This window comes from Bradyrhizobium sp. USDA 4353, assembly GCF_054063215.1.
Window position 1 is genome coordinate 5,990,913 of the sequence record NZ_JBSSGB010000001.1, and the last position, 55,670, is coordinate 6,046,582.

A 55,670-nucleotide genomic window follows, 5' to 3' on the forward strand; every position below is an offset into this window, starting at 1 on the left:
CTTCGACAGCACAAAGAACATTCCAAGCTCCGGCGCGAGGTGAGGTGCCACGGCCGCCCTCATACACGACAGCCGCCATGCGTTGCCATCTCTCTGCGAACGCCATGTGATGGGCTATGCTCTTCGCGAAACCGGCAACAATGAGAGCATCATGGCCCATCATCATCTGCCCGCCAGCCCCGAGACCTGCCATTGGGGCTTCTTCGAATCCCGGCTGAAGCCGGTGCTCACGGTCGACAGCGGCGACGAGGTCACGATCGATTCGATCAGCGGCGGGCCCGACGTGGTGCCGGATACCAGCAAATTCCACGTGCCGCCGGAGCTGTTCGATGTGCACGCGCGTAGCGAGCGGATGGTGCCGGGCCACATTCTGACCGGGCCGGTCGCGGTGCGCGGCGCCGAGATCGGCGACGTGCTGGAGGTCGAGATCCTCGACGTGCAGCTGCGGCAGGATTGGGGCTACAATTTCATCCGGCCGCTGGCCGGCACCCTGCCCGACGATTTCCACGAGAGCCGGCTGATGAACATCCCGCTCGATCGCGAGCGCATGGTCGGCCAGATGCCGTGGGGTCTGGAGCTGCGGCTTTCGCCGTTCTTCGGCGTGATGGGCGTGGCACCGCCGCCGGCCTGGGGCCGCATCACCTCGCTGATCCCACGCGCGATGGGCGGCAATCTCGACAACAAGGAGCTGGGCGCCGGCGCCAAGCTCTATCTGCCGGTGTTCGTGCCGGGCGCGCTGTTCTCCTGCGGCGACGGGCATGGCTTGCAGGGCGACGGCGAGGTCTGCGTCACCGCGATCGAGACGGCGCTGCAGGGCCGCTTCCGCCTCACCGTGCGCAAGGATCTCAGCTTCGACTATCCGCGCGCCGAGACGCCCACGCACTACATGACGATGGCGATGGACCCGGACCTCGACCAGTGCGTGGTGAAGGCGCTGCGCGACATGATCGTGCTGCTGGGCGAGAAGCGCAACCTCTCGCGCGAGGACGCCTACACGCTGTGCAGCCTCGCGGCGGACCTGCGCGTGACCCAGACGGTCAATGGCTCCAAGGGCATTCATTGCATGATCGCGAAGTCGGTCGTGCACGGCTGAGGCCCTGCCCGGTCCGGCCGCGGCGATCGCGTCGCGGTCGCATGTCACACCCCTGTCAAAGGCCGCGAGGCAATTTGCGCGGCCACACCGAGCATGGGGATGACACGCATGAGCCAACGCGAGACCACCGACGAGCGCGCGCTGCGCGAGCTGATCGACGAGGATTTCCGCGACAGCATGGACGAGGAGCTGGAGCTCGAGCTCGGCGACGACCAGTTCGACGAGTTTCGCCGGCTCGAGCTCGGCCATCAGGCGCATCCGAGCATGGACCGCCGAGTGTATTTCAAGGAGCTGTTCCGGCTGCAGGGCGAGCTGGTGAAGCTGCAGGACTGGGTCCAGCACAACAAGCTCAAGGTCGTCGTGCTGTTCGAGGGCCGCGATTCCGCCGGCAAGGGCGGCGCGATCAAGCGCATCACCCAGCGGCTCAATCCGCGCGTCTGCCGCGTCGCCGCGCTGCCGGCGCCGAACGAGCGCGAGCGCACGCAATGGTATTTCCAGCGCTATGCGACGCATCTGCCGGCCGGCGGCGAGATCGTGCTGTTCGACCGCTCCTGGTACAACCGCGCCGGCGTCGAGCGCGTGATGGGCTTCTGCACCGAGGACCAGGTCGAGGAGTTCTTCCGCTCCGTGCCCGAGTTCGAGCGCATGCTGGTGCGCTCCGGCATCATCCTGATCAAGTACTGGTTCTCGATCACCGACGAGGAGCAGCAGTTCCGCTTCCTGATGCGCATCCACGATCCGCTCAAGCAGTGGAAGCTCAGCCCGATGGACGTGCAGGCGCGCAGCCGCTGGGAGCAGTACACCAAGGCCAAGGAGGAGATGCTGCACCGGACGCACATCCCGGAGGCGCCGTGGTGGGTGGTCGAGGCAGTCGACAAGAAGCGCGCGCGGCTCAACTGCATCTCGCACCTCCTCAGCCAGATTCCCTACGGCGAAGTGCAGCACGAGCCGGTCATCCTGCCCGAGCGCGTCCGCAGCCCGGACTATCGCCGCGAGCAGATCCCGCCGGAGCTGTACGTGCCGTCGCTGTATTGAGGTGGTGTGGAGCGGCGCGATGCGGTGGGCACCGCTTCGCTCCGCTGTCGTCCCGGGCTTGACCCGGGACCCATAGCCACCGGCCGCAGTCGTGACGCGATGTGGTCGGACTTGCACGCACCAACCCCCCCTGTGGTTATGGGTCCCGGGTCAAGCCCCATAGGCGCTAAAATAGGCTTGCGACGAAGAATCAGTTGTGATTCCAACATGGAATGAGACGTGATGGGCTTGTGAACCAAGATTGGACGAGCCTAGTGGCCCGGCTTGGCGGGCCACAGGCTCTGGACCATACGGCGCGCGAGACGAGAGCTTTCGTGCGGCCGCGAGAGATCCGCAATGCAGTCGATCTGCTGCGATTAATTTTGGCCTATTGCCTCGGGGAGCGAGGACTGCGGTTGACTGCGGCCTGGGCGACGTCGGTGGGCTTGGTCGACGTCTCCAACGTGGCTCTGCTCTATCGCTTGCGCCAGTGCGGGGATTGGTTGGCGCTGCTGGTGGGGCAGGTCCTTGCCTCCGCAGCTCCCCGGAGGAGCCAAGGTCGTCTGATCCGTATCATCGATGCGACCACGGTGCCGAAGAAGGGCCGGCAGGAGAAGACCAAGAACGAGGTCTGGCGCATTCACAGCGCCTTCGATCTTCCGGGTGAGCGTTTTGGCCACTTTGAGCTGACCGATCAGCATGAGGGTGAGACGCTTGATCGGGTGCCAGCGGTACCAGGCGAGATCCGAATTGCCGATCGGGCCTATCTACAGCCCGAGCGTATGGCAAATTTGATCCAGGCTGGTGCTGACTTCGTCATCCGGGCTGGTTGGAAGGGCGCGCGCTGGCGCGATTGTGCAGGCCGTGCGCTCAAGCTCGTGACCGAACTGCGCAAAGCCGCAAAATGCGGTCTGATCGATCGCCCGATTTGGATCAAGCCCAGGCGGGGCGCACCTCTTGCCTTGCGCCTGGTTGCAATCAAGAAGCCCCAGGACGCTGCGGCCGCAGCGCGCCGCAAAGCAAAGTTAGCCGCGAGGAAGGGAGGTCATACGCTCTCCAAACAGACACTCGAAGCTGCCGACTGGGTTATCCTGGTGACCTCACTTGCTCCGGATGACTTCCCGACGGAAGATGTCCTCGCTCTCTACCGCCTGCGTTGGCGCATTGAGTTGGGCTTCAAGCGGCTGAAGAGTGTGATCGGCCTCAAGGGACCACCTGGCGCCGACGAGCGGTCCGCCAGACCTCACATTCTCGCGCATCTCCTCATCATCCTTCTGCTCGAGCCGCTCGTAGACGAACTCGAGGACTCTCCCCGCTCGGCTCAGGCCGCTTAACGCGTCCGGGCGGCTGGCGATTGCTGCGGCAACTCATTGCCTCATTGTTACAAGCCATTATCCCGCAGCCCACAATCACCCGCCTTCGCCGCTCTAGAGCCCCTCTTCGCCGCCACCTCCGCGAGGCACCGAGAAGAAAACGTCGCTATCAAACGATGCTAAAACTATCTTAGCGCCTATGGGGTCAAGCCCGGGACGACAGCGGTGGAAAAGGCGCGAGCAGAGCGACTCGCAGACATACGTCCGCAGTCCCGCGGCAGAACCTGCCCGAGTCATGCTGAAACATCTCACCCTCACAGATCGGAGGGCGCAGGGAAGGCCAGGCGTCGGCTGACGCCTGCGGCCCGCCTGCGAGAAAAAATGCAGGCGGCAGGTACCACAGGTGCAGCCGGACAACGCCCGGCCTTCCCTGCGCGATGGTCTTCACGCTTATGGCGCGCTCTCCCCGGTGTCCGGCTTGATAGCCACCGTCGCCAGCGGGATCATCGCCCGCAGACTTGACGCCAGCTTCGGGGCGCCAGGACCACACGCTTTCACGTCCGCAACCAACCGTTCGTCCGCGCATCCGTGAGGACACGCTGCGGCTCGATCGCGGCCATCGCATCCCCGCCTCGCGTGTCGTGACGATCGCGCGCTACGCCCCTACCGAGTGAGGCGGGATACGCGGAGTAAAGCACGATTTCCGGAAAAGCGAAAGTGCTATTTTCTGAATTGTAGAAATCGTCGCTCGGGCTTCTCCGCCACGCCGGCCGGGGCGCCCGGCGCCGGGAACCGTCGCAACAGACGTTCGATTGGCTGTGGACCAGCCTTCGGAGGAGTCCCGCCAGTTGCAGTGCGAATCCCCTCCACCCGCTCGTGCACCGTACCATTCCGGGCCGGGACTCGCCGAGCGCGCGGAGAGTCACCGCCGCGCCCCGCCAGATTCGTCACATTTCTTTAAAATTCAATACCTTAACCACTTATCCCCAAGTCGCTGTACAACCTATTGGATTCCTAATAGAGTCTAAAAAGTTACTTTTCTGTACACCGGTTACGGACTAGCTTTTAGGCATGGCGACGGAAAAAGCCGAGACTGACCGCATCCCCGTAACCCTGGCCCTGGCAACCATTGGCTATCTCGAAAAGCTCGTGAAACAGGGCACCCACGGCACCAGCGTTCCGGGTGTCTGCAGAACGTTGATCGAAGAAGGCATCCGGCTCGCCATCAAGGACGGGCTGCTGTCGATTCGCGACAACGGACGGGCGTAACAGGGACACGTCAAGCGGAGACAGTTTCGGGTGCAGCCGTCGGCCAGGACGATCCAGGACGGATCAAACTTGGAAGCGACCCAATGCCCGCCGAACGACAGACCCACCCCACCTGGACCGAGGAACGGCTCCAGGCCCTGAAGCAGCACTTTGAGGCCGGGCTGACCTGCCGAGAGATCGCCGCCGAGCTCGGCGTCAGCCGCAATGCCGTGATCGGCAAGATCTCCCGCCTGGCGCTGACGCGCGACAATGGCGGCGACAGCAGGCGCGTGGTACGCGACAACGCCCGTGACGGCGCCCGCCGTCCCGTGCCGAAACTGCGCCGCCGCATCCTTCGCGCGGTGCCCAGCGATCAGCCGCCGATCGTCATCGAGGAGCCGCCGGCCGGCCCCGTCGAGAACGGCTGCTCGCTGTTCGAACTCTCCAAGGAACGCTGCCGCTGGCCGATCTCCACGCCCGGCGCGGACGATTTCTGCTTCTGCGGCTCGAAGCCCATCGAGGGCCTGCCGTATTGCCCGAGCCATACGCGGATGGCGTATCGGGTGGCGTCGTCGCGGTGAGAGGCGATCTACCGAGCTGATGAGTTCGAGCGTTTGCCTGCGGGGCGCACAGCCCCACGGAGATGGCGACGGGGGCGCTATTCAGCCTTGCTCGGTCGCCGCGTTCTGCGGGGACGGCGCGGCGGTCTCGTCTCCCCTCCCCCTTGCGGGGAGGGGTCGGGGGTGGGGGTCCACGCGCACCGGACTTCGTGAAGCACACCTTCGATGTTTCCCAGCACGTCATTGTTCCAGAAGCGAAGAACGCGATAGCCGAGTGCTTCGATCTGTCGGGTGCGGGCGGCGTCTTGCTCCTGCTGCCAATCGTGCTGGCCGCCATCGACTTCGATCACGAGCTTTGCTTTTCGGCTGACGAAGTCGACGATGAAGGGCCCGATCTGGGCTTGGCGGCGGAAGTGAGAGCCGGCTAGTTTGAGATCGCGACGTAGATGCTGCCAGAGGACGCGCTCCGCCTCAGTCGGCTCGGCACGCATGCGGCGGGCGAAGGATCGCTGGCGGTCGTCCATGACAGGTTGATTTTCCTCATCAGCAGCGGGACTCGTGGACCCCCACCCCCGACCCCTCCCCGCAAGGGGGAGGGGAGCTCACCGTTTGCGCGGAGCTGGGCGCGTTTCTGCAACTAACAACGATCGCCCTACCCCAGCTTCCACCCCGCCTCCTGCGCGAACCGTTGGAAGAACTCCGGCTCGTAGGCCTGCTCTGGTGATTGCCGCACGCGCATGTCGAGCAGCTTGGCGTCCTCGCCGACCAGGATGCGCCATTGCTCGGCTTTCACGCCATCGAGGATGATCTTCGCGGCCTGCGCGGCGGTCGTTGGCGCGTCCTCCAGGAAGCTGCGGGCGCGTTCGCGGGCGGCGTTCTGGATGTCCTGGTCGCTCATCGCTGAGACGTCGATGCCCATGCCCTTCATGTGCTGGCGGGCTAACGCGATCTCGGTCTCGCTCAGTTCGTCGGAGCCGCCGCTCTGCACCTTGCGTGAGTTCGACACGATCGAGGTGCCGATATGCCCGGGCATCACCACCGAGCATTTGATGTGCGGGGCGTTGAGACGGAGGTCGTTGATCAGCGCTTCCGTAAAACCCTTCACGGCGAACTTCGCGGCGCTGTAGGCGGTGTGCGAGACGCCCATGCCGACCGAGGCCCAGAAGCCGTTGACGCTCGAGGTGTTGACGATGTGCGCTTCGTCGGCCTTCAGCAGCATCGGCAGGAAGGTGCGGACGCCGAGATAGACGCCGCCCCAGCAGATGTTGAAGGTGCGCTCCCACTGCTCGCGGGAATTGGTGAACAGGCTGCCGCCGCCGCCGATGCCGGCGTTGTTGAACAACAGATGGATCTTGTCGGTCTCCTGCTGCTCGGCGAGCTCGTCGCGGAAGCGTTGCAGCTGCGCCTCGATCGAGACGTCGGCGACGTGGGTGGTGACGCGCAGGCCTTGCGGCAGTCCCTCGGACTCGCACAGCCGCTTGGTCTCGGCCATCGCCTCGGTGGAGACGTCGCACATCGCGACGTTGCAGCCCTCGGCGACGAGCTGGCGGGCGAGCTCGCGGCCCATGCCCGTGCCGCCTCCGGTGATCACGGCGATCCTGCCGGCGAAATCCTTCATGGGTTCTCCTTCCCTGCGGCCGGCGCGACAGCCGGCGACTTGCTCGTTCTCTTTGCGGAACGCGACCCGAGCTTAGGGTCTTTGCCCGGCAAGACCAGAGGAGATGTCGCGGCTCGGCCTTGCAGCGCAGCAGCGAAAAATCTCATCCTGGAGTTGAACCGCGGCTGGACGTCGCTGACATATTCCATGGGGAGGCAGGCTCGAGGAGGTTCGCATGGCGTACCAACAGGGGCACTGGCAGAACGAGAGCTGGCACGACACGATGGTCGACCAGGTCGTGGCCGACAACGGCGCCTATGTCACAGGCTGGACGATTTCAGGGATCGCCGTGATCGGCACCATCGTCGCGGTCTGGCTGCTCGGCATCTGACCCGCGCGACGCGCATCGTTCTCATAGGACTGGGGCGCACGCCCGATGGCGTGCGGTCTCCAGAATAGTTGCGCGCTGGCTGGCTCCCCTTTTCCAACATCACCCGGACGGCCAGCGACGCGCACGCACCGCTGCCGAGCCGTCCCGGCTGATTGAACTCCTTGCATACAATTCAAGTCGATTGATGAAGAAATAAGCTGATTTTCACTCACGCGCTTTGCTGCCCAGAACGCAGTCAGTCACAAATCCGCGCTATTTCAGCGACTTAGCCAGCGGGCGAGTTCCCGAGGCCCTGGCACAAAGCTTGAAAAGCTCCCTCTCGAGGCTCCGCCGTGCCGGTGAAGCCGAGATGAGAGGCGCGGGCCTTGAGCGCTCGCCGAGGGAGCACACCAATGGACTTTGGCAGGATTTCACGACGGCATCTGTTGCAGGGTGGCGCGGCGCTGACGCTCGGCGCAGCCGCGGGCCTGCGGCCGGCCTTCGCCGCGGAGACGACGATCGGCTTCATCTATGTCGGCTCGCGCGACGACTACGGCTACAACCAGGCGCATGCGCAGGGCGCGGCGGCGCTGAAGAAGCTGCCGGGGCTGAAGGTGATCGAAGAGGAGAAGGTGCCGGAGACCGACGCGGTCGAGAAGACGATCGAGTCGATGATCAATCTCGACGGCGCCACGCTGCTGTTCCCGACCTCGTTCGGCTACTACAATCCGCACATGATCAAGATGGCCAACAAGTACCCGAAGCTGCGCTTCGAGCACTGCGGCGGCCTGTGGAGCGAGAAGGACCCCAAGAACGCCGGCTCGTATTTCGGCTATATCGACGAGGCGCAATACATCGCCGGCATCGTCGCGGGCTACACCAGCAAAAGCGGCAAGCTCGGCTTCGTCGCCGCCAAGCCGATCCCGCAGGTGCTGCGCAACATCAACGCCTTCACCCTCGGCGCGCAGCTCGCCAATCCCAAGGCGACCACGCAGGTGATCTTCACCGGCGACTGGTCGATGCCGGTCAAGGAGGCCGAGGCGACCAACAGCCTGATCGACCAGGGCGTGGACGTGCTGACCTGCCATGTCGACGGTCCGAAGACGATGGTCGAGAACGCGGCGCGCCGCGGTGCCTTTGTCACCGGCTATCACGTCAACCAGTCGCCGCTGGCGCCGAAGGCCTATCTCACCGGCGCCGAGTGGAATTGGGAGGCGCTGTATCCGAAGTTCGTCAAGATGCTGGCCGCCGGCGAGAGCATTCCGAACTTCTATCGCGGCGGCCTGAAGGAAGAGCTGGTCAAGGTGTCGCCCTATGGCGAGGCCGTGTCGGAGCAGGCGCGCAAGCATGCCGACGAGATCAAGGCCAAATTCCTCGGCGACGGCTACACCATCTTCAAGGGCCCGCTGAAGGACAACAAGGGCAACACCGTGATCACCGCGGGCACCGAGCGCGGCCAGAAGGATCCGGAGCTCGAGAAGATGGACTATCTGGTCGAGGGCGTGATCGGAGCGACGTCGTGACCACGGAGGCGGCCGATCCGATTGATGCGGCCGCCATCGCGCCGGCCGCGGATGCAGGCTTCCTGCAGCGCTACGGCGCTGAAATCGAGTACATCCTGATTCCGGGCGCGGCGCTGGTCGCCGCGCTCCTGGTGTTCGGCATCTTCGTCGCGCTGTTCGGCAAGAACCCGCTCGATCTCTATTGGTACATGTATTACGGCGCGTTCGGCACCTGGTTTTCCTGGCAGAACACGCTGAGCCGCGCCGCGCCTCTCATCCTGACCGCGCTGTGCACCGCCCTGCCTGCGCAATTGGGCATGGTGATCATCGGCGGCGAAGGCGCGCTCTTGATCGGCGCGCTCTCGGCGACATCGGTCGCGCTGGCGCTGCAGGGCCTGCCGCCGCTCGCCGTGCAGATCGCGATGGTGATCGCCGGTATGACCGGCGGCGGATTGTGGATCCTGCTGTCCGGTGGTCTCAGGCAATATCGCGGAGTCAACGAGACGATCTCCAGCCTGCTGCTGGTCTACATCGCGCTGGCGATCCTCAACCATCTCGTCGAAGGCGCGATGCGCGATCCGGCGAGCCTCAACAAGCCGTCGACGCGTGAGATCGGCGCCGCCAACATGATCGGCACCATCCCCGGCACCGACGTACATTGGGGCCTGGTGTTCGGACTGATCCTCGCGGTCGCATCCTACGTGCTGATCTATCACACCACGTTCGGCTTCGCCGCCCGCGTCGCGGGCGGCAACATCCGCGCGGCCAAGATCGTCGGCCTCTCCGTCGGCAAGCTGATCCTCACCGTGTGCTTCCTCGCCGGAGCCTGTGCCGGGCTCGCCGGCATGGTCGAGGTCGCCGCTGTGCAGGGCCGCACCAACGCCAACCTCGCCGTCGGCTATGGCTTCACCGGCATTCTGGTCGCGTTTCTGGCGCGGCAGAATCCGCTGGCGATCATCCCCGTGGCGATCCTGCTCGGCGGCATCAACGCCTCCGGCGGCCTGTTGCAGCGCCGGCTCGGCCTGCCGGATGCCTCCGTGCTGGTGTTGCAGGGCATCATCTTCATCTCGGTGCTGGCGAGCGATGCGCTCTACGGGCGCATCGGGTTTCTGAAAGGAAAGTCCTGAGCCATGGCTGACGGCAATATCGGGCTCTGGACCGTCCCGCTCGCGGTGCTCGGCGGCGCCATCCGCGTCTCCACGCCGTTCCTGTTCGTCAGCCTCGGCGAATGCATCACGGAGCGTTCGGGCCGCATCAATCTCGGCCTCGAGGGCACCTTGGTGATGGGCGCGATGAGCGCCTACGGCATTTCCTATCTCTCGGGCTCGCCCTGGCTGGGCGTGCTCGCCGCCGGCCTGACCGGCGCACTCCTGGGCGCGCTGCACGCCGGCATCTGCTCGCTGCCGCGCGTCAACGACGTCGCGGTGGGAATCTCGCTGATGCTGTTCGGCACGGGCCTCGCCTTCTTCCTCGGCAAGCCGCTGATCGAGCCGACCGCCGCGCGATTGCCGGCGATCGATTTCGGCTGGTGGAGCGACGTGCCGCAGGTGCGTGCGGCGCTGCGCATCAATGTGCTGTTCCTGATCGGCGTTGCGCTGGCGCCGATCCTGTTCTGGGCGTTCAAGACCACACGCTGGGGCCTTTTGGTCCGCACCGCCGGCGAGAGCGCCGATGCGGCGCGCGCGATGGGACATTCGGTGCTGGCGATCCGCCTGCGCGCCACCATGGCCGGCGGCTTCCTCGCCGGCATCGGCGGCTCGTTCCTGTCGCTGTTCTATCCCGGCAGCTGGAACGAGGGCCTGTCGTCAGGGCAAGGCATCACCGCCGTCGCGCTGGTGATCTTCGCGCGCTGGGACCCGATGCTGTGCCTGTGGGCCTCGCTCGCCTTTGGCGGTGCTGCCGCGCTTGGACCTGCGCTGCAGTCGGTCGGCGTCACCTCCGGCTATCACTTGTTCAACGCGGCGCCCTACATCCTGACGCTCTTGATCATGATCATCACCTGCTCGCCGAAGCGTACCCTGAGCGGCGCGCCGGCCGAGCTGTCCATCACCCGTTAGTGGAGGTCCATCATGACCGCACGCACCATCCGCTCCGAGCCTTATGCCTGGCCCTACAATGGCGACCTGCGCCCTGAGAACACGGCGCTGATCGTCATCGACATGCAGACCGATTTCTGCGGCGTCGGCGGCTATGTCGACAAGATGGGCTATGACCTCTCGCTCACCCGTGCCCCGATCGAGCCGATCAAGAAGCTACTGACAGTGATGCGCGCGCAGGGCTTCCTGATCATCCACACCCGCGAGGGCCACCGCACCGACCTCTCCGATCTCCCCGCCAACAAGCGCTGGCGCTCGCAGCAGATCGGCGCGGGCATCGGCGATCCCGGCCCGTGCGGCCGCATCCTGGTGCGCGGCGAGCCGGGCTGGGAGATCATCCCGGATCTGGCGCCGCTGCCCGGCGAGATCATCATCGACAAGCCCGGCAAGGGCTCGTTCTGCGGCACCGATCTGGAGCTGATCCTGCGGCTGAAGGGCATCGAGAACATCGTGCTCACGGGCATCACCACCGATGTCTGCGTCCACACCACGATGCGCGAGGGCAATGACCGCGGCTTCGAATGCGTGCTGCTGTCGGATTGCTGCGGCGCCACCGACAAGGGCAATCACGATCACGCGCTGAAGATGATCAAGATGCAGGGCGGCGTGTTCGGCGCGGTCGCGACCTCCTCCGCGCTGATCGAGGCGCTGTCGTGATCGGCGACGATCCGACGCCAACGGGCGCATTCGGCGTCGAGGCCATCGCGATGACGATGCGCTTCGGCGCGTTCACCGCGCTCGACAATGTCGAGCTGAAGGTGCGCCCCGGCTCATTCCATGCGCTGCTCGGCGAGAATGGCGCCGGCAAGTCCACGCTGGTCAAATGCATCATGGGCTACTACCGCCCGACCGAGGGCGACGTGCTGATCGCCGAGCGCGCGCGCGCGATCAGCAATCCGAAGGACGCGCACGCACTCGGCCTCGGCATGGTCTATCAGCACTTCACATTAGTCCCGGCGATGACGGTGGCGGAAAACCTCGTCCTGGCGCGCGACGACGTGCCGGCAGTCGTCAACTGGGCCAGGGAGAAGCAGGAGCTGGAGGCGTTCCTGTCGCGCATGCCGTTCCGCGTGCCGCTCGACGCCAAGGTGTCCGACATCTCCGCCGGCGAACGGCAGAAATGCGAGATCCTCAAGCAGCTCTATCTCAAGCGCCGCTTCCTGATCCTGGACGAGCCGACCTCGGTGCTGACACCCGGCGAAGCCGACGAGGTGCTGGGCATGCTGCGTGGGATGGTCGAGGCCGGCGAGCTGACCATCCTGATGATCACGCACAAATTCCGCGAGGTGATGGCGTTCGCCGACGAGGTCACCATCCTCCGCCGCGGCAAGCTCGCGGGACGCGGCAAGGTCGCCGAGCTCACGCCTGACGATATGGCGCGGATGATGATCGGCGCCGAGCAGCTCACGGTGCAGCCGTCGCGCACCGGCGAGGCCGGCAAGGTCAGGCTCGAGGTCGAGAAGCTGGTTGCGCGCGACGATGCCGGCGGCCTCGCCGTGCACGACCTCTCGCTCACGGTGCGCGCCGGTGAGATCGTCGGCATCGCCGGCGTGTCCGGCAACGGCCAGCGCCAGCTCGTCGAGGTACTCGCTGGCCAGCGCGAGGCCGAGAGCGGCGCCGTCCGAGTCTCGGGTGCGCCCTACTCCGCCACGCGCGAGGAGATGCGCCGGCACAAGATGTCGCTGCTGCCCGAGGAGCCCTTGAAGAACGCCTGCGTCGGCGGCATGAGCGTCGCCGACAATATCGCGCTGCGCGAGTTCGATCGCGCGCCATTTGCCAGTGGCGGCTGGTGGCTGAACAAATCGGCGTTCCGCAAGGACGCGACCAACAAGATCAACCGCTACAAGATCAAGACCCGCACGCCGGATACGCCGATCTCGGCACTGTCCGGCGGCAACGTGCAGCGCGCCGTGCTCGCGCGCGAGCTCGGCCACGACGTCCAGGTCCTGATCGCCGCCAATCCCTGCTTCGGCCTCGACTTCGCAGCGGTCGCCCAGATCCACGCCGAGATCATGGCCGCCCGCAATCGCGGCGCCGCGGTGCTCTTGGTCAGCGAGGACCTCGACGAGCTGCTGGAGCTGTCCGACCGGCTGGTCGTGATGTTCCACGGCCAGCTGGTCTACGAGACCCGCGCCGGCGAAGCCGACTTGACGGAGATCGGAAGGCATATGGCGGGGCATTGAGGGCGTGGTCCGTAGCTACGTAAATCGACGCCTCAGCCTTTCAGACTGCTCTTGGCTTAGCTCGCTCGTTGCCCCTCATTGCGAGTACAGAGCGTAGGGTGGGCAAAGGCGCCCTGCTCCGCTGCATCGACGCACGACGCTGCTGCGGCGCCGTGCCCACCATTCTCGACCAAGGGACCGCGGTGGGCACGGCGCGCGATGGACCATGTCCGATCAACAGCATCGTTCGCGCGCCTTTGCCCACCCTACCGCCTCGTCGCTGTGTGCGCAGCGAGACTGCCCGACGCGAATGCCGGGACATTGCGCCGCATCCGGACAAACGACCTCAAGCTGTTGAGGACTAATTCATCCCGCTGCGGTAACATCAGCCGTGGCAGGCTTTGTTCAGGCCCGTGATTCGCCGCGCCTGCCGGCATTTTTCCTATTTTGTTTCAAACCTTTAAATCGCAGGTCGGCATCATGAAGGCCTATTTCATCGGCGGTGGCATCGGCTCACTTTCAGGCGCAGCATTCATGATCCGGGACGGCGGCGTGCCCGGACAGGACATCACCATCTTCGAGAAGCGGCTCTATGGCGGCAGCCTGGACGGCGCCCGATTGCCGGACGGCTCCTACTCGATGCGCGGCGGGCGGATGCTCACCACCACGCAGTACGAATGCACCTGGGATCTGCTGTCGACGATTCCGAGCGCCTCGCAGCCCTCGGAGGACATCCTCAGCGAAACCGAGATGTTCAACAAGCTGCACGTCACGCACGCGCAGGCCCGCCTCGTCGACGGCAACCGGCACAAGGTCGACGTGTCCACGATGGGCTTCTCGATGCAGGACCGCATCGAGATGACCAGGCTGACCGAGACCTCCGAGGACAAGCTCGGCAACTCGCTGATCTCGGACTGGCTGTCGCCGCCGTTCTTCTCCACGAATTTCTGGCTGATGTGGCAGACGGCGTTCGCCTTCCAGCCCTGGCACAGCGCGGTCGAGTTCAGGCGCTACATGCGCCGCTTCATGAACGAATTCCCGACCATGAATACGCTCGGCGGCGTCAAGCGCACGGTCTACAATCAGAACGACTCGATCGTGAAGCCGCTGATGCGCTGGCTCGGTGACCGCGGCGTCAACTTCGTCGGCGGCACCGACGTCACCGACATCGCGCTGTCGACCGAGAACGGCAGGCATCGCGCCACGCGTCTTGACCTCCAGCAGGACGGCGTGAGCCGCAGCATCGATCTCGCCGCTGATGACCTCGTGTTCTACACGGCCGGCTCGATGACCGATGCGACCAGCCTCGGCAGCCATGACAGCCCGCCGAAGCAGCTCACCAAGGACGACAGCCACGGCTGGGCACTGTGGGAGAAGCTCGCCGCTGGCAGGCCCGAATTCGGCAATCCCGCGGTCTTCAACTCCAACATCCCGGAGTCGAGCTTCGAGTCGTTCACGGTGACCTGCCGTAATCCCCGCTTCTTCGATGCGATGCAGGCGTTCAGCGGCAACGTCGCCGGCACCGGCGCCCTCGTGTCCTTCACGGATTCGAACTGGCGGATGTCGATCGTGCTGTACGCCCAGCCGTATTTTCCGGACCAGCCGGCCGACATCCAGATCTTCTGGGGCTATGGGCTCTATCCCGACCGCGTCGGCAATTTCGTGCCAAAGCCGATGTCCGAGTGCAGCGGCGCCGAGATCCTGAAAGAGCTGTGCGGGCATCTCCGCTTCCCGCTCACGGTGTTCGACGAGGCCACCTGCGTGCCGTGCTGGATGCCCTACATCATGAGCGAGTTCATGCCGCGCAGCATGGGCGACCGGCCATTGCCGGTGCCGCCGACCTCGCAAAATCTCGCTTTCATCGGCCAGTTCGTCGAGCTGCCGGAGGATGCCGTGTTCACCATCGAATATTCGGTGCGCGGGGCCATGCACGCGGTCTATCAACTCATGAACATCGACCGCGCCATTCCGCCTGTGACGCCTTACGACAAATCGTTGAAGGTGCTATTGCAGGCAGCGGTGAAATCATTCGCTTGAACCGCTGCCTCACAGTGAAGCTCGATTGGACATGCGTGCCCTTCTCATTCTGCTCTGCTTGATTCCGGGACTTGCCTTCGCGAATCCTGCCAAGACCGAGCTGTTCGGTCACACCATCGAGATCAAGGTCGTCGAACCCGACGATGACGAGGTCCTGTTGGTCGACGGCAAGCAGCTTCTCACGAAGCGCATCATCAATCTCGATAAGAACGGCCGGATCGGTGCCACCGATTTCGTGATCGGCTCGGTCAGCGACGGCGGCAACGCGTGCGACGGATCGCCCTTCGTGCTCCGGTTCACGGCGAACCAGCCCGTTCGCCTGGACGGGCCGCTCAATAACTGCGCGATGGTGAAACAGACGATTGAGCCCGATCGGATCGTGTTCGAGACGGCGCCCACACCGACCATCCGCGGGGAGCGCTGGATGTGGACGGCCAACGGGTTCGGTCCGGTCGAGGTGTTGAAATTCAAGACCGCAGCAAAGGGATGGGACGCGCTCAGTCGCGGTGCCGTCTACCATCCGGGAGATCTCCTGGGATATGCAGAGCTCGCCAAGGCGCTCAGGGCGACAGTGTCGAATGCCCGCTATACAGATCTCAAGTGGACCCTGGGCGGGCTGGGGACGGTCCGCTACGACGGCAGTATCTTCATCGGCCAGGGTTGCCAGGCGCACAGTTGCAGCACCACGTCGGCACTGGTGGTGATGGATGCGGCGACCAAGCGGGTTGCAGTGGCCATGCGGTACAATGACAAGCCGCTCCTGATCGTGCCGGCGGATGCCCATTGGCCCAGGGAGGCCCAGAAGGACCTGGACAAATGGCGCCGTGACAATGTGCGCTAAAGCGCGATGAGATCAGGATGATTCGTCATCGCGCTTTAGGTTATTGTTTGCGCATGATCTTTTCGGAAGACCGCTGCGCACTTTCCGGATCATGCTTTATGGCCGCAGCGCTACGCGCGAGATCGTGATCGCCGCGCCTTGTGCGAGTTGACGTCACGTTGACCTGGATCAGTTCCGCCCTTGGATCCGGCCGCTAAGCCCCGGATCGTCAAAGACGATCCGGGTGAACCATCATGAAAGCGTACTTCATCGGCAGTGGCATCGGCGCCCTTGCCGGAGCGGCATTCCTGATCCGCGACGGCGGCGTCGCGGGCAGCAACATCAGCATCTTCGAGAAGAACCTCCCGTTCGGCGGCAGCCTCGACGGCACCCAATTGCCGGACGGCTCGTTCTCGCTGCGCGGCGGCCGCATGCTGACCACCGATCATTACGAATGCACGTGGGACCTGCTCTCGACCATCCCCGGCGCCAGCGATCCGAGCCGCACGGTGCGCGACGAGACCATTGCCTTCAACCAGGAGCATGTCGCGCATTCCCAGGCGCGCCTTGTCGACCGCAACCGGCACAAGGTCGACGTCTCGACGATGGGCTTCTCGATGCAGGACCGGCTCGAGCTCGTCAGGCTGACGGAAGCCTCCGAGGAGAAGCTCGGCAACTCCCGCATCACCGACTGGCTGTCACCGCCGTTCTTCACCACGAAGTTCTGGTTCATGTGGCAGACGACCTTCGCCTTCCAGCCCTGGCACAGCGCGGTCGAGTTCAAGCGCTATCTGCATCGCTTCATGAACGAGTTTCCACGCATTGAGACATTGGCCGGCGTCAAGCGAACGGTGTTCAATCAGTACGATGCGATCGTGGTCCCGCTGGTGAAATGGCTGGAAGGCCACGGCGTGAGATTCGAAAACGATGTCGACGTCACCGACATCGCGCTCGCGACCGAGGCCGGCAAGCATGTCGTCACGCAGCTGACGCTCGACCGCAACGGCCGGAGCGAGACGCTCGCGGTGTCGCCCGATGATCTCGTGTTCTTCCAGAACGGCTCCATGACCGATGCGACCAGCCTCGGCTCCCACGACGCGCCGCCGCCGCGCTTGACCAAGCGCGAGAGCAAGGGTTGGACGCTCTGGGAGAAGATCGCGCAGGGCCGCCCTGAGTTCGGCAATCCCGCCGCGTTCAATTCCTCGATTCCGGAATCCTGCTGGGAATCCTTCACGGTCACCTGCCGCAACCCGCGCTTCTTCGATGCGATGGAGGCCTTTAGCGGCAACAAGGCGGGCACCGGCGGCCTCGTCACCTTCACCGAGTCGAACTGGCTGATGTCGATCGTGCTGTATCACCAGCCGCGTTTCGTCGGTCAGCCCAAGGATGTGCAGGTGTTTTGGGGCTATGCGCTGCATTCCGACCGGATCGGCAATTTCGTGCCGAAGGCGATGGCCGATTGCAGCGGCGCCGAGATCTTGAAGGAGCTGTGCGGCCACCTCAATTTCGAGCTCGCGGTGTTCGATCATGCGAGCTGCGTGCCGTGCCGGCTGCCCTACATCACCAGCATGTTCATGCCGCGCCACACGAGCGACCGGCCGCTGCCGGTGCCTGTGAGTTCGAAGAATCTCGCTTTCGTCAGCCAGTTCGTCGAGATCCCCGACGATGTCGTGTTCACGGTGGAATATTCGGTGCGCGCGGCGCAGATGGCGGTTTATCAGTTGCTCGGCATCACCCGCGCCATTCCGCCGATCACGCGCCACGACAAGTCGTTTCGCGTGCTGATCGAAACCGTGGAAAAGGCGTTCGCGTAGTCGGCACACCCAAAGCAAGCGCGCCCGGATCATCTGACCCGGGCGCGCTTGATGTTGATGCCTATGCACATTGGCGTGCGTTGCTAGTAACCCAGCAGCGCCAGACCGATCCAGCTCACGGCAAACAGCGAAGCCACCGAGCTCGCGGCCGCAATCACCGATAACGACACCTTCAAAGCTTTGAGGACCATACGCGCCTCCGCAAAAAGCTGCTCCCGAGGATGAACCCCGGCGTCCGATTAAAATTTCCTGAAAAGCGGCTCTCGACCGAGCCGACCATCAGGTTGGTGCGCGCATGCCGCGCAAAGGTTCAATGCCAGGGTGTGAGGGCCCCGGCGCATACGGCAACAACGCTGGTAGGTGCACGGGCGTTCCGTCAGCGGAACTGGAACCCTTCGAAGCGGGTGGCGGAAACACGGCGGCCTGGAGGAATCTTTGTGCGCCCGCGAGCCGCCCCCAGGGTTACCCTCATTTGAGCGGCAGGAACAGGTCCGCGACCGTCTCGTGCTCCGGAACGTCCGGGAATAGGCTCAAGCGCTGGCAGTAGATCGGAAAATCACGCGCCTCCTCGCCGCTGGCCGGCAGCCAGTCCCGATAGAGGTAGAGCGCAGGCGGCTCCAGATTGTGGCTGTTGCCGACCACGCGGAGCACGGCGCAGCGTCCTCCGGGGATCTCGCCGGCCTTGATGTCAAAGCCGAGCGCCGCGATGGGCCGATCGGTGCCGACGCAAAGGTCCACGCTGTAGTCGGCCGGCGATGCGGGACGCCGCTCGGATCGCCACACCGTGAAGGTCGGGTTGGTCTTGGGATGAAGGCCGGCCGCCTTGCGCCAGGCGATGAAGCGCTGGATCGTGGCGCCGAGTAACGCCGGATCGCCGCGATGCTCCATGATCGCGACCGCTGTGGTCGGCACATTGCGAATCGTCACGTTGTCGGAAGTGAAGGTCGTCCGCATCAGCTTGCTCCTCGCGTCGTCGAGAGGCCCGAAGGCCGCAAGCCACGGCTCCCAATCGGGAGACTTCCGGAACGATGACGGCGATTGCCCGAACCTCTGCCGAAAGGCGCGGGCAAAGGCGTCCGGCGCATCATAGCCCGCGTCCATTGCGACATCGGTGACCGTGTGGGCATCGCTATAGGCCAGCTGATAGGACGCGCGCTTCATGCGGGCGAGCTGGATGTAGCGATGCACCGACAGACCGAAGGTCGCCGTGAACTGCCGGTGGAAATGATACTTCGAATAGGCCGCGATGCTGCTCAGCGTGTCCAGGTCCAGATGATCGTCCAGATGCCGGTCGATATGATCCAGCACCCGTTGCATCCGGGCATGGTAGGTTCGCAGCGCCGTCGTCATTCGTTCCGTGCTCCGTGGCAGCCGCAACTAAAGCGCGCCGGCAGCGGATGCGCTCGACCGATCTTGCGGCTTTGCCGTGGGCACGCCGACCTGATGGGCCGGGTCGCACGTCTAGGGATCGACGGCCGTGACGATCCAGAACGAGGCCGGCACCATCACGCCCTGCCCTCTCGCATAACGCGCGAGCGCCTTCCTCACGGCTGACGTCGCAGCCTCCACCGCCTCGGGCGACTGCCCCGCCACGGCGCGGCTGGTCGGGCCGATCGCGAGCGCCGTATGCACGGCGGCATCGAGGCCGCCGCCGGCGCCGAGATCGAGCGCGACGTCGCAGCGCTCCAGCCGGACGCGACGCAAGCCGGCATCGGTCATCACCTTCTCGACCCAGTCGGCCGCGCCGAAGGCGAAATCATCCGGCGCATGCGGCCGCAAGCCCGGCAGCTTCGGCACGTGGTCATAGGCCGCCTGCAGCGGCTCGAGCGCCCAGGGATTGTCACGCAGCTCGCCCCAGCAGGCGAAGGCGACGCGGCCTTCCGAGCGCAGGGCATTGCGGATGTTGAGCACGGCGCGCACGGGATCGGCGAAGTACATCACCCCTAAGCGCGAGATCACGAGATCGGCGCTCGCCGCCTTGAAGTGATGCACCATGGCATCGCCCTGCACAAAGCTGACCGGCGCCTCGGCCGGCGCAAGCTCATGCGCTGATGTGAGCATCGCGGCGGAGACATCGAGGCCGAGCACGCTGCCGCCCGGCCCCACCTTCTCGGCCGCCGCGATCAGGGTCGCACCGCAGCCGCAGCCGATGTCGAGCACCCGCTCATTCGGCTGGATCGCGGCCCGCTCCAGCAGCGCCTCCTGCACCGGCGCCAGCATCGTGTCGATCTCCGTGCGCCGCGCCACCCAGCGCGCCCCACCCGTTCCGTTCCAAAAGGCGATCTGCTCGGCGTTCTCGAAATGGCCAAAGGAGGTGTCGACGACGGCGGCGTCCATGCGGGAGCTCGGAGCGTTATTCAAAAACAAAAGCGAGGTCCGGCGCCGAACCGGCGCCCAGAACCCTGAGCGAGGAGTTTAGGCGGCGACCGGCGCGTTGAAAAGCGGCGCGCGACGCGCTTACGAGGCAACATCGCGCTCACGCGCGTTCTCGCGATCATGGTTCTGCCGATGAGCCGTGACCTCCGACCGCAGCAGAGGGTCCATCATCCACCACGCTCAGGCCGGAGGGTTGTCGCCGCCCCCGCTCTCGCTGCCGGCTTTGTTCGCCGTCGCCTCGTTCGGGAACGGCTCGTAGCTCTTCCGTCCCAGAAACGTATCAGGTCGATTCTGTTTCAGAAGCTCGAGGGACTCCGCCAAGGCCTTGCGGACACGCTCGATGGTCTCGGAATCGATCTTCAATGGAAAATAGACATACTTCCGCATCGCGGCGCGCTCCCCTGATCATGCAGGCGGGAGCGCAAACGGTCTCTCAGCCCCCAGCGCCTACGGGCAGAGCCTCAGCCGGGGATGGTGGACAATAGCGCGGAACGGGGGTGGTTCCAACTGAAAGAGGCCGATGAGTCCTCCTCAAGAGAAGACCCGGTCCACAGTTGAACAATCGGGAAAAATGGTCGGAGCGGCGGGATTCGAACCCACGACCCCTAGTCCCCCAGACTAGTGCGCTAACCGGGCTGCGCCACGCTCCGATGGCCGATCCTGTAGCCGCGATTGGGATGGGATGCAAGGCACAGCGGGTGGGTTTTGCGGGGGCGATGGGAGAGCGGAGGTCGGGGACCCCCACCCCCGACCCCTCCCCGCAAGGGGGAGGGGGGCGCAGCGGACTCGCGGCAGTCGGTGCGGCTCACAACTGGCGAATGTCCTGCCCGGTCGATACAGCACGGGCTAATGGGGACGAAGTTAGGGCAAGACGCCCTCAGACCTCTTTCATTGCCCGGTCGAGCAGCGCGCGGCAGTCCAGCAGCTCCTTGAGCACGCCCTCGAGCTTTTCGCGTTCCTCCGGCTTCATGCCGGCGCGGGTGGGGGGGCCGACGCGGAACGTGTCGAGGATGTCGTCCTCGGTGTCGACAAAGCGGAAATCGATGCCCTCCTCCTCGGACGCCTCCTCCTCTTCATCCTCCTCCGATTCGACCTCGGCCTCGCCGACCGGCTCCTCCTCCATCATGGCCTGGCCGAGGGTCTCCTCGAGCGCACCAAAGGAGACCGCCGCGGAGGTATCCGCCAGGCCCTGCACCGACTTGACGCCGTGCTCCTTCAGGATCCGCTGCACGCCCTTGATCGTGTAGCCTTCGCTGTAGAGCAGACGGCGGATGCCCTTGAGCAGATCGACGTCGTCGGGCCGGTAATAGCGCCGGCCCCCGCTCCGCTTCATCGGCTTGATCTGGGCGAACCGCGTCTCCCAAAACCGCAGCACGTGCTGCGGGATGTCGAGCTCCTGCGCGACCTCGCTGATCGTCCGAAACGCATCCGGCGCCTTGTCCAAATGCCCGTTCCCCTTCGATCGTGCTGACAAGATGTGACGCTAGGCTACGCTGACAATGACGCTATTCGGTCCGGCCGACGTCGCGGCCGAACCCGCCGACGGCGCGGCGTACGGCTACTCGGTCTCGGCGGAGAGCTCCGTGGGAGCCGCCTCGCCGTTCATCTTGCCGTTGCCCTGCTGGCCGTTGATGCGCTGCTTGAGGATCGCGGACGGCTTGAACACCATCACCCGCCGCGGCGAGATCGGCACTTCCGTGCCGGTCTTCGGGTTACGTCCGATGCGCTGACCCTTCTTGCGCACCATGAACGACCCGAACGACGACAGCTTGACCGTCTCGCCACGCTCCAGACAGTCGGTGATCTCCTTCAAGACCAGCTCGACGAAGGCGGATGACTCCGTCCGCGACAGGCCCACCTTCTGGTAGACCGCCTCGCACAGATCAACCCGTGTAACTGTTTTTCCGGTTCCCGCCATCGCCTGCCCCAAACTCACGGCGAATAATTCGCTCCGGAAATTAAGAGCTTAAGCGGCGGTGGTCAACAGCAGCGTGAACGGAACTGAGCGGCTAAGCGGCGATCGTCCCAGCTAAATCTCGCGGGACGGAATGGCTCACCAGCGCACCAGGGCCGAGCCCCAGGTGAAACCGCCGCCCATGGCCTCCAAGAGAACCACGTCGCCCTTCTTGATCCGGCCGTCCTTGACCGCCACGTCCAACGCCAGCGGGATCGAGGCGGCGGAGGTATTGCCGTGCAGGTCGACCGTCAGCACCACCTTTTCGGGCGCGATGTGCAGCTTGTGGGCGGAGGCATCGATGATTCGCTTGTTGGCCTGGTGCGGCACGAACCAGTCGATGGTCTCGGCCGACTGCCCCGTGGCTTCGAAGGCGTCGACGATCACGTCGGTGATCATGCCGACCGCGTGCTTGAACACCTCGCGGCCTTCCATGCGCAGATGGCCGACGGTCTGGGTCGAGGACGGGCCGCCATCGACATAGAGCTTGGACTTGTGCCGGCCGTCAGAGCGCAGATGCGTGGTCAGGACGCCGCGATCCGCGGAGGTCCCGTCCTGCTTCTGAGCATCCAGCACCAGCGCGCCGGCGCCGTCGCCGAACAGCACGCAGGTGGTGCGGTCGTTCCAGTCGAGGATGCGCGAGAACGTCTCGGCGCCGATCACCAGCGCCCGCTTGAACGCGCCGCTGCGCAGGAAATTGTCGGCGGTCGCGAGCGCAAAGACGAAGCCCGAGCAGACGGCCTGAAGATCGAACGCCGCGCCGTGATGGATGCCGAGCCCGTGCTGCACGGCGACCGCGGTGGCCGGAAAGGTGTTGTCCGGGGTCGACGTGCCGAGCACGATCAGGTCGATCGATTGCGGATCGACGTCGGCATGGGCGAGCGCCGCACGAGCGGCGTTGATCGCGAGATGGGAGGTGAACTCGCCGTCGGCTGCGACATGGCGCTCCCGGATGCCGGTGCGCTGGACGATCCATTCGTCCGAGGTCTCGATGCGGCTTGCCAGCTCGGCATTGGTCACGACCCGCTGCGGGAGATACGAGCCACAGCCGAGCACGACCGAACGAATTGTCACGAGACAGCCTCCTGGGCGACTTGTTCGGACGCCAATGCGCCGCCGTCGCGATTGAGTGTTTGAGTGATCTTTGTCAGGAGATCGCAGCGGGCCATCTCATAGCCAACCCTGACGGCCGAGGCAAAGCCCTCGGCATCGGTTCCGCCATGGCTCTTGACCACGATGCCCTTGAGCCCGAGCACCACGCTGCCGTTGGAGCGGCGCGGGTCGAGCCGGGCGCGCAGCGCGGCGAAGGCGCCACGGGCAAAAAGGTAGCCGATCCGGGCCATGACGCTGGCCTGGATCGCGCCGCGCAGGAATTCGGTGACCTGGCGGGCCGTGCCCTCGGCGGCCTTCAGCGCGATATTGCCGCTGAAGCCTTCGGTCACAACCACGTCAGCGGCGCCCTTGCCGATGCCGTCGCCCTCGACGAAGCCGATGTAATCGAGCTGCGGCAGGTTCATCGCGCGCAGCTGCTCGGCTGCCTCGCGGATCTCCTCATGGCCCTTCATCTCCTCGACGCCGATGTTGAGGAGACCGACGGTCGGCTTGGGCTTGCCGAACAGCACGCTCGCCAGCGCGCTGCCCATCACCGACAGCGCCACGAGATGGTGAGCGTCGCCGCCGATGGTCGCGCCGAGATCGAGCACCACCGATTCGCCGCGCGTGGTCGGCCAGATCGCCGCCAGCGCCGGCCGGTCGATGCCATCCAGCGTGCGCAGGCAGAAGCGGGCCATCGCCACCAGCGCGCCGGTGTTGCCGGCGGACACCGCGACATCCGCCTCACCCTTCTTCACGGCTTCGATGGCGAGCCACATCGATGACGTCTTGCGTCCCCGCCGCAGCGCCTGGCTCGGCTTGTCGTCGTTGCTGATCGCGACGTCGGTGTGGATGACGCGCGAGACCGCCTTCAGCCGGGGATGCTGCTCAAGCTCGGGAGCGATCTTGGCGCTGTCGCCGAACAGCAGGAATTCCGCATCCGGATGGCGGCTGAGCGCGATCGCAGCACCGGGAATGACGACGGCCGCGCCGAAATCCCCGCCCATGGCGTCCAGCGCGATTCGAACCTTTTGAGGCATGACGTCCCGGAAACCTGATCCTGATCTCGTCTCGGCCGTGTCGTGCTTGGCCGTTGTCGTGTGGTCGTGAGGCGCCCTGCACTGCCACGGGCAGGCTGAGCGGTTTGGTCGCACCCCGACCCGGGCGCGACAATAGCGTCTCTCCGTGTCGAAACAACCTCCCGCCCGGATGCCATTATGCAACCGTTGCTGTCATGGCACTCCCAGGAGAAGCGCAAGTTGCCGTTCAAGAACAGTCACTTGCGATCACTTTAGAAGCTTTCCTGGCAGCATTGGCCGGCATCCCATTGTCGGCGGGGCCGTCTCAATCCTCTGCCGTCTTCTTCGGTCGACCGTTGCGCGGCGCGTCCGCAGCCGCTTTCAGCGATTTCAGCGCCGCAAACGGGTGGTCCTCCGGCGAGGTCGTCTCCACCGGCTGCTCGAACACGGCGCCCGGCTTGCGCGGATAGGGATCGATGCCGAGGAACAGCGCGTCGGCGGCGAGCCGGCCAAGGTCGATCTGACCGCCCATGATGGGCTCCGGCGGGTCGGCGGTGTCGACCTCGCTGTTCGGATCGTCCTCGACGAAGTCGGCGAGCTGCGGAATCTGGTCCGGCGGGGCAAATGTCTGATCGATCGGCTCGTCGATCTCGGTTTCGATCGGATCGAGCGTCACGACGCAGGTCTGGCCGATGCGCCCGCGCACCCGGCCCTCGACATGGACGGTGCCGTCGGACTTCTGCACCACGTCGAAGGAGGCGTGGGCCGACATCACCTCGCGCAGCTCGCCGACCGCGGCCAGCGCCTGGCGCGTGGCCGCATCGGCCTCGATCTCGCGGTGCAGGCCGGCCTCGGGGATTTGGGCGACGATCACGGGCGGGGCACGCCAAGGATCTCTCGGCTGGTCCTTCGATGGGTCGCGGGTCGTCTCGCGGGGTGCGTCTCTGTCTCTGCTCATGTCTTCAGTCCTGCTGCACCGGGCGCGGAAAGCTCCAGGCGGCGCCGAGCAGCTTGTTGTCGTCGAGCGCGGCGAGCTGCGCCGCCACCTGCCCCGCATAAGCGGCAAGTCCGGCCGCGCTGTCCGGATGCTCTCCGTTCAAGATATTCTTCCGCAGCGCGTCCGCCAGCTGCGTGTCGCTCTCCGACCAGGCGAGATCATAGGCCGCGGTGCGGCCATAGAACGCCTCGCCGAACTTCTGCATCCGCTTCGGCACGGTGAGGTCGCCCACCCCCATCTCGCGGAGATTGTCGTCCATGTCGTCGCAGAACCGGTCGAACAGCGCCTGCGACAGGCCCGCACCCACCCCGCGCAGCCGGCGCAGCACCAGCCAGAGGTGCAGAATCAGCAGATCGAACCGCCCCTCGACCGTATCAGGGACATTTAAGTGTCTATAAAACAACGGTTCTCGGGTTTGCGCCACGATCATGCCATAGATCGGCTCGATGGTCCCGCGCGGAGACGGTCGCAATTTCCTGAGATGGTTGAATGGCCAGAGCATGAAGGTTCCGCGGCTTGAGTTTCCGTGACCCGGTGCGGGGGCATGTTGCAATCCGCTGCTTTGCCCGGTACGTCAACGCCCTGCCCGACGCAAGGGGACGGGATCCGATCTGAAGAAGATGACCCAGACAATGCGAATGACTGCCCGCCTGCTCACCCAAGGCCTCAGCACCCGTCTGCGCACCGCCGGCGCCATCGCGCTGACCTGCCTCGCGCTGGCCGCCTGCACCGGCGAGCAGTTCCAGAAGGGCTACATCATGCCGCCCGGCGCGCTGGAGCAGATCCCGATCGGGGCCAGCCAGGACCAGGTGCTGATCGTGATGGGCACGCCCTCCACGGTCGCGACGCTCGACGGCGAGGTGTTCTATTATATCTCCCAGCGCGCCGAGCGCACGGTGGCCTTCATGAACCAGAAGGTCGTGGATCAGCGCGTCGTCGCGATCTATTTCGACAAGAACCGCCAGGTCCGCCGCCTCGCCAATTACGGCATGAAGGACGGCAAGATCTTCGACTTCGTCAGCCGCACCACGCCGACCTCAGGCCAGGAGCTCAGCTACCTGACGCCGCTGTTCAAGCTGCTCAGCTTCAACTGATCGCCGCGCGGAATATTGATTCCGGGCCACGGCAGCAACAGCCTCGGCTGCGCTGATTGGCGCAGCTAACAGAGCGCGCACGCGCTTGCTCTGGCAGCGCACTCGTCCCTACCCTCCCACATCATAAAAGCTGGGAGGAATCATTGGCTCATCGCATCGCGCTATCGCGCCGCAAGCTGTTGTCCGGCGCCGCGGCGCTGTCGACCGCCGCCATTCTGCCGCGCACGAGCTTCGCCGACTGGCGCCCGACCGAAACGGTGAAGCTGATCGTGCCGGCTGCCCCAGGCGGCAGCACAGACGTGATGGGCCGGCTGTTGGCTGCGCATCTGCAGACGGCATGGGGACAATCCGCCGTGGTCGAGAACCGCTCCGGCGGCGGCGGCACGATCGGGACTGCCGAGGTCGCGCGCAACACCAAGGGCGACGGCTATACCATCCTGATCGGCAATCCCGGGCCCAACGCGATCGCCTATTCGATCTTCCGCAACCTCGCCTACAAGCCGGATCAGTTGCAGGCCGTGTCCAACATGATCCGTATCCCGAACATCGTCTCGGCGCATCCCTCGACCGGCATCAAATCGATCCCGGAGCTGATCGCCTACCTCAAGGCCAATCCCGACAAGCTGAGCTACGGCTCGTCCGGCGTCGGCCAGAGCCCGCATCTCACCGGCGCCTGGTTCCTGCAACTGACCGGCTTGAAGATGACGCATATCCCGTTCCGCGGCGCCGGCCCGGCCTTGCAGGCCGCGCTCGCCGGCGACATCCAGATCCTGTTCGACAATCTGTTTCCATCGCTGCCGCAGATCCAGGACGGCAAGCTGACCGGGCTGTGCGTGACGACGCCGGAGCGCAGCGCCAATGCGCCGGACATGCCGACGATGCGCGAGAGCGCACCGGAGCTGGCCAAGTTCGACGTCTCGTCCTGGTTCGGCGTGTTCCTGCCCAAGGCCTGCCCGCCCGAGATCGTCAATGCCCTCAATCTGCAGGTCAAGGCGCTCTTGGAGCGCGAGGACATCGCCAAGAACATCGCCGCCATGGGCGCCCGGGCCGATTACGGCACGCCGCAGCAGTTCGGCGCGTTCGTCCAGGCCGAGACCGCCAAATTCGCCTCGATCATCCAGAAGGAAGGGCTGCAGATGGACGTGCAGTGATCGTGGCCATAAATGGCATCCAAATACCTGTAAAGTGTAACGGCACCTTAAGCGGGACAGTGCGATAGATGACGACCGCGTGTCTTTGATCTGGTTACGAGATACCGTCTACGGCGGCCGGGCCCTCCTCCGGAGGGTTCGAAGTCCGTGCGAAGGGCAGGCAGCGGCGATGTCCCATCGCATGAGCCCGTGCCTTGCCCAACGCCAATAACGTCCTGCATCAGCTCGAAGACATTCTCGCCAGCCGCTACGTCTCACGGCGCGCGGAAATCTTGGAGCGCGTGACCGATCTGTTCGTGGTCGGCTCAGGCCAGTTCAACGAAGAGCATGTCGACCTGTTCGACCACGTGCTGTTCAAGCTGCTCGACAACGTCGCCGTCGCGGCGCGGGCGCAGCTCGGCAGCCGGCTCGCGGTGCTGCCGGATGCGCCGCCCCGCCTGATCAAGCTTTTGGCCAATGACGAGACGATCGCGGTCGCCGGTCCCGTGCTGCGCCAGAGCGACCGGCTCGACGAGCAGACCCTGGTCGCCACCGCGCAGAGCCGTGGCCAGGAGCATCTGCTGGCGATTTCAGGCCGCAGGATTCTGACCGAGGCGGTCACCGACGTGCTGGTCGATCGCGGCGACCAGGCCGTGGTGTCGAACACCGCCAACAATGACGGCGCGCGCTTCTCGGATCACGGCTTCTCCGGCCTCGTGACGAAGGCCTCGGACGATCCGGGATTGGCGATGAAGCTGTGGAGCCGGCCCGACAGTCCGCGCGAGGTGCTGGTCCGCCTGTTCGTCGAAGCCTCCGATGCCGTGCGCAACCAGCTTGCCACAGCCGACAGCAGCCGTTCCGAGATCGTCGAGCTCGCGGTTGCCCAAGCGTCCGGTCATCTGCAGGCCGCGGCGCGGACGCGCTCGACCGACTTCGCCAACGCCAAGGCCTATGTCGAGCAGCTGCATGCCAGCGGCCAGTTGCACGAGGCGCAGCTGCATGGCTTCGCCAAGGAAGGCAGCTTCGACAAGGTCACTTTGGCGCTGTCTTTGATGTGCAAGCTGCCGCTCGACATCGTCGAGCGCGCCTTCGCGCGCAAGCAGCCCGACCAGCTCCTGGTGCTCGCCAAAGCGCTCGATTTGTCCTGGGTCACCACGACGACCTTGCTGTTCATGCAGGCCCATGTCAGCGGCAGCGCTCGGCCGCAGCTCGATCAGCATCTGGCGAGCTTCTCGCAGATGCAGCCGCGCATGGCGCAGAGCACGTTGCAGAGCTATCGGACGCAACAGCGCGCGGCGGAGTAGCACAAGACTTAGCCCGCATGAGCGGAGCGATATGCGGGATCGTCCCCGGGTGTCGCTGCGCTCACCCGGGCCACGCGCTCCTGTCTCACCGCCGTCATGGCCGGGCGCGTCCCGGCCATCCACGTCGATCGGCACGCGCGGACGGACGTGGATGCCCGGGACAAGCCCGGGCATGACGGCGGGTGGAGCAAGGTCTGCCAGGCAGCAGACAGACATGGAAAAACCCCGCGGCTCGCACCGCGGGGCTTCTTGTCAGGACGGACTCTGTTGCTCAGTGCGCCAGGATCGCCAGCAGCAGCAGGGCCACGATGTTGGTGATCTTGATCATTGGGTTCACGGCGGGGCCCGCCGTGTCCTTGTAGGGATCGCCGACGGTGTCACCTGTCACGGCCGACTTGTGGGCGTCAGAACCCTTGCCGCCGAAATGGCCGTCCTCGATGTACTTCTTGGCGTTGTCCCAGGCGCCGCCGCCGGAGGTCATCGAGATCGCCACGAACAGGCCGGTGACGATGACGCCGAGCAGCATGGCGCCGACCGCGGAGAACGCCGCCGACTTGCCGGCCGCACCACCGCCCGCGATCGCGTAGATCAGGAAGTAGACGACGACAGGCGACAGCACCGGCAGCAGCGAGGGGATGATCATCTCCTTGATGGCCGCCTTGGTGAGCAGGTCGACCGCCTTGCCGTAATCAGGCTTGTCGGTGCCCTGCATGATGCCCGGCTTCTCCCGGAACTGCCGGCGCACCTCCTCGACGATCGCGCCGGCGGCGCGGCCGACCGCGGTCATGCCCATCGCGCCGAACAGATACGGCAGCAGGCCGCCGAACAAGAGGCCAACCACGACGTAAGGGTTGTTCAGCGAGAAGTCCGGCTTGATGCCGGCGAAGTACGGATGCTTGGCGGAATCCGCGATGAAGAACTGCAGGTCCTGGTTATAGGCCGCGAACAGCACGAGAGCGCCGAGACCGGCGGAGCCGATCGCGTAGCCCTTGGTGACAGCCTTGGTGGTGTTGCCGACCGCGTCGAGCGCGTCGGTGGACTTGCGGACCTCCTTCGGCAGGCCGGCCATCTCGGCGATGCCGCCGGCATTGTCCGTCACCGGGCCGAAGGCGTCGAGCGCGACGATCATGCCGGCCAGCGCCAGCATCGTGGTGGTCGCGATCGCGATGCCGAACAGGCCGGCGAGGCTGTAGGTGACCAGGATGCCGGCGATGATCACGATCGCGGGCAGCGCGGTCGCTTCCATCGAGATCGCGAGGCCCTGGATCACGTTGGTGCCGTGACCGGTGACGGAAGCCGCCGCGATCGACTTGACCGGGCGGAAGTCGGTGCCGGTGTAGTACTCGGTGATCCAGATGATCAGGCCAGTGACGACGAGGCCGACGACGCCGCAGACGAACAGCGCTGACCCGGTATAGTCGACGCCGTCGAGCTTGCCGAAGCCGATCAGCCAGGCGATCGCGATCGCGAGGCCAGCGAGCGACAGCACGCCGGTCGCGATCAGGCCCTTGTACAGCGCGCCCATGATCGACTGGCTGGCGCCAAGCTTGACGAAGAAGGTGCCGGCAATCGAGGTCAGGATGCAGATGCCGCCGATGGCGAGCGGCAGGGTCATCATGTTGGCGAGCAGCGAGGACTTGGCGAAGAAGATCGCCGCGAGCACCATGGTGGCGACCGCGGTCACCGCATAGGTCTCGAACAGGTCGGCGGCCATGCCGGCGCAGTCACCAACGTTGTCGCCGACGTTGTCGGCGATGGTCGCCGGGTTGCGCGGATCATCCTCGGGGATGCCCGCTTCGACCTTGCCGACGAGGTCACCGCCGACGTCGGCGCCCTTGGTGAAGATGCCGCCGCCGAGGCGCGCGAAGATCGAGATCAGCGAGGCGCCGAAGCCGAGCGCGACCAGCGCGTCGATCACGGTGCGGCTGTCGGGCGCGAGCTTCATGAAGCCGGTCAGGATTCCGAAGTAGATGGTGACGCCGAGCAGCGCGAGACCCGCGACCAGCAGTCCGGTGATGGCGCCCGCCTTGAACGCGAGCTCGAGGCCGCCGGCGAGCGAGGTGGTTGCCGCCTGCGCGGTCCGCACGTTGGCGCGCACAGAGACGTTCATGCCGATGAAGCCGGCCGCGCCCGAGAGGATCGCACCGATCGCGAAGCCGATCGCGACGAGCATGCCGAGGAAATAAGCAAGGAGCACGAAGATCACGACGCCGACGATTCCGATCGTCGTATATTGGCGGCGAAGATAGGCCTGCGCGCCTTCACGCACGGCCGCCGCGATTTCCTGCATGCGCGCATTGCCGGCGTCGGCGCTGAGCACAGATTGCGTGGCCCAGATCGCATAGACGATCGACAGCGCTCCGCAGAGCACGATCACCCATAAAGCTGACATTTAGTTTCCTCGGCTCTTTGCTTTTTTGAACTACGTCACGCCGCGCTTGTGCGACGCACGCCCCCTTGTCAGGCCGCTCCGGGCGGAGCCGCCTCGAACGCTGCGAAGCTTGCCAAAATCGCCATGATGACGCAACGCCGCGACGCCTGAACCGCTCCAAATTCAGACGCTTCTTTGGTCGCAATGTGCGGTTGCGAATAGGTGTCAGAAGTGGCTGTAGGACAGGCGTTTCAAGCTGACTGGACGGTCCTGCGCGTCAAGGAAGCGCGGCGGCTCCGTGCCCTCGACGATCACGCCGATGTCGGTCACGGCGACATCAGCAGTCTTGGCCGCAACGCGGAACGCTTCGCATTGCGCTGCGGGAACAGTGCAAAGGATCTCGTAGTCGTCGCCGCCGGAGATCAAAGTTTCCAGTTGGACTGAGCCTTCGGCAATGAGCTTGGCAGCAGCTGATGAGATCGGAACATGTGACAGCGCGATGTCGGCGCTCACTTTAGAGGCAGCGCAGAGCTTGGAGAAATCACCTGCGAGGCCATCAGAGACGTCCATCGACGCAGTTGCGAGGTCTCTCACGGCCGCTGCCAGCGCGCGGCGCGGCTGCGGCACGCGATAACGGCCGATCAGCATATCCCGCGCGGCGGGATCGCCGGCCAGCGCAGCCGTCTCGAGCTTGCCGGTCAGGATGCGCAAGCCCAGCGCAGCATCGCCGATGGTGCCTGTCACCATCACCCGGTCGCCGGCCTGGGCGCCGAAGCGATGCACCATCCGGCCCTTCGGGACCCTGCCCCAGGCCGTCACCGAGATCATCACGGGTCCAGGGGTGGAGACAGTGTCGCCGCCAAGCAATGGACAGCCGAAGCTGGCTGCATCCTCGCCGAGGCCGCGAGCGAAGGCGGCAAGCCAGGCTTCGTCGGTCTGCCGCAGCGCCAGCGTCAGCAGGAAGCCGGCAGGGGTCGCGCCCTTTGCGGCGAGATCGGACAGGTTCACCCGCAGCGCCTTGCGCGCGATGGTGTCGGGCGGATCGTCGGGAAGATAGTGGACGCCCTCGACGATGGCGTCGGTGTTGACGACGAGGTCGTCGGCTCCGGCCGGGATGATGGCGGCGTCATCGACGAGGCCGAAGGCGCCGGGGTCGGTGGCGAGCGGCTTGAAGTAACGGGCGATGAGGGAATCTTCGCCGGATGGGACGTCTGGGCTGCCCGACATTCTGCGATCCTGCTCCCCCGCGTCGTCATTGCGAGCGCAGCGAAGCAATCCAGAGTCCCGCCTGCAGCCCTGGATTGCTTCGCTACGCTCGCAATGACGGAAACCTACTTCGGTCCCAACTCGTCGCCGCGGTACTGCCGGGCCAGTTGCTCCAACACGGCGTTGACCATGCCGGTTTCGTCGCGCTCCACGAAGGCATGGGCGATGTCGACATATTCGGAGACGACGACCTTGGCCGGCACGTCCTTGCGCCGCTCCAGCTCATAGGCGCCGGCGCGCAGCACCGCGCGCAGGATGGCGTCGATCCGCTGCAACGGCCAGCCGCGCTCCAGCGCGGTGTCCAGCACCGGATCGATCTTGGTTTGGTCCCGAACCACGCCCGAGACGATGTCGCGGAAGAAGGCGGCCTCGGCCGGCAGATATTGCTCGCCCTCGACCTCGTTGCCGAGCCAATGGCTCTCGAACTCCGCGAGCACGTCGTTGATCCCGGCGCCCGCGATGTCCATCTGGTACAGCGCCTGGACGGCAGCGAGCCGCGCCGCCCCGCGACGGTTGGCCTTGCGGTCGGTATTGGCGCGGATCGGGCCCTTGAACGGTCTGTTGCTGCTCTCCGCCATCTCAGCCTCGCGACAGACGGCGTTTGATGCGCAGCACGGCGAGCGCGGCGCGGGCGGCATCGCCGCCCTTGTTCATCTCGGACACGCGGGCGCGCGCCCAGGCCTGGTCCTCATTGTTCACGGTGAGAATGCCGTTGCCGAGCGGCAGGCCGCGCGCGACCGACAGGTCCATCAGCGCGCGGGAGGATTCCTGCGACACGATCTCGAAATGGATGGTGTCGCCGCGGATCACGCAGCCGAGCGCAATCGCGAGGTCATAGGGCTTGCCGGTCTTCGCGGCCGCATCCAGCGCGATCGCAATCGTCGCCGGGATCTCCAGCGAGCCGGTGACGGTGAGAATATCGTAGCTCACGCCGGCCGCCTTCAGCTCGGCGGTGGCGCCCTCCAGCATCGCGTCCTGGATATCGTCGTAGAAGCGGGCTTCCACGATCAGCGCGCGAGCGCCGGTGATGTCGGTCTGGTCTTTCAGCGGCGCGCGCCGTGCGTCTGCCATGGTTCTGTTTCCATTGTCTTCAAGCTGCCTCACCCCTCAAGGGAGCGGCCACTTGGCCGCGTCGCGAGGGGCAAGATGAAATCAACTCACGCTGCGAACCGGCGCAGCCGCGCCGTCCCGCCATGAGGGCTGGCCTTGTAGGCGCGAGCGCCGGCAAAGCCAAGTCGGAAAGCCTCGCCTCGAGGCTACTTCATTTCCGTGAGGCGTGCCGCATAGCGCGCCATCAGGTCGACCTCGATATTGACCTCGCTCCCCGTCTGCCAGGATGACAGCGTGGTCACGCTCAGCGTATGCGGAATGATCAGGACCGAGAAGGTCAGCTCGTCCACGGTGTTGACCGTGAGCGAGACGCCATCGAGGGTGATCGAGCCCTTGGTGGCGATGAAGCGCGCCAGCTCGCGGCTGGTCTTGAACACGAACCGCGCCATGTCCGGCAGGTTCTCGCGGCTGACGATGGTGGCGATGCCGTCGACATGGCCGGAGACGATGTGGCCGCCGAGCTCGTCGCCGATCTTCAGTGCCCGCTCCAGGTTCAGCTTGGTGCCGACGCGCCAGTGCTTGGCCGTCGTCATCGCTAGCGTCTCCGCGGCGGCGTCGACCTCGAACCAGGTCTTCCCGTCGGCCGTGCCCGACTGCACAACCGTGAGGCAGACGCCGTTGTTGGCGATCGACGCGCCATCGGCGATCGTGGCCTGATCGTATGCGCAGGCGATGCGCAGCCGGTGCAGCTTGCCTTCAGTCCGCGGCGTCAGGCTGACGATCTCGCCGATGTCGGTGACGATGCCGGTGAACATTACACGCGCTCGTAAATCGTGAGGATGTCGGGATCGAGCGTCTCGCTAGCACGAACGCGATAGGCCGGCGACTGCGTGATTGCGGTCAGCGGCAATGCGTCCAGCGCAGCAATGCCATCGGCGCCGATCTCGCCGGGGCCGCGCAAGAGCCAGATTTCATCGACCAGGCCGCTTTGCATGAAAGACGATGCGACGCGGCTGCCGCCTTCGATCATCAGGCGCGTGATGCCCTTCTCGGCAAGCGCCTTGAGCACGGCGGGCGGCTCCAGCGCCGACGGATCGGCTTGAGGCGGCACGCGGATGACCTGGGCACCGGCGGCGCCCAGCCGGGTCGCGGTCGCCGGCTCCGCCACCTCGGACGCGACAAGCCACAGGGGCGTGGTCCGGGCGGACTGCATCAGGCGGCTGGCCGCGGGAAGCCGCAGCATCGGGTCGAGCACGACGCGGACTGGCGAGCGCGGCTCCATGCCGGGCAAGCGGCAGGTCAGCAGCGGATCGTCGGCGATCGCGGTGCGCACGCCGATCAGGATCGCGTCGCTCTGCGCGCGTAAGAGATGCACGCGTGTCCGCGCGGCTTCGCCGGTTATCGCCACCGGCTTGTTGCCGCTGGCTCCGATCTTGTCGTCAGCGGAGACCGCGAGTTTTAGGATCACATGCGGCCGGCCATCGCGAATGCGGCTGAAGAATCCGGCATGGTCGCGCTTGGCATCCGCCGAGCACAGGCCGACCTCCACCTGGATTCCGGCGGCGCGGAGCTTCGCATGCCCCTGCCCGGACACCTCGGGATTGGGATCCTCGATCGCCGACACGACACGGCTGATGCCGGCCGCGATGACCGCGTCGGCGCAGGGCGGCGACTTGCCGAAATGCGAGCACGGCTCCAAGCTCACATAGAGCGTCGCGCCCTTGGCCGCCTCGCCGGCGCGCCGCAGCGCCTCCGGCTCGGCATGCGGCCGGCCGCCGGGCTGTGTCCAGCCCCGGCCGACAATGATGCCATCCTTGACCACGACGGCACCGACGGCCGGGTTTGGCCAGGTCAGCCCCTGCCCGCGACGACCAAGCGTCAGCGCGAGCTGCATATAGCGGCGATCGGCGTCCTTCTGCGCCTTCAGCTTCTCGCCGACCTGATCGACCAGGACACGGAAGATCATTTGCGGACCGGCGCCAGCCGCGGGGCTTCGTCCTCCGCCGAGAGCTCGCCGAGCACCGCCTCGAAATCCTTCGCCTCGCGAAAGTTGCGGTAGACCGAGGCGAAGCGGACATAGGCGACGTCGTCGAGGTCGCGCAGATGCTCCATCACGATCTCGCCGATCGCCTCCGAGGAGACTTCCGATTCACCGCCGCTCTCGAGCTCGCGCACGATCGCCGACACCATCTTCTCGACCCGCTCAGGATCGACCGAGCGCTTACGCAGCGAGATCTGCACCGAGCGCATCAGCTTGTCGCGGTCGAACGGCACGCGGCGGCCGTTGCGCTTGATGACGGTGAGTTCGCGCAGCTGCACCCGCTCGAAGGTCGTGAAGCGGAAGTTGCAGGTGACGCAGACTCGCCGCCGACGGATCACCGAGGAATCCTCGGTGGGGCGGGAGTCCTTCACCTGCGTATCGAGGCTGTTGCAGCTCGGGCAGCGCATGTCGACTTACGCCTTACTGATAGATCGGGAACCGGTCGGTCAGCGCTTTCACCTTCTCCTTGACCGCGGCTTCCACCAGCGGCGCGCTGCCGTCGGGGCCTTGCGCGATCGCGTTGAGCACCTCGGCGATCAGGCTGCCGACCTGCTGGAATTCGGCGACGCCGAAGCCACGGGTGGTCGCGGCCGGGGTGCCGAGACGGAGGCCCGAGGTAACGAAGGGCTTTTCGGGGTCGAACGGGATGCCGTTCTTGTTGCAGGTGATGCCCGCGCGGACCAGCGCCTTCTCCGAGACGTTGCCCTTCAGCCCCTTGGGCCGGAGGTCGACGAGCATCAGGTGGTTGTCGGTGCCGCCGGAGACGATGTCGAAGCCCTGCGCGCGCAGCGATTCCGCCAGCGCCTTCGCGTTCTCGACGATGTTCTTCGCGTAGGTCTTGAACTCCGGCCGCAGCGCCTCGGCGAACGCCACCGCCTTGGCGGCGATGACGTGCATCAGCGGGCCGCCCTGCAGGCCGGGGAAGATCGCCGAGTTGAACTTCTTGGTGAACTGCTCGTCGTTCCACAGCATCAGGCCGCCGCGCGGGCCGCGCAGCGACTTGTGCGTCGTCGTGGTGGTGATGTGGGCATACGGCACGGGCGAGGCATGCACGCCACCGGCGACGAGGCCGGCGAAGTGGGCCATGTCGACCAGCAAATAGGCGCCGACGCTGTCCGCGATCTCGCGGAAGCGCTTGAAGTCCCACGGGCGCGAATAGGCGCTGCCGCCGGCGATGATCAGCTTCGGCTTCACCTCTTCGGCCTGCTTGGCCACCGCATCCATGTCGATCAGGTGATCGTCGCGGCGCACCGTGTAATGCGCGGCCTTGAACCACTTGCCGGACATGTTGACCGGCGAGCCGTGGGTCAGATGGCCGCCCGCGGCGAGGTCGAGGCCCATGAAAGTGTCGCCGGGCTGCAGCAGCGCCAGGAACACCGCCTGGTTCATCTGGCTGCCGGAGTTCGGCTGGACATTGGCGAAGTTGGCCCCGAACAGCTTCTTGGCGCGGTCGATCGCGAGATTCTCGGCGACATCGACCCATTCGCAGCCGCCATAATAGCGCGCGCCCGGATAGCCCTCGGCGTACTTGTTCGTCATCACCGAGCCCTGGGCCTCAAGGACCGCCCGGCTGACGATGTTTTCCGAGGCGATCAGCTCGATTTCGTGCCGTTGCCGACCGAACTCACCCTTGATGGCGGCGGCGATCTCGGGATCGGCCTCGGCCAGGGTGGCGGAGAAGAAGGAATCGACTGACGAGGCGGGCTTGGCGCTGGAAGCGGTCATCGGCGGAATATCTCCACGTCCGCAAAGCCTTAAGCGGCTTGCGGTCGGTTCAGTGAAGGCGGTCGGAAAAGACCCCTGCCCTTACCATACGGGCAGCGGCAGGCCAAGGGACAGGCGGAGAGGCAGGCCAGCCGTTGCGGGTGCCCCCCGGACTTTATGCCAGATATGGTGGACGGGCGGCGGACAAAAGACCCGCGCCAGACGCTAGGCCCCGCCGCACATATGGGGGTCATCTGGCATCGTCCAGGATTCGTTGGTCCTGACATTGGTGGTCTCGTAGACGCGGCCGCGGTCATCGCCGGGCGGACAGTCCTTTGGGATGGAAACGAGGCACATCCGGACGCGGTCGCCGACCTTTGAGTGCGCCAGGGCCGCGCTCCACTCGTAAGAGACCTGCGTGTCCTTGTTGGTGTAACGGACGTAGCTGCCGCCATCCTTGCCTGGCTTTGGCTGCTTGCGCGGGAGCCCCTCGTTGGGACGCTCTGAACTGCGCGGGCTGATCTCGGCGATCGTCCGCTCGGCACATTCACCGATCTTGGTCGGGGTCTCGACCAGCACAGGCGCTGCGGCTGCAACCGGGGTCGCAGCCTCGGTGGACGCGGACTCGTTCTGCGAGCAGGTCGCCATCATCAAGAGCGGCAGGAAGACAGTGCGCGCCATCCAGAACATACGGCCCCCAAAAAACGAACAACCTGCATGAAACCGGACGGTCTCATACAGGTTGTCGGTATCATGAGGCAAGCGCGCGGCGCGAGCAGGCTCGCGAAGACGTCACAGGCCGGTATAGCCCGCCTTCACCGGATCGACGCGGCCGTCGAGCTGGCGCAGATAAGTCAGGCCGCACACCGTCAGACGGTGCGGGTCGCGCTCGCCCGCCTCGAACAGCGTCTGGATGTAGGCGCTGACCTTGCGGCGCGCCTCCTCGCTGGCGGCAGCGGTGCGGTTCGCCAACAGGTCATACGTATGCATGATGCGATCGATGGCAGCTTCCATATCATCCCCTCTTGATGGTCAAGTCGCGTAAGCCATCTCGAACATCGAGATCGCCTTGTTAGCGAGCTTGAGCTTGTTGAATTCGCCGCGGTGAATCAGCTGCACGATGATGTCGACGAGCCGCTCGTCCGGCGTGATCGTCTCCGGCAAGGCCCCCGACAAACGCAGATAGTTGGCGGCGATCCCGTAGGCGTCGGCCACCACCTCCACGTTCATGACCTGCATTCCGCGATCGTGCAGCATGATCCGACCTCCGGCGGGGACAAGTCCTGGAGGCGCGATTGGTTCCGAGGCGCAACGCATGTTTCTCGCAGGCGCGAACAAGCGCGAGCGCGACCACAAGAAAAAGCGCCGGCCCGCAAGGGCCGACGCAAGGTCGAACTCAGACGATCAACGGCTTGGCCGGTCTTGATTCCGCTCGCGGGAAGCCGGCTCAGCCGAAACGATGTGCTATATCAGAGGCGATATAGGATCTGGTCGGTCCAGAACCGCTCGAGGCGGTGCAGCGACTTGTTCAGCGTGGAGAACTCCTCGCTGGAGATGCCGCCGACCTGCTCCACGGTCTTGACGTGCTTCTGATACAGCGCATCGACGATGCGGCGAATCTCCTGGCCCTGCGGCGTCAGGCGGATGCGGACCGAGCGGCGATCGACGCGCGAGCGCTGGTGATCGAGGAAGCCGAGCTCGACCAGCTTCTTCAGGTTGTAGGAGACGTTGGAGCCGAGATAATAGCCGCGCGTGCGCAGCTCGCCCGCGGTCAGCTCCTTGTCGCCGATATTATAGAGCAGCAGCGCCTGAACCGAGTTGATATCGGAACGACCGCGACGATCGAACTCGTCCTTGATGACGTCGAGCAGGCGGCGATGCAGCCGCTCCACCAGAGTCAGGGCTTCCAGATAGAGCGACTGGACGGTGCCGCCCTGACCCGGCGCAGCAGTCTCCACGGCCGTCGCAACGGCTTTCATCATGACACTTCCCCTGTCGTCGTCTTTGTCGACTTATTCGACGAAACTTGTGTCCCGTCTGATAGAGCGAACTTAAGGGGCGTGCTTTGAAGATCGCCTTAAATAAGAGCATAAAGAGAGAATGAATCGCGGAGAGTGAATCGTCTTTTAATTCAGTAATTACAGAGGGTTTCGCAAGGGTCCGTTGACGGTCGAGGAGCCTTGTTCGCGCTTCGTTTCGCCCGCCTGTCGCATTCCAAAACACGCCTGGGTAGCGTCGCTAAGGTCTCTGTAACAGCTGTGGCAAACGCTCTTAAGGTGTTCGAAACATTACTTGCATCGCGCGGAAAAGATTGACGGCGTGCAACGAGTTCCCTGCACCAACCTACGGTGGCCGCTCTCGGGCCGCCATCCAGGCCAGCACGAGGTAGGCGGCCAGCATGACCGCCTCGCCGGCCACGACCAGCAGGTTGCCGCCATAGATGCCCGGGAACATCAGCTCGATCACGGCCATCGACACGACCGTGGTGAGCCACACCACCGCGCCCCACGGCGTCGCCAGCCACAGGCCAACGGCCGCGACGAGCTCGATCACGGCGAAATAGACCGTCGCAGCCTGCCAGGCCATCGCCTGGTTCTCGAACGCGTCATCCTCGCCGCCGATGAAGCCGGTGACCTGGGCCCAATGATAAAGCCCCTTGGCGATCGAGAGCATCGCCATGACGCGCAGGAACAGCACCAGCCGTCGCGTCCAGACATTATCGTCGCCCTCCCGCCGTTCCGAGGACATGGCGGCAATCGACATCACGGTGTTGTCACGCGTCAGATCCCGCGCCGAGGGAATCTCAGGCATGGCAGCTCGCGCAGATCGGGCACGTCGTCATCGGGGACATGGAGGCTCTCAAGACCAGGAGGATGGCGATTCTGGGCCATAGGTTTGGGCCGCGCCGCACCGTGAGACCAACCGGAGCGGAAATCAACCCGGACCGCTTGCGTCAGGTCAAGTGACGGGCAGCAGGCAAGGTGCTACAGATTGTTGGAATACCAACAATTCAAAATCCGGCTCGCCGGCCAGCTCAAGGAGCCAGCACCCCATGGCGATCAAATTCGGGCGCCCGATCGATGTGCGCGACGTCGCACGTAACCCTGCCACGGGAACCCCGCCGGTGCTCGATTTGACCATCCGCCCGCGCCGCAACCGCAAGGCGGAATGGGCGCGCCGCCTGGTCCGTGAGAACGTGCTGACGACCGACGATCTGATCTGGCCGCTGTTCGTGGTCCAGGGCAACCGGACCCGCACGAGCGTCGCCTCGATGCCGGGCGTCGAGCGGCTGAGCGTCGACGAGATCGTCCGCGACGCCGAGCGCGCGGCCAAGCTCGACATTCCCTGCATCGCCCTGTTCCCCTACACCGAGCCGTCGCTGCGCGACGAGCACGGCTCCGAGGCCTGCAACCCGGACAACCTGGTCTGCCAGGCGGTGCGCGCGATCAAGAAGGAATTTCCGGAGATCGGCGTGCTCTGCGACGTCGCGCTGGATCCGTTCACAAGCCATGGCCATGACGGGCTGATCCAGGACGGCCGCATCCTCAACGACGAGACCGTCGCCGTGCTGGTCCGCCAGGCACTCGTGCAGGCCGAAGCCGGCTGCGACATCATCGCGCCGTCGGACATGATGGACGGCCGCGTCGGCGCGATCCGCCAGGCGCTCGATCAGTCGGGCTTCCTCGACGTGCAGATCATGGCCTATGCGGCCAAATATGCCTCCGCCTTCTATGGACCGTTCCGCGACGCGATCGGCTCGGCCAAGACGCTGAGCGGCGACAAGCGCACCTATCAGATGGACAGCGCCAACACCGACGAGGCGCTGCGCGAGGTCGAGCTCGACATCGCCGAGGGCGCGGACATGGTGATGGTCAAGCCCGGCATGCCCTATCTCGACGTCGTCAGGCGCGTGAAGGACACGTTCAGCATGCCGACCTTCGCCTATCAGGTGTCCGGCGAGTACGCGATGATCGCCGCGGCCGCCAACAATGGCTGGATCGACGGCGACCGGGCGATGATGGAGAGCCTGCTCGCCTTCAAGCGCGCCGGCGCCGACGGCGTCCTCACCTATTTCGCGCCGCAGGCCGCCGAGCGGCTGCGCCGCCAGGGGTGAGCCGTCTGAGGTGAGCCGTCCGGCACGTCGCGAGGGCTATCGCGCCCGCCGCGGCGTTGCCCCTCGACCTCAAAGAATCGCGAGATCGCCGAAAATTTGCCATGGGCGTTGCAAGGATCGCCCCTTGCAAGCGCACGCGTTGTTCCCATGTCCTGGTGGCCAATTCGGGAGGGTACTTCGATGGCGTATACGGGCCCCGGCAATGGCGGCGGCTGGTCCAGCGGCGGACCCGGCATACGGCCGCATGCCTATGATCCCACTCAGCAGCCGGAGCTGTTTCGCGGCGTGCTGACGCGGCGGATGATTGCGTTCCTGATCGATCTGCTGGTGCTCTCGGTCCCGGTGATCCTGGCGGTGATCTTTATCGCGCTGTTCGGCGTGGTCACTCTCGGCCTCGGCTGGGCGCTGTTCTGGCTGGTGTCGCCGGCCTCGGTGATCTGGGCCATCGTCTATTACGGCGCTACCATCGGCGGACCGAGCTCGGCCACGATCGGCATGCGCATGATGGATCTGGAGTTGCGCACCTGGTACGGCGCGCCGGGCTACTTTGTGCTCGGTGCCGTGCATGCCGTGTGCTTCTGGATCTCGGTCTCGGTGCTCTCGCCGTTCGTCCTGCTGATCGGATTGTTCAACGGACGACGCCGGCTGCTGCACGATTATGTGCTCGGCACCGTCGTGATCAACACGTCGGTGCGGGCGCAGCTCGGCGAACCCGCCCGCACGTGGTGAGACCTCAGGTGGCGCATCAAAAGCGATTGACCGCGGCCGCCTTCGGAGCGCAATTCTGTTCACGATTGTCTTTTCCAAGTTCGCCATGCCTAAGCCCGCACCGGAGGCTCACGACGTTCCTTGACCCAGCATTCGCGTGACACCCCGCAATTCTACCTGACCGCGCCCTCGCCCTGCCCGTATCTACCCGGGCGGCAGGAGCGAAAGGTGTTCACGCATTTGGTGGGCGACAAGGCGACCGATCTCAACGACCTCCTGACCCATGGCGGCTTCCGCCGCAGCCAGTCGATCGCCTACCGTCCGGCCTGCGATCAGTGCCGCGCCTGTGTCTCGGTGCGTGTGATCGCCAAGGAATTCCGCCCCTCGCGCAACTTCCGCAAGGTGCTGGCACGCAACTCCGATCTGGTCGGAGAGCAGCGCAGCGCGGTGCCGACGTCGGAGCAATATTCGATCTTCCGCAGCTATCTCGATCAACGCCACCGCCACGGCGGCATGGCCGACATGACGGTGCTCGACTATGCGATGATGGTGGAGGACAGCCACGTCGAGACGCGAATCATCGAGTACCGCAAGCGCAACCTGAGCAATGGCCCGCACGCCCGCGGCGGCGAGCTGATCGCGGTGGCGCTGACCGACGTGCTCAGCGACGGGCTGTCGATGGTCTATTCGTTCTTCGACCCGTCGGAGACGACGCGCTCGCTCGGCACCTTCATGATCCTCGACCACATCGCCCGCGCCCGGCGTCAGGGACTGCCTTACGTCTATCTGGGTTACTGGATCGAGGGCTCGAAGAAGATGGACTACAAGAGCCGCTATCTGCCGCAACAGCGGCTGGCGGCCGCCGGCTGGTTGCGCGTCGACGCCGAGGGCGAGACGGCCCCCGAGCCGCAGGAGTGAAAGAGGGCGAATAGCGAATAGGGAGTAGCGAATAGAGCGCGTCCGACTTTGCCCATTCACTAATCCCTATTCGCCATTCGCCTCTACCCAGTCGCCAGATCCCACACCAGCTTGGCATTGAGCGCGATGATCGCGACAGCGATCAGGCCTGCCAGCGCCGTCAACCAGCGCGGCGCCACGAACGCCCCCATCTTGGCGCGGCTTGCGGTGATCAGGACCAGCGGCACCACGGCGAACGGAAGCTGCAGGCTGAGCACGACCTGGCTGAGGATCAGGAGCTGCCCGGTCGCCTTCTCGCCCGCCCAGATCGTCACGACGACGGCCGGCACGATCGCGATCATCCGGGTGATCAGGCGGCGCAGCCACGGCGCGATCCGCCATTGCAGAAAGCCTTCCATCACGATCTGGCCGGACAAGGTCGCGGTGATCGTCGAGTTCAGGCCGCAGCACAGCAGCGCGATCGCAAACAGCGTGGGTGCCAAGGTCGATCCCAACAGCGGCGCAAGGAAGGAATGCGCCTGGTCGAGCTCGGCGACGTCATGCTGGCCGGTCTTGTGGAACGTGGCCGCCGCCAGGATCAGAATCGAGGCGTTGATGGTCAGCGCCAGGCACAGCGCGATCGTGGAGTCGATCGTCGACAGCGTGATCGCCTCGCGCTTTTCCTCCGGACTATCGCCATAGCCGCGGGTCTGCACCAGCCCGGAGTGCAGGTAGAGATTGTGCGGCATCACGGTCGCACCGAGAATGCCGAGCGCCAGATAGAGCATCTCGGGATTGGCGATGAGCTGGCCGCTCGGCACGAAGCCCTTTGCCACACCCATCCAGTCAGGCTGCGCCATCGCGATCTGGATCGCAAAGCACAGCGCGATCACGCCGAGCAGCGCGACCACGAAGGCTTCGATCCAGCGGAAGCCGAACGCCTGCAGCGCGAGGATCAGGAAGACGTCAAGCGCGGTGACGCAGACGCCGATCGACAGCGGCAGGCCGAACAGCAGGCTGAGGCCGATCGCGGTGCCGATGACCTCGGCGAGGTCGGTCGCGGTGATCGCGATTTCCGCTGACAGCCACAACGGCACCGAGACCCAGCGCGGGGTCGAGTCGCGGCAGGCCTGCGCCAAATCGCGCCCGGTGGCGACACCGAGCCGCGTGCACAGCGATTGCAGCACGATCGCCATCAGGTTGGAGAGCAGCGCGACCGAGAGCAGGACATAGCCGAACTTGGCCCCGCCAGCGAGCGAGGTCGCCCAATTGCCGGGATCCATGTAGCCCACGGCGACCAGATAACCGGGGCCGAGGAAGGCGATCAGCTTTCGCCACAACGAGCCTTTGCCGGAGGTTCGCACCGAGCCGAACATGTCGCCCAGCGACGGCTCGCCACGCTCATTGCGCCACCCGCTCATCCGGCGGTCGCTCGGTGGAACCATGGCGTGCAGCTGCGAAAGGTCAGTCGATTTTGCGTCCATTGTAACATCCTGAACGAAACCGACCTTTAATGCAACTTACTTGCAAGAGCGGCCAGCGGATCGCCCGCCGCGGACGCTGGAAATTTATTCCTATACCACTCCATCATGGGAACAGGATGCTCATGCCGATTCGCGGCCGATCTGGCGCAGCGGCAGCAACGGGCCTTCATTGCCACACTGACGGGATTCAACATGCTGTCTGCCCAACTCGGTCTCCGGCCCATTTCGAACCTGCCCGTGCCTTGCAAGATCTGTGACGGCCCGGCCGACCTTTTCGGCGTTGCCGACATGAACCGCCCCTGCCAGACGACACATGCCTTGTGCCCACCGCTGGCCGGAGTGCCGATCTACTACCGGCGCTGCGCGGATTGCGGCTTCCTGTTCACCGACGCATTCGACGACTGGAGCATCGATCAGTTCAGGACCCACATCTATAACGACGGCTATGAGGCGGTGGATCCCGACTATCGGGTCAAGCGCCCGACCGACAATGCGGCCGCCGTGGCTCGCTTCTGGGCGCCGCATAAGGCCAGCATGCGCGTGCTCGATTTCGGCGGCGGCAATGACGTGTTCTGCACCAGCCTGCGCGCACAGGGCTTTGCCGAAGCTCGCACCTATGACCCGATGGTGCCGGAGCACGCGACGCCTCCCGAGGGCAAGTACGACCTGGTGACGTGCTTCGAGACGCTCGAGCACGTGCCCGATCCGCTGGCCACCATCGGCGCGATGGCGGCCTGCGTCGCCGAGCCGGGCGCGGTGTTCTATTCGACATTGACCCAGCCGGACGACTTCGACAGCCAGGGCATGTCGTGGTGGTACATCGGCCCGCGCAACGGCCACATCTCGATCTACACCAAGCATGCGCTGGCGCTGGCTTGGCACAGGTTCGGCTTCAAGACCGCGCCGCTGAATGCCGGCACGCATCTGGCGTTCCGCACCTTGCCCGAGCAGTGGGGACTCGCCGAAGCGTCGGGCGCGGGCTGAGCGGCGCGGGGTTGGGGCGATCGGAAAGCGGGTGGGCGCGACGCGACCCGGCGCTGATGATGGCAGCATCATCACATGGGTTGCCCGACATGCTGTCATTCTCTGCCCTGCCCGCCAGCTTCCACCGTCTCGCCTGGTCCAACCTTACGGCGCAATCGGCCGAGCAGATCGCGCTCGCCGCCGCGCCGATCGTCGCCGTGCTGGCGCTCGGCGTCGGCGAGGGCGAGACCGGCTTGTTGCAGACGGCGCTGACCGCGCCGTTCGTGCTGTTCGCCATTCCGGCCGGCCTGCTCGCGGATCGCATGCCGCGGCGGCAATTGATGGCGGCGGCCGAAGCGCTGCGCGCGCTGGCGCTGCTTGCGATCCTTATAGCTTTCGCGGCTGGTTATCTGACCTTGCCGCTGCTCGCCACGCTGGGCTTCGCCGCGGTGTGCGGCACCGTCGTGTTCAGCGTCGCCGCGCCGGCGCTGGTGCCGAGCCTCGTTTCTCCGGCGCAGTTGGCCACGGCCAACGCCCGGATCGAGCTGGCCCGCACCATCGCCTTCGCGGCCGGCCCAGCGGTCGGCGGCATGCTGGTCGGCTGGATCGGCGGCGCGCCAGCCTTCGGTGTCGCGGCGGCGCTGTCGCTCAGCGCGGCGCTGTGCCTCGCCGGGATTGCCGCGCCTGCCCGCGCGCCGGCGCCGCGCCGGCATCCCTTCGCCGATATCCGCGAGGGGGCCGCCTTCGTCCTGCATCATCCGCTGCTGCGGCCGGTGTTCGTCACGCAATTCATCTTCAACACCGCGCATTTCCTGCTGCTCGCGATCTTCGTGCCCTATGCGGTGCATCGGCTCGGCCTTTCGGCGGGCGGCGTCGGCACGGTGTTGTCGATGTTCGGCGTCGGCATGGTCTGCGGCGCGCTGCTGGCGACGCGCCTCATGCGACGCCTGCCGTTCGGCACGGTCATCGGGTTAGGCCCCGTCACCGGCTTCGCCGCCGCGCTGGTGATGGCGCTCACGACCTTCGTTCCCTCCCCGCTGCTCGCCGCTGCCAGCTTCTTCCTGCTCGGCGCGGGCCCCATCCTCTGGGTGATCTCGACCACCACCTTGCGGCAAGCCGTGACGCCGGCCGGGCTGCTCGGGCGGGTCTCGGCGATCAACATCCTAAGCTACGGCGCCCGCCCGCTGGGCTCGCTGCTCGGAGCTATCATCGGCGGCCATTTTGGTGCCGGCGCCTGCATTTACGCTGCCGCCGCGATTTTCGGCCTGCAGGCGCTCGTCATCCTCGTCTCGCCCGCGGTGACGATCGCGCAACAGCCGGTGCCGCAGCCGGCCTAGCACATGCGTCAAGAGTGCGGCATCTCCTCCGCGAGATAGCTCTCATAGGCGCGCGTCGCGGGCTGGCTCGCGGCGATCTCCGGGTCGAGCGTGTAGAGATCCTGCGCACGGCCGATGCCTCGCAGGGCGTAGCGGCCGGTCGACACCAGATAGCGGCGCCCTTCGTCATCGAGCCCTGCGCAGAATTCCGAGGAGGCCAGGAGCTCGCGATCGACCGAACGGCACATCGACGCGATGCGGCTGACCTCGTTCACCGCAGGCCCTACCACGGTGAAATCGAGCCGGTCCTCGCTGCCGATATTGCCGTAGAACACCTCGCCGATGTGCAGGCCGACATAGGCCGTGGTCACGGGCCGCCCCTCCCCGCTCCGCCGCGCATTCAGCTTCAGGATGTTCAAGCGGAAGCGATGCTCGGCGCGCAGCGCCGCCTGCCGTGCCCTGGCCATGTCGCCGGTGAAGATCGCCAGCACGCCGTCGCCGATCAGCTTCAGCACGTCGCCGCCGGACTCGTAGATCGCGTCGATGGAGGCCTCGGCATAGTCGTTGAGCAGCGGGATGATCTCGTCCGGCGAGATGCTCTCGGATATCGCGGTGGAGCTGCGCAGGTCGGAGAACCAAAGCACCGCGTTGATGCGCTCGGTGACGCCGCGCGAGATCCGCCCGCGCAGCACCTGCTCGGAGGCGTCGCGGCCGAGATAGACCCGGCCGAGCGTGCGCACGATATCGACCTGCTGGGCCGATTTGACCGTGAGCGCCAGCAACGGAATCAGCTCGCGCAAGGCCGCGATCTCCGCGTCGGTGAAGCCCTCGGCACGACGCGTTAGCCAGTTCGAATAGAAGCAATCCATCTGTCCGAGCGTCCCGGCTTCGCCGAACCGATGCACGAAGGCGAGGTAGTGCTTATGGCCGTGGGCCGAGAGCTCCTCGATGACCGGAAAATCCAGATGCGCAGAGTTCAGCAGGTCGATGCGGAACTCATCATGGCCGTTCTCCAGCATGTGATGGAACACGGAGCGGCGCCAATTCTGCGCCGCCTCTCCCTCGCTGCTCGAGCCGTATTCGAAGCTATCGGCTTCATTAGTGTCGAGATCGTTCCAGCGGAAGCCACGTCCTTCGAAGATCGGATGCAGCGTATCGATGATCGCGAGGCTGCGCGACAGCTCGAGCCCGGCCGCGCGACAACGCTCACAGAAGCCGCGCAGGATCTCGTTTTCCGGCACACCGGTGAGGCCCTGGGCCGTGAGCCAATTGATCACTTCGAGACGGGCCGCCGTATCCATGGTTCAACTCACCAACTTCTCGCAACACGCGCGACAAAGCATCAGGCAGGCCGGCTCACCACCTCGCCATCCTCCTTGGTGAAGGAGGCGACGGGATGATCCAGCAGGTCGAGCACGAGCTCCGACGGGCGGCAGAGCCGCGCGCCCTTGCCCGTCACCACGATCGGCCGGTTGATCAGGATCGGATGAGCGAGCATCGCCTCGATCAACTGGTCGTCGGTCCATTTGGGATCGCCGAGCCCAAGCTCGGCATAGGGCGTCCCCTTCTCACGCAGCACGTCGCGCACCCGAACGCCCATCGCATTGATCAGCGCCACCAGTTGCTCGCGGCTCGGCGGCGTCTTCAAATATTCGATGACATCCGGCTGCTCACCCGAGGCGCGGATCATCGCCAGCGTGTTGCGCGACGTGCCGCAGGCAGGATTGTGAAAGATCGTGACAGTCATCCAAACAGATCCCAAACTTCAATCAATATCCAGATCTCAGGCATGCAGGCCGTGCTCGACTTCGACCGTGACATGGCTCAGGCCGTGCAGGTCCCTCAGACGCTGCTTGTACATCGCTGGCGCCAGAGGGGAATGAGAGACGATCGAAACGACGACCGCCCGATGTCCTGGACCGACCTGCCACAGATGCAAGTCCGTCACCCGATCGCCGCCGGCCTCCAGCCGCGCCCGGATCGTCGCCTCCAGCCGCCGGTCGCCATTGACATCGAGCAGCACCGCGCCGGCATCGCGGATCAGGCCGTAAGCCCAGCTCGCGATGACGGCGCTGCCGATCAGTCCGACCGCGGCGTCCGCCCAGCTCCAACCCAGATACATGCCGATCAGCAGCGCACCGATCGCCAGCAGCGAGGTCGCCGCATCCGCCAGCACGTGCAGATAGGCGGCGCGCAGATTGTTGTCGTGATGGCCATGGTGATCATGATGATGGTGATCGTGGTCATCGTGGTGGTCGTGGTCGCCATGATCATGATGATGCTCAGCGTGGTGAGAATGACCATGATGATGATGCTCCCCGGACAGCAGCCAGGCGCTGACGAGATTGACGAGCAGACCGAGAACGGCCACCGCGATCGCCTCGCCATAGGCGATCGGCTGCGGGCTCAGCAGCCGGACCGCGCTCTCATAGGCCACCTGGACGGCGATGATCAGCAGGATCAGAGCGCTGGAGAACGCCGCCAGCTCGCCGAACTTGCCGGTGCCGAAGGTGAAAGACGGATTGCGGGCATGCCGGCGGGCAAACAGATAAGCGAGCCCGGCAATGCCGAGCGCGGCCGCGTGCGTACCCATGTGCCAGCCGTCGGCGAGCAGCGCCATCGATCCGAACAGCGAGCCGGCGGCAATCTCGCCGGCCATCATCACCAGCGTCAGGCCGACCACGACCCAGGTGCGACGCTCGTTGCGCTCGTGCTGCGCGCCGAGGAAGACGTGATCATGCGCCCAATGATCGGCTTGTGATGGCATCGGCCGTTCTCCTTATCGGTCTCGGCACGCCCCGGAGGGCGAGGCATTCATGTTACCACACTGCGCCATAACGACCGTGCACCGCGATTGACAGCGCAAACCGGTTCCGCTGTAATGTTTCCCATGGGGACATCGCGATCTCCCCACGAGGCGACATGCCCAAGTATCGCGTCCCGTCATTCTCGCACGAGGACGCATCATGTCATCTTTCGCATCGATTTCTCCTGACAAGCTGAGCCGATTGATCGGAACCCCGAACGCGCCGATCCTGATCGACGTTCGCACCGACGAGGATTTTGCCGCCGATCCACGGCTCATCCCCGGCGCGATGCGCCGCCCTGCCCTTGAGGCCGCGCAGTGGAGCGCGGAATTCGCCGGCCGCTCCGCCATCGTCATCTGCCAAAGGGGCGCCAAGCTGTCGCACGGCGCGGCGGCCTGGCTTCGGGTGGCCAAGGCCTCGGCCGAGAATCTCGAGGGCGGCTTCGAGGACTGGAAAGCGGCAGGCTTGCCGCTCGTTCCGGTCGCCAGGCTGCCGCCGCGCGACGCCCAGGGACGAACCGTCTGGGTGACCCGCGCCCGGCCGAAGATCGACCGCATCGCCTGCCCCTGGCTGATCCGCCGCTTCGTCGATCCGCAGGCCGTGTTTCTGTATGTCGCGCCGTCCGAGGTCATGGCCGTCGCCGAGCGCTTCCAGGCTGTGCCGTTCGATGTCGAGGACACCTTCTGGAGCCATCGCGGCGAGCTCTGCACCTTCGACGTCATGGTCGAGGAATTCGGGCTGACGATCCCTGCCCTGAAACGGCTTGCCGTGATCGTGCGCGCGGCCGATACGGCCCGGCTCGATCTCAGCCACGAGGCGCCGGGCCTGCTCGCGGCTTCGCTCGGCCTGTCCCGCATGTATGATGACGATCTCGCCCAACTCGAGGCTGGCCTTGGCCTCTATGATGCGTTCTATCGCTGGTGCCGCGACGCCACGAACGAGTCGCACAACTGGCCGACGAACAAGGTGAAGCCATGACCGAGCTGGTCTCATCGACTGCTTCCTCTGAGGCTGATGCCAGCCACGGCGTCAGCCTCGCCGAGGCGTTCACGGTCTGGCTGCGCGTGGCGTCGCTGTCGTTCGGCGGCCCCGCGGGGCAGATCGCGGTGATGCACCGGATCATCGTCGACGAGAAGCGCTGGGTCTCGGAGAGCCGGTTCCTGCATGCGCTGAACTACTGCATGCTGCTGCCGGGCCCCGAGGCGCAGCAGCTCGCGACCTATATCGGCTGGCTGATGCACCGGACCGCGGGCGGCCTGATGGCCGGTGGCCTGTTCATCCTGCCCGGCATCATCGCGATCATGGCGCTGAGCTGGATCTACGTTGCCTTCGGCCATGTCTGGTTCGTCGAGGCGCTGTTCTTCGGGCTGAAGGCCGCGGTGCTCGCGAGCGTGATCCAGGCGGTGGTGCGGGTCGGCAGCCGGGCGCTGCGTAACAATGTCATGATCGGGCTGGCTGCCGCGGCGTTCATCGCGATCTTCTTCTTCGCGGTGCCGTTTCCGCTGATCATCATCGCCGCAGGCATCATCGGCTATCTCGGCGCGCGCGCCGGCCGGCCCGAATTCGCCGCCGCAGGTCATGGGTCCAACAGCAACGGCGATGGCGACAGCGCGCTCGGCGAAGTGTTGCCTGAGCATGCCAAGCCGAATGCACGGCGCACGCTGCTGAGCGCGCTGGTCTGGCTCGCGCTGTGGCTCGTGCCGGTTGCGGCGATCGTGGCGCTGACGGGGACCGGCAGCACGTTCAGCCAGATCGCTCTGTTCTTCAGCAAGATGGCGATGGTGACGTTCGGCGGCGCCTATGCGATGCTCGCTTATGTCGGGCAGCAGGCGGTCGAGCATTATCATTGGCTCAAACCTGCGGAGATGCTGGACGGGCTCGGCATGGCCGAGACCACGCCGGGCCCGCTGATCATGGTGCTGCAATTCGTCGGCTTCGTCGCCGCGTCGCGCGATCCCGGATCGTTCTCGCCGCTGATCGCGGGCACGCTCGGCGGCCTGCTCGCGACCTGGGTGACGTTCGCGCCGTGCTTCCTGTGGATCTTCGTGGGCGCGCCATATATCGAGCGGCTGCGCGGCAACAAGGGGCTCGCCGGTGCGCTCGGCGCGATCACGGCGGCGGTGGTCGGCGTGATCCTCAATCTGTCGATCTGGTTCGCGCTGCATACGCTGTTCCGCCAGACGGTGCCCGTCAGCGGCTTCGGGCTTGACTTCGACGCGCCCGTGCTATCGAGCGTCGATGGCGCCGCGCTGCTGCTGTCGCTGGCGGCGGCGGTCGCGATCCTCCGCTTTAAGATGGGCATGCTGACGGTGCTCGCCGCAGCCTGCGCCGCCGGCGTTCTGCTCAGGCTGGCGGGCTGGAGCTGATGCATCGACGGCTCACACCACGTCGGCCGGCGCAAGCTTGCACGGCTTGCCGTCGGCCTCGATCTGCAAGGTCGGATGCTGGATGTTGAAGCGGCGAGACAGATCGGCGCAGACGCGATGCAGGAACGCGTCGTCGGTGCCGCCGGGGCGCACCAGATGCGCCGTCAGCGCGGTCTCGTTGGTGCTCATCGCCCAGACGTGGAGGTCGTGCACCTCGCTGACACCGTCAAGGGAAGCGAGATAGTGGCGCACCTCCGGCAGCGCGATGTCGCGCGGCACCGCGTCGAGCGCGAGATTGACGCTGTCGCGGGCGAGATCCCAGCCGCTGACCAGGATCACGATCGCGATGACGACGCTGACGACGGGATCGACCCACAGCCAACCGGTCCAGATCGTGATCAGCGCCGCGACGACGACGCCGAAGGACACCGCGGCATCGGCCGCCATGTGCAGATAGGCGCCGCGGATGTTGAGGTCGGTGTCGCGGCCGCGCATGAACAGCATCGCTGTCGCGCCATTGATGACGATGCCGAGCGATGCGACCCACAGCACGGTGACGCCGGCGACCTCGCCGGGATTGCGCAGGCGATCGACGGCTTCGACCGCGATGCCGCCGACCACGAGCAGCAGCAGGCCGGCATTGATCAGCGCGGCCAGGATCGAGGCGCGGCGATAGCCGTAGGTGTGGCGGTCGGTCGGCTTGCGGCCGGACAGCCATAGCGCGCCCCAGGCCAGCAGCAGCGACATCACGTCGGAGAGATTGTGGATGGCGTCGGAGATCAGCGCGAGCGAGTTGGCGGCGTAGCCGAAGATCAGCTCGGCGATGACGAAGACGGTATTGAGTGAGACACCGATCGCGAACGCCATGCCGAAGCTCGTGGGCGCGTGGCTGTGGCCGGCGTGGGAGTGGGAATGAGAATGCGCGTGGGAGTGATCGTGATCGTCGTGGTCTTGATGGGAGTGTGACTGCGCCATAGGACCTAACACTCGCTGCTAATGAGCACTCTCGATGTCGTCCCGACGAACGCCAGGACCCATAGCCACCGGCGGCAATAGGTTGGCAGGCTCGTCGTTCCAGCGTGCCCCATCCCGCGTCCTGTGGTTATGGGTCCCGGGTCGGCGCCCCACGCACTATGCGCGTGGGGCTTGCCCGGGACGACGACCTCTTTTGTCGGTCCGGCTGATGCACGATCGAACAGTCGTGGGATCGCCGAGCCTTTGTTCATCTCACCCCTGCCTCACTCACTCGATCGGCCGGTTGAACTTGTTCGACTTCGGCAGGCCCTGGGCGATGCGGCCGGCGTCGGCGCGGTTGCCGCGGAAGTCGGCGAGGTCCTTCCAGCTCATGCCCTGGTCGCGGCCGGCGGAATCCTTCCAGGCCAGGCCCTGCTTCTGCTCGAACGTGGTGACGTCGGAAAGTTGCGCACTGGTGTATTTCTGCAGGCGGACGCCGCGGCCGCGTGCCATCTCCGGCACCTGGTCGAGGCCGAACACCACCATCTTGTGGTTGGTTCCGATGACCGCGACCTGATCGCCGGTGACGGTGCAGATCGCGCGCGCTTCGGCAGGCGCCGTCACGTTCAGCACCTGCTTGCCCTTGCGGGTGTTGCTGACGCAGTCCTCTTCCTTGACCACGAAACCCTGGCCGTCGGAGGCCGCCACCAGGAATCTGCGCTCGCCCTTGGTGACGAACATCGAGACGATCGACGCATCCTGGTCGAGGTCGATGAACATGCGGATCGGCTCGCCATGGCCGCGGCCGCCGGGCAGCTTGCCGACATCGAGCGAGTAGAATTTGCCGTTGGTCGCGAACAGCAGCACCTTCGAGATGTTCTCGGCGAAGAAGGATTGGCCGAGCTGGTCGTCGGTCTTGAACTGCAGGTTCGACAGATCGGCGACGTGGCCCTTGAGCGTGCGCACCCAGCCCTTCTCGGAGACGACGACCGTGACGGGCTCGCGCTCGATGAAGGCCTCCTCGATGGCGGCGAGATCATGCTCGGGCGCATCGGCGAAATTGGTGCGACGCTTGCCGAGCGGCGTCTTCGGCCCGAACAGGTCGCGCACGGTCTTGACCTGCTCGCCGACCTTGGCCCACTGAATCTGCTCGGAGCCGAGCAGCTCGTTGATGCCCTTCAGCTCGCCGCGCAGGTTCTTGTCCTCGGTGCGGATCTCCATTTCCTCGAGCTTGCGCAGAGAGCGCAGGCGCATGTTGAGGATCGCCTCGGCCTGCACCTCGGTGAGCTTGAAGGTCTTCATCAGGACCGGCTTCGGCTCGTCCTCGGTGCGGATGATCCGGATCACCTCGTCGATGTTGAGATAGGCGATCAAATAGCCGCCGAGGATCTCCAACCGGTTCTCGATCTGCTTCTTGCGATAGTTCGAGCGGCGCAGCAGCACGTCGCGCAGATGGTCGAGCCATTCGCGCAGGCATTCGGCCAGGCCGACCACCTTCGGAATCTTGCCCTTGATCAGCACGTTCAGGTTCAGCGGGATCTTGCTTTCGAGATCCGTCAGCCGGAACAGCGATTCCATCATCAGCGCGGGATCGACGTTCTTCGATTTCGGCTCGATCACGAGCCGCACGTCCTCTGCCGATTCATCGCGGACATCGCCGACCAGCGGAAGCTTCTTCTCGTTGAGCAGCTCGGCGATCTTCTCGACCAGGCGCGACTTCTGCACGAGATACGGGATCTCGGTGATGACGACGACCCAGGTGCCGCGATTGCCCTCCTCCTGCTTCCACTTGGCGCGGACACGGAACGAGCCACGGCCCGTCGTGTAGGCCTCGATGATCGACTCCTTGGAGTCGATCACGGTGCCGCCGGTCGGGAAGTCCGGGCCCTTGACCCAGCGCAGCAGCGCGCGCGACTTGGCGTCCGGCTTCTCGATCAGATGCAGCGCGGCGTCGCAGAGCTCGGCGGCGTTGTGCGGCGGGATCGAGGTCGCCATGCCCACGGCGATGCCCTGCGCGCCGTTGGCGAGCAGGTTCGGGAAGCCGCCGGGCAGCACCACCGGCTCCTTCGACTGGCCGTCATAGTTCGGCCGGAACTCGACGCCGTCCTCGTCGATCCCTTCGAGCAGGAGCCGCGCGACATCGGTCATGCGCGCTTCGGTGTAGCGGTAGGCGGCCGGATTATCGCCGTCGATGTTGCCGAAATTGCCCTGGCCATCGACCAGCGGGTAGCGCGAGGAGAAATCCTGCGCGAGGCGCACCATCGCATCATAGATCGCCTGGTCGCCATGCGGATGGAACGAGCCCATCACGTCGCCGACGATCTTGGCGGACTTCTTGAACGCGGTGCCGGGATCGAGCCGCAACAAGCGCATGCCGTAGAGGATGCGCCGGTGCACGGGTTTGAGGCCGTCGCGCGCGTCCGGGAGCGCACGGTGCATGATGGTCGAGAGCGCGTAGGCGAGATAGCGCTCCTCCAGCGCCTCGCGCAGCGCGACCTCATGAATCTCCGCGCGCTCCGGCGGAATCAGTGATTTTCCCATTCGCGTAGAGCTTTCAGTGGGTTAGCCCAAATCCGGGGCCAACGTGAACGATTTGGGAACACGCTTTATGCGATCGCGGGCCGCGGCGCAACGATGGGCTCGCCCGGTTCCGCCCCGCGCTTCCCAGGGCATATGCCGCGGAACCGGGCGGCCGCCCAGAAAGCGAACAATCTCGCCCTGCACCGCGCCGTCTGATCAGCTCATCAAATGAGCAGCCAGCGCGCGCGTCCACCTGACGCAACGATGTCGCATATCCATCAGTATTGCTGAGAACGTCACCCACACTCGCTAAGGTGACGTGTCGCATCCTCGCAAGGCGACAGCGCGGAGCGACACCCGATTGTCCCCCATCAGAAAGGCAGACCCATGAGCTCAGGATTCGTGACGACATCGGACGGCACGCAGATCTTCTACAAGGATTGGGGCTCGGGACAGCCCATCGTCTTCCACCATGGCTGGCCGCTGTCGTCGGACGATTGGGATGCGCAGATGCTGT

56 protein-coding genes and 1 tRNA gene (2 of these 57 cut by a window edge) are annotated in these 55,670 nt (G+C 65.4%); 25 read left to right on the top strand and 32 right to left on the bottom strand.

The window, feature by feature from the left end:
- Positions 1-21 carry the start of a YdcF family protein gene (locus tag ACVILH_RS27200; protein WP_456715628.1) on the bottom strand. The gene continues 768 nt to the left of window position 1, outside the view, so the window shows 21 of its 789 coding nt (coding positions 1-21); the start codon lies at positions 19-21; its stop codon lies beyond the left edge, outside the window.
- A gap of 130 nt (positions 22-151) precedes the next feature.
- On the opposite strand from ACVILH_RS27200, the gene ACVILH_RS27205 reads away from it, so the two are divergent.
- The 5 genes from ACVILH_RS27205 to ACVILH_RS27225 all read left to right on the top strand — a co-directional run bounded on the left by ACVILH_RS27205 (position 152) and on the right by ACVILH_RS27225 (position 5,249).
- Positions 152-1,093, top strand: coding sequence for an acetamidase/formamidase family protein (locus ACVILH_RS27205; RefSeq protein ID WP_456715629.1), 942 nt, complete (start codon positions 152-154; stop codon positions 1,091-1,093).
- 108 nt (positions 1,094-1,201) lie between these two features.
- Entirely contained in the window at positions 1,202-2,128 is a 927-nt protein-coding gene (ppk2, locus tag ACVILH_RS27210; protein ID WP_456715630.1) for a polyphosphate kinase 2, read from the top strand.
- A 212-nt stretch (positions 2,129-2,340) separates the two neighbouring features.
- Entirely contained in the window at positions 2,341-3,441 is a 1,101-nt protein-coding gene (locus ACVILH_RS27215) for an IS4 family transposase (protein ID WP_456714770.1), read from the top strand.
- 1,050 nt (positions 3,442-4,491) lie between these two features.
- Complete coding sequence (locus ACVILH_RS27220; protein WP_006614936.1) at positions 4,492-4,689, top strand: hypothetical protein; 198 nt, start codon at positions 4,492-4,494, stop codon at positions 4,687-4,689.
- Positions 4,690-4,772: 83 nt separating this feature from the next.
- Positions 4,773-5,249 (top strand): GcrA family cell cycle regulator, encoded by a 477-nt coding sequence (locus tag ACVILH_RS27225; RefSeq protein WP_456715631.1) that lies wholly within the window; start codon positions 4,773-4,775, stop codon positions 5,247-5,249.
- 77 nt (positions 5,250-5,326) lie between these two features.
- Here ACVILH_RS27225 and ACVILH_RS27230 read toward each other — a convergent pair whose 3' ends face one another.
- Together ACVILH_RS27230 and ACVILH_RS27235 are read right to left on the bottom strand one after the other, a co-directional pair.
- Positions 5,327-5,752 (bottom strand): endonuclease domain-containing protein, encoded by a 426-nt coding sequence (locus tag ACVILH_RS27230; protein WP_456715632.1) that lies wholly within the window; start codon positions 5,750-5,752, stop codon positions 5,327-5,329.
- 128 nt (positions 5,753-5,880) lie between these two features.
- Positions 5,881-6,846 carry an SDR family NAD(P)-dependent oxidoreductase gene (locus tag ACVILH_RS27235; protein WP_456715633.1) on the bottom strand — a complete coding sequence of 322 codons (966 nt, stop codon included), beginning with the start codon at positions 6,844-6,846 and terminating at the stop codon, positions 5,881-5,883.
- 214 nt (positions 6,847-7,060) lie between these two features.
- Between ACVILH_RS27235 and ACVILH_RS27240 the strand changes: the two genes are divergently transcribed.
- The 9 genes from ACVILH_RS27240 to ACVILH_RS27280 all read left to right on the top strand — a co-directional run bounded on the left by ACVILH_RS27240 (position 7,061) and on the right by ACVILH_RS27280 (position 17,626).
- The gene (locus tag ACVILH_RS27240) at positions 7,061-7,216 is read left to right on the top strand and encodes a hypothetical protein (RefSeq protein WP_456715634.1); all 156 of its coding nucleotides are present in this window, start codon (positions 7,061-7,063) and stop codon (positions 7,214-7,216) included.
- Positions 7,217-7,608: 392 nt separating this feature from the next.
- Complete coding sequence (locus ACVILH_RS27245; RefSeq protein WP_456715635.1) at positions 7,609-8,718, top strand: BMP family ABC transporter substrate-binding protein; 1,110 nt, start codon at positions 7,609-7,611, stop codon at positions 8,716-8,718.
- Complete coding sequence (locus ACVILH_RS27250; protein ID WP_456715636.1) at positions 8,715-9,824, top strand: ABC transporter permease; 1,110 nt, start codon at positions 8,715-8,717, stop codon at positions 9,822-9,824. The genes ACVILH_RS27245 and ACVILH_RS27250 overlap by 4 nt, the downstream gene beginning before the upstream one ends.
- 3 nt (positions 9,825-9,827) lie before the next feature.
- The gene (locus ACVILH_RS27255; RefSeq protein ID WP_456715637.1) at positions 9,828-10,754 is read left to right on the top strand and encodes an ABC transporter permease; all 927 of its coding nucleotides are present in this window, start codon (positions 9,828-9,830) and stop codon (positions 10,752-10,754) included.
- A 12-nt stretch (positions 10,755-10,766) separates the two neighbouring features.
- Complete coding sequence (biuH, locus tag ACVILH_RS27260) at positions 10,767-11,450, top strand: biuret amidohydrolase (protein WP_456715638.1); 684 nt, start codon at positions 10,767-10,769, stop codon at positions 11,448-11,450.
- Between the two features lie 50 nt (positions 11,451-11,500).
- The gene (locus ACVILH_RS27265; protein WP_456717087.1) at positions 11,501-12,976 is read left to right on the top strand and encodes an ABC transporter ATP-binding protein; all 1,476 of its coding nucleotides are present in this window, start codon (positions 11,501-11,503) and stop codon (positions 12,974-12,976) included.
- A gap of 459 nt (positions 12,977-13,435) precedes the next feature.
- On the top strand, positions 13,436-14,992 hold the full coding sequence (locus ACVILH_RS27270) for an oleate hydratase (protein ID WP_456715639.1): 1,557 nt from the start codon (positions 13,436-13,438) through the stop codon (positions 14,990-14,992).
- 31 nt (positions 14,993-15,023) lie between these two features.
- A complete protein-coding gene (locus tag ACVILH_RS27275) occupies positions 15,024-15,833 on the top strand; it encodes a hypothetical protein (protein ID WP_456715640.1) in 810 nt (269 codons plus the stop codon).
- Between the two features lie 233 nt (positions 15,834-16,066).
- Positions 16,067-17,626, top strand: coding sequence for an oleate hydratase (locus ACVILH_RS27280; RefSeq protein WP_456715641.1), 1,560 nt, complete (start codon positions 16,067-16,069; stop codon positions 17,624-17,626).
- A gap of 468 nt (positions 17,627-18,094) precedes the next feature.
- Here ACVILH_RS27280 and ACVILH_RS27285 read toward each other — a convergent pair whose 3' ends face one another.
- From ACVILH_RS27285 to ACVILH_RS27330, 10 genes are all read right to left on the bottom strand, one after another.
- Positions 18,095-18,976 carry an AraC family transcriptional regulator gene (locus ACVILH_RS27285; RefSeq protein WP_456715642.1) on the bottom strand — a complete coding sequence of 294 codons (882 nt, stop codon included), beginning with the start codon at positions 18,974-18,976 and terminating at the stop codon, positions 18,095-18,097.
- A 111-nt stretch (positions 18,977-19,087) separates the two neighbouring features.
- Positions 19,088-19,963 carry a class I SAM-dependent methyltransferase gene (locus ACVILH_RS27290; RefSeq protein ID WP_456715643.1) on the bottom strand — a complete coding sequence of 292 codons (876 nt, stop codon included), beginning with the start codon at positions 19,961-19,963 and terminating at the stop codon, positions 19,088-19,090.
- Between the two features lie 219 nt (positions 19,964-20,182).
- The gene (locus ACVILH_RS27295; RefSeq protein ID WP_456715644.1) at positions 20,183-20,389 is read right to left on the bottom strand and encodes a hypothetical protein; all 207 of its coding nucleotides are present in this window, start codon (positions 20,387-20,389) and stop codon (positions 20,183-20,185) included.
- Positions 20,390-20,574: 185 nt separating this feature from the next.
- A tRNA-Pro gene (locus ACVILH_RS27300) sits at positions 20,575-20,652 on the bottom strand.
- 227 nt (positions 20,653-20,879) lie between these two features.
- A complete protein-coding gene (locus ACVILH_RS27305) occupies positions 20,880-21,446 on the bottom strand; it encodes a MerR family transcriptional regulator (protein ID WP_456715645.1) in 567 nt (188 codons plus the stop codon).
- A 114-nt stretch (positions 21,447-21,560) separates the two neighbouring features.
- Entirely contained in the window at positions 21,561-21,920 is a 360-nt protein-coding gene (locus tag ACVILH_RS27310) for an integration host factor subunit alpha (RefSeq protein WP_456715646.1), read from the bottom strand.
- A 135-nt stretch (positions 21,921-22,055) separates the two neighbouring features.
- On the bottom strand, positions 22,056-23,030 hold the full coding sequence (locus ACVILH_RS27315; protein ID WP_456715647.1) for a beta-ketoacyl-ACP synthase III: 975 nt from the start codon (positions 23,028-23,030) through the stop codon (positions 22,056-22,058).
- A complete protein-coding gene (plsX, locus tag ACVILH_RS27320) occupies positions 23,027-24,088 on the bottom strand; it encodes a phosphate acyltransferase PlsX (RefSeq protein WP_456715648.1) in 1,062 nt (353 codons plus the stop codon). The genes ACVILH_RS27315 and plsX overlap by 4 nt, the downstream gene beginning before the upstream one ends.
- A 304-nt stretch (positions 24,089-24,392) precedes the next feature.
- Positions 24,393-25,025: a YceD family protein gene (locus ACVILH_RS27325; protein ID WP_456715649.1), complete on the bottom strand. Its 633-nt coding sequence runs from the start codon at positions 25,023-25,025 to the stop codon at positions 24,393-24,395.
- 4 nt (positions 25,026-25,029) lie between these two features.
- Positions 25,030-25,566, bottom strand: a complete 537-nt coding sequence (locus ACVILH_RS27330; RefSeq protein WP_456717088.1) for a ubiquinol-cytochrome C chaperone family protein — start codon at positions 25,564-25,566, stop codon at positions 25,030-25,032.
- Positions 25,567-25,696: 130 nt separating this feature from the next.
- On the opposite strand from ACVILH_RS27330, the gene ACVILH_RS27335 reads away from it, so the two are divergent.
- The 3 genes from ACVILH_RS27335 (at position 25,697) to ACVILH_RS27345 (ending at position 28,592) form a co-directional block, all read left to right on the top strand.
- Positions 25,697-26,158, top strand: a complete 462-nt coding sequence (locus ACVILH_RS27335; protein WP_456715650.1) for an outer membrane protein assembly factor BamE — start codon at positions 25,697-25,699, stop codon at positions 26,156-26,158.
- Positions 26,159-26,301: 143 nt separating this feature from the next.
- Complete coding sequence (locus ACVILH_RS27340) at positions 26,302-27,309, top strand: Bug family tripartite tricarboxylate transporter substrate binding protein (RefSeq protein ID WP_456715651.1); 1,008 nt, start codon at positions 26,302-26,304, stop codon at positions 27,307-27,309.
- A 194-nt stretch (positions 27,310-27,503) separates the two neighbouring features.
- On the top strand, positions 27,504-28,592 hold the full coding sequence (locus ACVILH_RS27345) for a DUF2336 domain-containing protein (RefSeq protein ID WP_456715652.1): 1,089 nt from the start codon (positions 27,504-27,506) through the stop codon (positions 28,590-28,592).
- Positions 28,593-28,863: 271 nt separating this feature from the next.
- On the opposite strand, the gene ACVILH_RS27350 is transcribed toward ACVILH_RS27345, so the two are convergent.
- The 13 genes from ACVILH_RS27350 to ACVILH_RS27410 form a co-directional block, all read right to left on the bottom strand.
- Positions 28,864-30,984 carry a sodium-translocating pyrophosphatase gene (locus ACVILH_RS27350; protein ID WP_456715653.1) on the bottom strand — a complete coding sequence of 707 codons (2,121 nt, stop codon included), beginning with the start codon at positions 30,982-30,984 and terminating at the stop codon, positions 28,864-28,866.
- A gap of 204 nt (positions 30,985-31,188) precedes the next feature.
- Positions 31,189-32,190 (bottom strand): thiamine-phosphate kinase, encoded by a 1,002-nt coding sequence (gene thiL, locus ACVILH_RS27355; RefSeq protein ID WP_456715654.1) that lies wholly within the window; start codon positions 32,188-32,190, stop codon positions 31,189-31,191.
- Positions 32,191-32,294: 104 nt separating this feature from the next.
- On the bottom strand, positions 32,295-32,807 hold the full coding sequence (gene nusB / locus ACVILH_RS27360) for a transcription antitermination factor NusB (RefSeq protein ID WP_456715655.1): 513 nt from the start codon (positions 32,805-32,807) through the stop codon (positions 32,295-32,297).
- A gap of 1 nt (position 32,808) precedes the next feature.
- Positions 32,809-33,300, bottom strand: a complete 492-nt coding sequence (gene ribH, locus ACVILH_RS27365) for a 6,7-dimethyl-8-ribityllumazine synthase (protein ID WP_456715656.1) — start codon at positions 33,298-33,300, stop codon at positions 32,809-32,811.
- Between the two features lie 185 nt (positions 33,301-33,485).
- On the bottom strand, positions 33,486-34,094 hold the full coding sequence (locus ACVILH_RS27370) for a riboflavin synthase (protein WP_456715657.1): 609 nt from the start codon (positions 34,092-34,094) through the stop codon (positions 33,486-33,488).
- Positions 34,094-35,245, bottom strand: coding sequence for a bifunctional diaminohydroxyphosphoribosylaminopyrimidine deaminase/5-amino-6-(5-phosphoribosylamino)uracil reductase RibD (ribD, locus tag ACVILH_RS27375; protein ID WP_456715658.1), 1,152 nt, complete (start codon positions 35,243-35,245; stop codon positions 34,094-34,096). The genes ACVILH_RS27370 and ribD overlap by 1 nt, the downstream gene beginning before the upstream one ends.
- Positions 35,242-35,727, bottom strand: a complete 486-nt coding sequence (nrdR, locus tag ACVILH_RS27380; RefSeq protein WP_006612773.1) for a transcriptional regulator NrdR — start codon at positions 35,725-35,727, stop codon at positions 35,242-35,244. The genes ribD and nrdR overlap by 4 nt, the downstream gene beginning before the upstream one ends.
- A gap of 13 nt (positions 35,728-35,740) precedes the next feature.
- Positions 35,741-37,045, bottom strand: coding sequence for a serine hydroxymethyltransferase (gene glyA, locus ACVILH_RS27385; protein ID WP_456715659.1), 1,305 nt, complete (start codon positions 37,043-37,045; stop codon positions 35,741-35,743).
- Positions 37,046-37,249: 204 nt separating this feature from the next.
- Positions 37,250-37,705 (bottom strand): hypothetical protein, encoded by a 456-nt coding sequence (locus ACVILH_RS27390; RefSeq protein WP_456715660.1) that lies wholly within the window; start codon positions 37,703-37,705, stop codon positions 37,250-37,252.
- A 111-nt stretch (positions 37,706-37,816) separates the two neighbouring features.
- On the bottom strand, positions 37,817-38,038 hold the full coding sequence (locus tag ACVILH_RS27395; RefSeq protein ID WP_006612770.1) for a hypothetical protein: 222 nt from the start codon (positions 38,036-38,038) through the stop codon (positions 37,817-37,819).
- An 18-nt stretch (positions 38,039-38,056) separates the two neighbouring features.
- A complete protein-coding gene (locus ACVILH_RS27400; RefSeq protein WP_456715661.1) occupies positions 38,057-38,281 on the bottom strand; it encodes a hypothetical protein in 225 nt (74 codons plus the stop codon).
- Positions 38,282-38,493: 212 nt separating this feature from the next.
- Positions 38,494-39,006, bottom strand: coding sequence for a transcriptional regulator LdtR (gene ldtR / locus ACVILH_RS27405; protein WP_006612768.1), 513 nt, complete (start codon positions 39,004-39,006; stop codon positions 38,494-38,496).
- A 361-nt stretch (positions 39,007-39,367) separates the two neighbouring features.
- Positions 39,368-39,835 (bottom strand): DUF6163 family protein, encoded by a 468-nt coding sequence (locus ACVILH_RS27410; protein WP_456715662.1) that lies wholly within the window; start codon positions 39,833-39,835, stop codon positions 39,368-39,370.
- Between the two features lie 241 nt (positions 39,836-40,076).
- On the opposite strand from ACVILH_RS27410, the gene hemB reads away from it, so the two are divergent.
- The 3 genes from hemB to ACVILH_RS27425 all read left to right on the top strand — a co-directional run bounded on the left by hemB (position 40,077) and on the right by ACVILH_RS27425 (position 42,764).
- Entirely contained in the window at positions 40,077-41,138 is a 1,062-nt protein-coding gene (gene hemB, locus ACVILH_RS27415) for a porphobilinogen synthase (protein WP_006612766.1), read from the top strand.
- Between the two features lie 180 nt (positions 41,139-41,318).
- On the top strand, positions 41,319-41,867 hold the full coding sequence (locus ACVILH_RS27420; protein ID WP_456715663.1) for an RDD family protein: 549 nt from the start codon (positions 41,319-41,321) through the stop codon (positions 41,865-41,867).
- 120 nt (positions 41,868-41,987) lie between these two features.
- Positions 41,988-42,764, top strand: a complete 777-nt coding sequence (locus ACVILH_RS27425; RefSeq protein ID WP_456715664.1) for an arginyltransferase — start codon at positions 41,988-41,990, stop codon at positions 42,762-42,764.
- Positions 42,765-42,847: 83 nt separating this feature from the next.
- Here the strand turns inward: ACVILH_RS27425 and ACVILH_RS27430 are convergent, their stop codons facing one another.
- Positions 42,848-44,227 (bottom strand): Nramp family divalent metal transporter, encoded by a 1,380-nt coding sequence (locus ACVILH_RS27430; RefSeq protein WP_456715665.1) that lies wholly within the window; start codon positions 44,225-44,227, stop codon positions 42,848-42,850.
- A gap of 192 nt (positions 44,228-44,419) precedes the next feature.
- Between ACVILH_RS27430 and ACVILH_RS27435 the strand changes: the two genes are divergently transcribed.
- Positions 44,420-45,211 (top strand): class I SAM-dependent methyltransferase, encoded by a 792-nt coding sequence (locus tag ACVILH_RS27435; protein WP_456715666.1) that lies wholly within the window; start codon positions 44,420-44,422, stop codon positions 45,209-45,211.
- An 89-nt stretch (positions 45,212-45,300) separates the two neighbouring features.
- Complete coding sequence (locus tag ACVILH_RS27440) at positions 45,301-46,527, top strand: MFS transporter (protein ID WP_456715667.1); 1,227 nt, start codon at positions 45,301-45,303, stop codon at positions 46,525-46,527.
- An 8-nt stretch (positions 46,528-46,535) separates the two neighbouring features.
- On the opposite strand, the gene ACVILH_RS27445 is transcribed toward ACVILH_RS27440, so the two are convergent.
- The 3 genes from ACVILH_RS27445 to dmeF are packed head-to-tail and all read right to left on the bottom strand — an operon-like array spanning position 46,536 to position 49,273.
- On the bottom strand, positions 46,536-47,807 hold the full coding sequence (locus tag ACVILH_RS27445) for an adenylate/guanylate cyclase domain-containing protein (protein WP_456715668.1): 1,272 nt from the start codon (positions 47,805-47,807) through the stop codon (positions 46,536-46,538).
- A gap of 41 nt (positions 47,808-47,848) precedes the next feature.
- On the bottom strand, positions 47,849-48,253 hold the full coding sequence (arsC, locus tag ACVILH_RS27450) for an arsenate reductase (glutaredoxin) (protein ID WP_456715669.1): 405 nt from the start codon (positions 48,251-48,253) through the stop codon (positions 47,849-47,851).
- 36 nt (positions 48,254-48,289) lie between these two features.
- Entirely contained in the window at positions 48,290-49,273 is a 984-nt protein-coding gene (dmeF, locus tag ACVILH_RS27455; RefSeq protein WP_456715670.1) for a CDF family Co(II)/Ni(II) efflux transporter DmeF, read from the bottom strand.
- A 199-nt stretch (positions 49,274-49,472) separates the two neighbouring features.
- Between dmeF and ACVILH_RS27460 the strand changes: the two genes are divergently transcribed.
- Positions 49,473-50,291 carry a chromate resistance protein ChrB domain-containing protein gene (locus ACVILH_RS27460; RefSeq protein WP_456715671.1) on the top strand — a complete coding sequence of 273 codons (819 nt, stop codon included), beginning with the start codon at positions 49,473-49,475 and terminating at the stop codon, positions 50,289-50,291.
- On the top strand, positions 50,288-51,679 hold the full coding sequence (gene chrA / locus ACVILH_RS27465; RefSeq protein ID WP_456715672.1) for a chromate efflux transporter: 1,392 nt from the start codon (positions 50,288-50,290) through the stop codon (positions 51,677-51,679). The genes ACVILH_RS27460 and chrA overlap by 4 nt, the downstream gene beginning before the upstream one ends.
- Before the next feature lie 12 nt (positions 51,680-51,691).
- On the opposite strand, the gene ACVILH_RS27470 is transcribed toward chrA, so the two are convergent.
- Positions 51,692-52,654, bottom strand: a complete 963-nt coding sequence (locus tag ACVILH_RS27470; protein ID WP_456715673.1) for a cation diffusion facilitator family transporter — start codon at positions 52,652-52,654, stop codon at positions 51,692-51,694.
- Between the two features lie 267 nt (positions 52,655-52,921).
- Positions 52,922-55,174 (bottom strand): DNA topoisomerase IV subunit A, encoded by a 2,253-nt coding sequence (parC, locus tag ACVILH_RS27475; RefSeq protein WP_456715674.1) that lies wholly within the window; start codon positions 55,172-55,174, stop codon positions 52,922-52,924.
- Positions 55,175-55,540: 366 nt separating this feature from the next.
- Between parC and ACVILH_RS27480 the strand changes: the two genes are divergently transcribed.
- Positions 55,541-55,670, top strand: partial view of an alpha/beta fold hydrolase gene (locus tag ACVILH_RS27480; RefSeq protein WP_456715675.1) — the start only. 701 nt of this gene lie beyond the right edge of the window; only the first 130 of its 831 coding nucleotides appear in the window; it begins with the start codon at positions 55,541-55,543; its stop codon lies off the right edge, out of view.

What these genes read in the sequence shown, in the direction of transcription:
- ACVILH_RS27205 (WP_456715629.1), top strand. Translation starts at nt 152, where the DNA reads ATGGCCCATCATCATCTGCCCGCCAGCCCCGAGACCTGCCATTGGGGC.
- ppk2 (WP_456715630.1), top strand. Translation starts at nt 1,202, where the DNA reads ATGAGCCAACGCGAGACCACCGACGAGCGCGCGCTGCGCGAGCTGATC.
- ACVILH_RS27215 (WP_456714770.1), top strand. Translation starts at nt 2,341, where the DNA reads ATGAGACGTGATGGGCTTGTGAACCAAGATTGGACGAGCCTAGTGGCC.
- ACVILH_RS27220 (WP_006614936.1), top strand. Translation starts at nt 4,492, where the DNA reads ATGGCGACGGAAAAAGCCGAGACTGACCGCATCCCCGTAACCCTGGCC.
- ACVILH_RS27225 (WP_456715631.1), top strand. Translation starts at nt 4,773, where the DNA reads ATGCCCGCCGAACGACAGACCCACCCCACCTGGACCGAGGAACGGCTC.
- ACVILH_RS27230 (WP_456715632.1), bottom strand. Translation starts at nt 5,752, where the DNA reads ATGGACGACCGCCAGCGATCCTTCGCCCGCCGCATGCGTGCCGAGCCG.
- ACVILH_RS27235 (WP_456715633.1), bottom strand. Translation starts at nt 6,846, where the DNA reads ATGAAGGATTTCGCCGGCAGGATCGCCGTGATCACCGGAGGCGGCACG.
- ACVILH_RS27240 (WP_456715634.1), top strand. Translation starts at nt 7,061, where the DNA reads ATGGCGTACCAACAGGGGCACTGGCAGAACGAGAGCTGGCACGACACG.
- ACVILH_RS27245 (WP_456715635.1), top strand. Translation starts at nt 7,609, where the DNA reads ATGGACTTTGGCAGGATTTCACGACGGCATCTGTTGCAGGGTGGCGCG.
- ACVILH_RS27255 (WP_456715637.1), top strand. Translation starts at nt 9,828, where the DNA reads ATGGCTGACGGCAATATCGGGCTCTGGACCGTCCCGCTCGCGGTGCTC.
- biuH (WP_456715638.1), top strand. Translation starts at nt 10,767, where the DNA reads ATGACCGCACGCACCATCCGCTCCGAGCCTTATGCCTGGCCCTACAAT.
- ACVILH_RS27265 (WP_456717087.1), top strand. Translation starts at nt 11,501, where the DNA reads ATGACGATGCGCTTCGGCGCGTTCACCGCGCTCGACAATGTCGAGCTG.
- ACVILH_RS27270 (WP_456715639.1), top strand. Translation starts at nt 13,436, where the DNA reads ATGAAGGCCTATTTCATCGGCGGTGGCATCGGCTCACTTTCAGGCGCA.
- ACVILH_RS27275 (WP_456715640.1), top strand. Translation starts at nt 15,024, where the DNA reads ATGCGTGCCCTTCTCATTCTGCTCTGCTTGATTCCGGGACTTGCCTTC.
- ACVILH_RS27280 (WP_456715641.1), top strand. Translation starts at nt 16,067, where the DNA reads ATGAAAGCGTACTTCATCGGCAGTGGCATCGGCGCCCTTGCCGGAGCG.
- ACVILH_RS27285 (WP_456715642.1), bottom strand. Translation starts at nt 18,976, where the DNA reads ATGACGACGGCGCTGCGAACCTACCATGCCCGGATGCAACGGGTGCTG.
- ACVILH_RS27290 (WP_456715643.1), bottom strand. Translation starts at nt 19,963, where the DNA reads ATGGACGCCGCCGTCGTCGACACCTCCTTTGGCCATTTCGAGAACGCC.
- ACVILH_RS27295 (WP_456715644.1), bottom strand. Translation starts at nt 20,389, where the DNA reads ATGCGGAAGTATGTCTATTTTCCATTGAAGATCGATTCCGAGACCATC.
- ACVILH_RS27310 (WP_456715646.1), bottom strand. Translation starts at nt 21,920, where the DNA reads ATGGCGGGAACCGGAAAAACAGTTACACGGGTTGATCTGTGCGAGGCG.
- plsX (WP_456715648.1), bottom strand. Translation starts at nt 24,088, where the DNA reads ATGCCTCAAAAGGTTCGAATCGCGCTGGACGCCATGGGCGGGGATTTC.
- ACVILH_RS27325 (WP_456715649.1), bottom strand. Translation starts at nt 25,025, where the DNA reads ATGAGCAGAGACAGAGACGCACCCCGCGAGACGACCCGCGACCCATCG.
- ACVILH_RS27330 (WP_456717088.1), bottom strand. Translation starts at nt 25,566, where the DNA reads ATGCTCTGGCCATTCAACCATCTCAGGAAATTGCGACCGTCTCCGCGC.
- ACVILH_RS27335 (WP_456715650.1), top strand. Translation starts at nt 25,697, where the DNA reads ATGCGAATGACTGCCCGCCTGCTCACCCAAGGCCTCAGCACCCGTCTG.
- ACVILH_RS27350 (WP_456715653.1), bottom strand. Translation starts at nt 30,984, where the DNA reads ATGTCAGCTTTATGGGTGATCGTGCTCTGCGGAGCGCTGTCGATCGTC.
- thiL (WP_456715654.1), bottom strand. Translation starts at nt 32,190, where the DNA reads ATGTCGGGCAGCCCAGACGTCCCATCCGGCGAAGATTCCCTCATCGCC.
- nusB (WP_456715655.1), bottom strand. Translation starts at nt 32,807, where the DNA reads ATGGCGGAGAGCAGCAACAGACCGTTCAAGGGCCCGATCCGCGCCAAT.
- ribH (WP_456715656.1), bottom strand. Translation starts at nt 33,300, where the DNA reads ATGGCAGACGCACGGCGCGCGCCGCTGAAAGACCAGACCGACATCACC.
- ACVILH_RS27370 (WP_456715657.1), bottom strand. Translation starts at nt 34,094, where the DNA reads ATGTTCACCGGCATCGTCACCGACATCGGCGAGATCGTCAGCCTGACG.
- ribD (WP_456715658.1), bottom strand. Translation starts at nt 35,245, where the DNA reads ATGATCTTCCGTGTCCTGGTCGATCAGGTCGGCGAGAAGCTGAAGGCG.
- nrdR (WP_006612773.1), bottom strand. Translation starts at nt 35,727, where the DNA reads ATGCGCTGCCCGAGCTGCAACAGCCTCGATACGCAGGTGAAGGACTCC.
- glyA (WP_456715659.1), bottom strand. Translation starts at nt 37,045, where the DNA reads ATGACCGCTTCCAGCGCCAAGCCCGCCTCGTCAGTCGATTCCTTCTTC.
- ACVILH_RS27390 (WP_456715660.1), bottom strand. Translation starts at nt 37,705, where the DNA reads ATGGCGCGCACTGTCTTCCTGCCGCTCTTGATGATGGCGACCTGCTCG.
- ACVILH_RS27395 (WP_006612770.1), bottom strand. Translation starts at nt 38,038, where the DNA reads ATGGAAGCTGCCATCGATCGCATCATGCATACGTATGACCTGTTGGCG.
- ACVILH_RS27400 (WP_456715661.1), bottom strand. Translation starts at nt 38,281, where the DNA reads ATGCTGCACGATCGCGGAATGCAGGTCATGAACGTGGAGGTGGTGGCC.
- ldtR (WP_006612768.1), bottom strand. Translation starts at nt 39,006, where the DNA reads ATGATGAAAGCCGTTGCGACGGCCGTGGAGACTGCTGCGCCGGGTCAG.
- ACVILH_RS27410 (WP_456715662.1), bottom strand. Translation starts at nt 39,835, where the DNA reads ATGCCTGAGATTCCCTCGGCGCGGGATCTGACGCGTGACAACACCGTG.
- hemB (WP_006612766.1), top strand. Translation starts at nt 40,077, where the DNA reads ATGGCGATCAAATTCGGGCGCCCGATCGATGTGCGCGACGTCGCACGT.
- ACVILH_RS27420 (WP_456715663.1), top strand. Translation starts at nt 41,319, where the DNA reads ATGGCGTATACGGGCCCCGGCAATGGCGGCGGCTGGTCCAGCGGCGGA.
- ACVILH_RS27430 (WP_456715665.1), bottom strand. Translation starts at nt 44,227, where the DNA reads ATGGACGCAAAATCGACTGACCTTTCGCAGCTGCACGCCATGGTTCCA.
- ACVILH_RS27435 (WP_456715666.1), top strand. Translation starts at nt 44,420, where the DNA reads ATGCTGTCTGCCCAACTCGGTCTCCGGCCCATTTCGAACCTGCCCGTG.
- ACVILH_RS27440 (WP_456715667.1), top strand. Translation starts at nt 45,301, where the DNA reads ATGCTGTCATTCTCTGCCCTGCCCGCCAGCTTCCACCGTCTCGCCTGG.
- ACVILH_RS27445 (WP_456715668.1), bottom strand. Translation starts at nt 47,807, where the DNA reads ATGGATACGGCGGCCCGTCTCGAAGTGATCAATTGGCTCACGGCCCAG.
- arsC (WP_456715669.1), bottom strand. Translation starts at nt 48,253, where the DNA reads ATGACTGTCACGATCTTTCACAATCCTGCCTGCGGCACGTCGCGCAAC.
- dmeF (WP_456715670.1), bottom strand. Translation starts at nt 49,273, where the DNA reads ATGCCATCACAAGCCGATCATTGGGCGCATGATCACGTCTTCCTCGGC.
- ACVILH_RS27460 (WP_456715671.1), top strand. Translation starts at nt 49,473, where the DNA reads ATGTCATCTTTCGCATCGATTTCTCCTGACAAGCTGAGCCGATTGATC.
- chrA (WP_456715672.1), top strand. Translation starts at nt 50,288, where the DNA reads ATGACCGAGCTGGTCTCATCGACTGCTTCCTCTGAGGCTGATGCCAGC.
- ACVILH_RS27470 (WP_456715673.1), bottom strand. Translation starts at nt 52,654, where the DNA reads ATGGCGCAGTCACACTCCCATCAAGACCACGACGATCACGATCACTCC.
- parC (WP_456715674.1), bottom strand. Translation starts at nt 55,174, where the DNA reads ATGGGAAAATCACTGATTCCGCCGGAGCGCGCGGAGATTCATGAGGTC.